The organism is Mycobacterium asiaticum (genome assembly GCF_001673315.1).
GTDB lineage: Bacteria > Actinomycetota > Actinomycetes > Mycobacteriales > Mycobacteriaceae > Mycobacterium > Mycobacterium asiaticum_B.
In genome coordinates this window covers 57,091-114,761 of the sequence record NZ_LZLQ01000111.1, presented here as the reverse complement: position 1 = coordinate 114,761, position 57,671 = coordinate 57,091, and the positions used below count along the sequence as shown (strand labels likewise).

The following is a 57,671-nucleotide window of genomic DNA, read 5'->3' as shown; positions in this document are numbered from 1 at the left end:
GCCGAGCGCTTGGGAGTGCGAAGCGACCAGTTGGCAGTCACGGGAGGTAGTGCCGGCGGCGGCTTGACCGCAGCGCTGACGCTGTACGCGCGGGACAAGGGGGAAGTAGGCGTCGCCTTTCAGATGCCGCTGTATCCGATGATCGACGACCGGTCGACGACGCCGTTTGCCCAACACAACGACGCCCCCGTGTGGGACGCCGCTACGAACAAGGCGGCGTGGCGAATGTATCTCGGGGATTTGTATGGCACAAAACAGGTTCCGGCCTATGCCGCACCCGCCCGTGCCACCGACTACCGCGGTCTCCCACCGACGTTCACCTTTGTGGGTGACATCGACACCTTCCATGACGAGACCGTCGCCTACGTCGATGCGCTGCAGGCGGCAGATGTTCCCACTGAGTTCCGGGTCTTCCCGGGCTGCTACCACGGGTTCGAGGGGTTCGCGGGCAAGGCCGATGTCAGCCAGCGAGCGATCCAGTACCGCAATCGTTGGTTCCGGCGGGCACTCGACACCTATTTCTGTCCGCAGCCCGGAGGCTGAAGGCATCCGACCGGCTATCGCAAGGCGGCTTCCCCGAAAGCTAGCGCGCGAGAGAGTGATTTCATAAGAATGGGTTCGTACCGCAACTGACGGCAGTCAAGGGGGAATGATCAATGGGTGACGCCGACGCTGCTGCGATTCGGGCCGAACGTAGTAACTGGATGCAGGAACATCTGGCGATGTACCTGGACTCCGGCGGAACCCAGGGGCACATTGTCGATCTCAGCGGGCTCGGTGGTCGCGAACTGACGACGCACTGCCTGATCAAGTACAAGGGCCGCAAGTCCGGCAAGACTTACATCAAACCCCTCATCTACGGCAATGTCGGAGGTGAGATTGTCATCGTCGCCTCCAAGGGTGGCGCGGATACGAACCCCGAGTGGTACCTCAACATCGTGGCCTGCGAAACCATCGGTGTGCAGATCGCCACCCAGGCGTTCGAGGCTAAGTGGCGCGAACCGGAGGCGACTGAGCGCCACGAGGTGTGGGAGTACATGAGCCACCTCTACCCGCCATATGTCGCGTATCAACGGTCGACGAGCCGGCACATTCCGCTGGTGATGCTGCGGACCGTACGGCCGATCGACGTGTTCCGGCCGGATGCGTAGTTGACCAGTCGAAGGTGACGATGGTCTTGTCGACGGGTCCGGCTGCCGAGGCTTTCAGTGTTTCCAGCGCCTTATCGAAAGGCATTGTGCCACCGATTATTACGGCGTACTGCGGGTTTGCCGCGAGATCTTTGGTTACCTCGAGCAGAAGCCGCTGCGCGCGTTCCAGCACGCCGGGCGTTGCGACACTGTCGAATTCATTCAGCGACACCCATTACACGGTGAGGTAGCCGCCGTCGACGGCCAGGGTGGTGCCGGTGATGTAGGACGCCGCGTCGCTGCACAGGAACAATACGGCCGGCGAGATCTCGGCCGGCAAACCCATCCGTGCCATCGGGGTGTGCCGCATCTCGGGCTCGAGCAGCTCGGGGATCTCCTTGATCGGACTGGTCATTCGGGTGTCGATCACCCCGGGCGCCACGGCGTTGACGCGTATTCCGTCCTCGACCCAGCGGCGCGCGAGGTTCTTGGTGAAGGCGACCATCCCCGCTTTCGATGAGCTGTAAGCGGGCACCGCGACGGCGGATACGAACGCCGACATCGAGGCGATGGTGACGACACTGCTGCCACCGGCCGCCGTACTCGCTTTCAGCCTGTCGTGACACGCCATGGTGAGGCGCATGTGGGCGACCATGTTGACAGCGACCGACCCGGCATACCCGTCGGGATCCCACTCATCCTTGTGTCCCGCATAGGGCCCGCCCCCGTTGTTGATGAGGATGTCGAGGGCGCCGAGGGAATCGGCGAGGGCGTCGATCGAGTCTGTGTCCGACAATTCGCACTGGGTGAAAGAGAAGGCACTCAGGTCGGTATCGGGATAGTCGGCCACCGATGCGCGGGTGCCGGTGACGGTGACGCTGGCACCCGCTTTGGCGAAGTCGGCGGCGATGGCGTGGCCGATTCCATTGGTACCACCGGTGACCAGGACGTTAGCCCCGGCAAAGTCGAACCTGACAGTGTTCATTCTCCTGACCTCAATTCGTCGATCGACATGCCGAACCAGGGGCCTCGACGCACACAAGCACTGCTCACCGGCCCCGAAGAATTCTCGGACAAGGCCCTCTTACAGGTCGGGAGCTGGTCCTCTAGGACTGTAAAGGTAAACCTCCGCGTCGGTGAGCGCGTCGCCGCGATCGATCGGGCGAACCTGCGGTCCCTCACCGGAAAGGCATCCGGACCGGGACCCTATTCGGTCGGCTCGCCGACTTGGTGCTTTCAGTTCGCAACGCGCCGCAGCGGCGCCGTGAGAATGCGTTTAGAAACCCCCAAGGATGTTGCAAGGCCCGCACCACAGACTCACTTCACCAGGAACAAACCGTTCACACCGAAGTGACCTAGCAGGCCAAAATGAGCAACCTCCGAACGATCACATTGCACGGCGACCGCGTCGCATACCGCGACGAAGGCGCCGGCGAGGTACTGCTGTTGATCCACGGCATCGGCGGCAGTTCGAACCACTGGCAGGCGATCATCCCCGCGCTGGCCAAGAGATACCGCGTCATCGCCCCGGACCTACTGGGGCACGGGCAGTCCGACAAGCCCCGCGGCGACTACTCACTGGGTGCGTTCGCCGTTCTGCTCCGAGACTTCCTTGACGCTCTCGACATCCCCCGCGTGACGATCATCGGTCACTCCCTTGGCGGCGGAATCACAATGCAATTCGCCCATCAGCACCGCGACTACTGCGAGCGGATGATCCTGATCAGCAGCGGCGGGCTGGGCGGTGAGGTGAACCGCATTCTGCGCCTGGCGTCGATGCCCGGATCCGAATTCCTCTTGCAGCTTGTCTCCTCCAAGCCGGCGATCAAGGCGCGCAGGGCTTTTGCCGCGCTGAAGTCCGACGACCCGAATGCGCCGCGGCTGAGCGAACATTGGGAAGCCCACGCCGCATTGTCGAACCGGCAAAATCGGCAGGCGCTGCTGCGGACACTGCGCGCCGTCGTGGACCGCAAAGGTCAGTTCGTCTGCGCACTGAACCGGTTGCACTGCAACGCAAGTGTGCCCGTGCTGATCATCAGCGGAGACCGGGACCCAGTCATCCCCGTTTCACACGCATACGCCGCACACGAGGCGATGCCACACAGCAGCCTGCACATCATCCCCGGCGCCGCACACCACCCGCACGCAGAACGAACCGAGACTGTGGCGAGTGTGATCGACGACTTCATCGAAGCAAACGGCGGGACAGCGCAAACCCCCGCCGCCGCTGCGGCGGTATCCCTCACCGACTGGTCTGCCTCGGCCCATTCCGGCTCCGGCCCTCGGTCACAAGCGGTGGTGGAGCGCATCAGCCGTCAGCGCTCCCGTCGGCACCTGCAGGTGGTACCGGCCGTCCCGGACGAAACCGAATACCGTTGCGGCTGAACGCAGCTAGGCCGCGATCGACTCAACCAGGTCGCGGCCGATCGCGAACGGGTATTGGAACGTCGCCGCGCCGATCTGCTCAGCACCGTCGCGTATCTCGCTGAGAATGGTCGTCGGATCACCGGTAAAGAGAGATTCGAAAATGTCCCATGCGGCATATTGCGGCGCGGTGATGAGGTTGCGGAAGTCGACGAACAGCCTGGTCGGCAGATTCGCCGGACCGATAGGTATGCCGTCCCAGCTGGTCATGGTCCAGCCACCCCCCGGACTGCCGGTGACCAGGACCTGACCGGTGTTGGGCAGCGTATGGGTCAGCAACAGTGACGGATTGGGGTTGTCGACGTTCATCAGCGTGCCCACACCGATCGTGAATGCACTGGAGTACGCGACCGCCGGGGTGCCCCCGTTCGCCATGGCGTTGCCGTAGATGGTGTTCATCGCACCGGTGAAGTTGCGATTGAAGACGATCCCGTTGATGTCGGGCCCGAACCCCAGGTTCGGAAAGAGCGGGAAACCCAGCGTCCACGCCAGGGGCCCCACCAGATACACCACACCGACGGGGATCTGCGGCATGCCTTCCATCCAGCCGGCATTGATCTCGTTGAGCCCGGGCAGGATCTGCGGGTTGGCGAACAGCCCGTGGGCCGTCTCCTGGGTGCGCAGCAGCTGCGACGCGAAGATCCCTGAGTAATGGTTCGCCGGGGCCAACAGAGCGCCGACGTTCGCTGCCTCCTGCTGCCCGAGTTGCGTGAGCGCGACGCCGGGCACGGCGGTGTCAATCCAGCCCTGCGCGTTGGCTATCGACTCCGCGTGGCGCACGAAGTCGATGACCATGGGCTGCTGGCCGCTGAGCGGAGTGGCGAATCCGCCAGTGCCGATGAACAACCCACCGCGACCGTCGGGCGCACCGCCGACGCCCAAGCCACCGTTGCCGAAGAGCAGCGCCTGCCCACCGGCACCCCCGGGACCACCGCCCATGCCACCGTTGCCCATCCACCAACCGCCCGCACCGCCGAAACCGCCTGTACCGCCGCCGAACCCGGCACCGCCGGGACCGCCGTTGCCGATCAGGCCCGCGTTGCCGCCGTTACCGCCGCGCACCATGCCTGCGGTCTGGTTGTAGCCGGCCCCGCCGTCGCCGAACAACAACCCACCCGGTCCACCGTTGGGATTCGCCGCGGTGCCCGCGACGCCATGGCCGATCAGCGCCCGCCCGAACAGCATCTCGGTCGGGCCATTGAGGATCGGGTTCAACGTCTGCCCGAACGGACTGCTGATCCAAGCGTCGCCGGCGGTGTGAATCGGGCCGTAGACCAACGTCTGGAATCCACTGGCCAGCGACGAATCCAAGGTCGCGGCGACACCCTGGATCGACGCGACGATGACGGCCTCGGTGCTCGCATACGACGCCGCCGATGCGGTCAATGTCGCTACGAACTGCTCGTGATATGTCGCGGCCTGAGCGGCAGCGGCTTGATACTCGTTCGCGTACCTGCCGAACAACGCGGCGATGGCCGCCGACACCTCGTCGGCGCCCGCTGCCGCCAGCGCGGTCGTCGGGGTCACCGCGGTGAGATTGCCGGTGAGCACCGCCGCCCCGATCTGCGCCGCATTTGCTGCTGCCGTCTCCAACAGGTCCGGCGCCATGAGCACAAAAGACATCGCCATACCCCCAGTGCTGTCGCGTAGGGACATCATGGTCCTAACGTCGGCAGCAAATGGCCGAATCGGCGAAAAACGCGTTAGTTATTGCCCCGCTTGCGGGACAGAAACGCCTGCATGTGCTGTTGGGGTTCGCCTGTCAGGAAAGAGCGGCCGAATTGTTCGACGCTGTCTTCGATCGCCCCGTGAATTGTCATATCGAACCACTTATTCAGCAGGTGCTTTTGTTGACGTACCGCGTTCGGGCCGAATCCGGCGAGCTTCGAGGCCAATTCGCCGATCCGGGTATCCAGCATTTCCGGCGGCATGGCTTCGTGCACCAGTCCCCAGCTCGCTGCCGTCGCGGCATCGATGGTTTCGCCCGTCATCAACAGCCACGCCGAGTGTGACGCCCCGATCAACGCCGGCATCAGTGCCGCGTGAATCACCGACGGGATCCCGACGGCCACTTCCGGCATACCGAACCTGGCGCCGGACTCGGCGATGCGCAGGTCACAACTCATCGCGACTTCCAGGCCGCCGCCAAGGCACCAGCCCGCGAGCCGGGCGATAACGGGAACGGGGCAGTCGCGGACCGCTTCGCACAGACCAGCCAGTCTGCGAATGAAGACCTCGGCCGTGGACTGATCGAGCGTGACCATTTCGTTGATGTCGGCGCCGCCGATGAACGCCTTCTCCCCCGCGCCGCGAAATACGACCACCCGCACATCGGTGTTTAGTCCGATGCCGCGGAATGCGGTAGTGAGTTCTGAAATGGCTTCGCTGCCAATGATGTTCAGCGGTCCGGAGTTGATCAGCTCGACGGTAGCCAGGCCGCCCTGGTAGCTAGCCCTGACGTACCGACTGTCGGTCGTGGTCATGCACCCTTCCTCGCCCTTCCTCGCCCTAGCTCGCCCTAGCTCGCCCTTGCTAGGTTGCGTCCTCCAGCTCATCGAGCGCCTCCCCCGTGTAGACGGCCAAGCGCTGCAGATGCGGCAAGGTGTCGCGGCACCCGATGAACCCGAAATTGAGAGTGCTGGCATAGCTCTGCAATGTCACGTTGAGCGCCTGGCTGTGCGCCACCAACGAGACCGGGAACGACGCCTCCATCCGACTGCCGCGCAAGTAGAGCACGTCCTGCGGGCCAGGCACGTTGCTCACGCACAGGTTAAATGTATAGGGCCACGGCGTTTTAACTCCGGTGAGCGTGCTGGCCAGCTGCATACCGAACGGTGCCATCAGGGCCGCGGTGTAAGCGAGGATCGCCTCCCTGTTCATTCTCGACAGCTCGGCCTTCGCCATTCTGGTGGTGGTGGTCACGGCCTGAAGGCGCTCGATCGGATCAACGATGTCGGTGCCCAACGTCGCCAAGATGGTGGCGACCGCGTTGCCGCCGCCTTCGTCGTCCTTCGGCCGCACATTGACCGGCAGCATCGCAATCAACGACTTGTCGGGGAGCTCGCCCAGCTCGTCGAGGAACCGGCGCAAGCTGCCGCCGACGATCGCCAACGCGACGTCGTTGACCGTCGCATCATTAGCTGTCCCAATCTTTTTCAGCCGGGCCAGCTCGTACTGCTGCGTGGCGAAGCGGCGATTGCGGCTAATCCGGGTGTTGAGTATCGACCGCGGTGCCTGCGCCGAGCCGATCAGGTTGCGGTAATCGTTGTCGCTGCGCAACTGGGTGTTGACGATGGCCTTGGTGAGGTCCAGCGTGGAACGTCCGGCGCCCGCGACGGAGCCCATGACACTGCCCACCCCGCTGACCACACCGCCCAGGTTGTTCACCACACTGCCGACGCTGTTGAGCAGGCTGCCGGCGATTCCCCCACCGGACTCCTCCTTCGCAGCCGACACCCGCACGGGCGCAGGAATGTTGAAGAACAGCGGATGAGTGGTGTCGTGCGGATCCGTCGAGAGGCTGCGCGCCAGCATCTTCTGCCCGGTATACCCGTCAACCAGCGCGTGGTGCATCTTGACGTAGATCGCGAACCGGCCGTCCTCGAGCCCCTCGATGAAGTGCATCTCCCATGGCGGTCGACGTAGGTCCAGAGCGTTACTGTGCAAGCGGGACACCAGGATTCCGAGTTCGCGCTCATCCCCCGGACTGGCCAGCGCCGAACGACGCACGTGGTAATCCAGGTCGAAATTGTCGTCGTACACCCAGGACTGGATGGGACTGAGCAGCAGGTCCGGGTGACTCAGTTTCAGATTCCACGGGTCCACAACTGGACTGGCCTTGCTCTCGTCGACGAGCTGGCGCAGAAAGTCTTTCGGCGCACCTGGCGGCGGCGTGAAGGGCATCAGCCCGCCGACATGCATCATGGTGCTCGACGTTTCGGCGTAGAGGAAAAACATGTCCTGCGGACCGAGCCGCCTGGCGGTTTTGCTCATGGCCTACCCCTTCGCTGGCGCTGTATTCGATCGACAGTTGTTCCAAGGTGTTGACCGTAGCCCAAAGTGAACGTTGCGCACCTCCGCCTGGCCGCTCGACGACGTGACCGGACGCGGTTCGTGCGGTTTGCCGAGGACTGGCCAGCGGTGAGCACGAGCAAACTGCGTCTCAGGCCCGTCCCGGTGGCGTAGGCGGTGCGGCGCACATGCCTTGAAATTCGGCCCGCCCCCACCAACTGCCAGCCAGCAGCCAACCAGCAGCCAACCAGAAAAAGCCAATTTTATGACTTCTCTATGTGCACGCGGCAAATCGCGGTAGATTTGCCGATACCGAGGTGCCGCTGCGAGCGGGCGCCCGCGGCGCGAAGGAGAACAGCGGTGAAGCGTGGGATCGTCGTCGCCGTGGCAGGCGCGGCCGTCGTGGCCGGAAGTTGCGCTGGATGTTCTAGCAACAACTCTGATTCGGGTGCGTCGAGCCCGAAGCCGGCGACCCCCGCCGGTCCCCAGGTCATCGTCGATGGGCAGAGCCAGAAGGTGAGCGGTCCGGTCACGTGCACTGCGGCCGGCGACAACATCAACATCGGCATCGGTGACGCGGCGAACGGCGTCGGTGCGGTGGTCAGCACCGGCAATCCGCCCATCGTCCATGCGGTCGGCCTCGGCGCCGTGAACGGTGTGACGCTCGGCTATTCCGACGCCGCACCAGGTCAGGTCGGCAGTGCCGGCGCTGCGGTGAGCGGCAAGTACTACCAGATCAAGGGCACTGCGACGGGTTCAGACGTCAGCGACCCAAGCCACCCCAAGCAGCTCACCAAGCCATTCGTGATGAACCTGACCTGCCCTTAGTGCAGGTTTAACACGGCATCGTCCGGGCCGACGGCCCGAGAGGGGACGCAGCTAATGTCAATGAAACGTGTCGCCGCAGCCGCGGCGGTTGCGGCAGCTCTCGGCATGACCGCCACGGCGCTCAATGCGGGTTCGGCCAGCTCCGCCCCGCAAGACCCGTGCCCGAGCTGGAACAAGGCTTGTAGTGGTGGCGGCACCACTGCCAATCCGAACCCCCCTCCCGGCTACGGCGGCACGGGGACCGTGCCTCCGCCGGGGTCGAGTGTTCCGGGTGCAGGCACCCCAACCACGAAACCGACGCCGCAGCCGACCACAACGGCGCCGCGCGTCACCACCACGCAGGCAACCACGACCGCGCCGTGGACCTCGACCACGCAGCCAACCACCACGGCGCCGTGGACTTCGACCACGCCGCCAACCACGACCACCGGGCAGTGGGGCTCGACCACGCAGCCGACCACTACCACCGGGCAGTGGGGCTCCACGACACAGCCGACCACTACCACCGGGCAATGGGGCTCGACCACGCAGCCGACGACGTCGGGCCCGTGGGGTTCGACGACGCAGCCGGGTGCCAGCACTTCCTACCCGCCGACCACCACACCCGTCCTCAATGCGCCGTCGACTCAGCCGCCACACCCGCCCTACATTCCGCCGCGCGGTGACATTCAGCGCGGGACGATTCAGATCGGCGGTCCGGTGGACCTGACGGTTGGCTTCTATGTGCCCGGCCGCGGGGCGCCGATGCCGCCGCGACAGAACGGGTACGGCTGGAGCAACGGCCAGGCGCCCGGCCACCCGCCACCAAACTGGGAAGGACCGCCGCCCACAAACGGCTGGGATGGCGCGCCGCCGGCCGGCGGCTGGAACCGTCCGTGGCAGGGCCCGCCTCGTGATGTCGGTTACGGCCAGCAGTATTTCGCGCCGTTCAACTACAACAACTACACCGTGCTGCCGGTGTTCAACTGGCAATACGGGGGTTGGGGCTACTGGTTCATGGGTGTGTGGGTGCCGCTGTACTGACCTGCCCATCGTCCGGCCGGACATGCCGGGCCAGAAAGTCCAGCACAGCCGTCGCGAAATGGTCGTTGCGATCGCCGGCCACCATGTGTCCCGCGCCGCGGACGTCAGTGAACTCGACCTTGGGGAAGCGCGCCAGGAACTCATCGGCGCGCTCCTGGCTGACCAGGTCGCTCATCTTGCCTCGCACCAGCAACATGGGCACGCCGTCCCGCAGGATCGCCTCGACCGCGTGGTGCATGCGTTCGGCGTCGGTGACCTCGATGGGCGGGAAGGCCGCGGTGCCGTTGATAAATTGCGGGTCCCAGTGCCAGTACCAGCGATCGCCGCGGCGGCGCAGGTTGGTGGTCAGCCCGTCCAAGTCGGTGGGCCGCGGCCGATGCGGGTTGTATTCGGCGATTGCGTCGGCGACCTCGTCGAGCGAGGCGAATCCTGTCTCCACCCGGTCCGCCATGAAGTTGTGAATCCGCGCCGCACCGGATTGCTCCATGTTCGGCACGATGTCGACCAACACGACTGCACTGGCGATGCCCGGGGAAAGTTCACCCGCTAACAGCATCGAGGTGAACCCGCCGAGTGATGCGCCTACCAGCACCGGCTTGGTCGGCAGACCACGCAGGACTTCTTCGACATCGCGGGCGAAGCTGACCACCCGGTAGTCGCCCTCGTCGGACCAGTCGGACTCGCCGTGGCCACGCAGGTCGATCGTCACCGCCTGGAACCCGCGCTCTGCGACGGCGGCAGCCACCTTCGTCCAGGAGCGGCGGGTCTGCCCGCCACCGTGCAAGAAGACCACGGCACGCGCGTTCGGGTCACCCTGGCGGTCAGAGACGATGCGCAGGCCGCCCGGCCCGTGGGTGGTGAACTGTTCAGCAGCGCGAGACACCGGAGCCATCAGGAAATACTAGGAGGTTGGCGGCGTTCTCTACGTGGTGCGATCCAGCGTTCGGGCCTCGCGACTGCGAAGCCGCCGCACCGCAGCCAGTTGCTGACCGTCCCGTCCGGGCGCAAAGAGCGGGATGGTGCACGCGGCGACGGCGACGATGGCCGCCATGACCGCGTAGGACGAGTTGGTGGCCTCCACGAACATGTCCTTGCTGCGTTCGGCGAGTGTAACGCCTTGTGGCCCAATATTATTGGCGACAGCCAGTGCCTTGGTCAACGAATCCGACGCCAGGTCGCGCACGGGCGGGGGAAAGTCGCCGAGCGCACTGGCGATGCGATGGCTGTAACTGCCTGCCAGGATCGACCCGGCGAGTGCAATGCCGAGCGCGCCCCCCACCTCGCGGGTGGCGTCGTTGACGGCGGAGGCCACTCCTTGCTTCTGATCGGGCGCCGCACTCATGATCGCCGAAGTTGTTGGCGCCGTGCATAATCCGAAGCCGGCACTAATGACCATCAGCGGCCAGCATACGTGCAGGTATGAGGAGTCGGCGTCCAGCGTGCACATGCAGAGGAAACCGACTGAAACCAGCACCATGCTGGTGAAGACCACCAACCTCAGCCCCAGTCGCGGGAGATACCACGACGACAGCAGGGAGAGGGTCAGTAACGGAATTGCCATCGGGCTCAACGCCAGGGCCGCGGTCAGTGCCGAATAGCCCTTCACCTGTTGCAGGTACTGAACAACCAGGAAGAAGAGCGCGAAGGTGGCCAGGAAGACCATGGTGATAGTGGCGGCGCCGGTGCCGAAATGCGGGTCTGCGAACAGGCGAATGTCGAGCAGCGGCTGCCGGCGCCGCAACTCGATGAACCCGAACACGGCCGCGAGCATCGCACCGCCGACGAGGTATCCAATGACGCGCGGATCGCCCCAGCCGTGCGCGGGCGCCTGCAGAATGCCGAATACGAACACTGCAACGGCCGCCGCGATCGTCACGGCGCCAGGCACGTCCAGGCGCGGTGCCTCGGCGTCGCGAGACTCCGCGATGGTCAGCGTCAGCACGAACACCACAACCCCACCGATCGCCAGCGTCCAGAAGATTGACCGCCAGTCCCAGAATTCAACGAGCAGGCCCGCACCTAGGAGTCCGAATAAGCCGCCGGATCCCGCTACTCCGGCCCAGATGCCCACCGCTTTGGTACGGGCTTCGGGCGGATAGGCCACCGTCAGTAGCGACAATGTCGCCGGCATGATGAAGGCCGCGCCGGCACCCGCCAGGCCGCGAGCCGTGATGATCTGCAGCGGACTGTCGAAGACCAGCGGCGCGGCGGAAGCTATCGAGAAGATTGCAACCCCGACCAGCAGTGCACTACGCCTGCCGTAGCGGTCGCCGATCGCACCGGCGGGCAACAACAGGCATGCCAACAACAGCGTGTAGCTGTCCACGATCCAGGTCAGTTGCGTCTGGGTCGCCGCGGTGGCAGTAGCGATCTCGCTCAGCGCCGTGTTGAGGGCAACCATGGACGCGATCACCAAGCTCACACCCGCGCAGGCAATGAACAACGTCCAGCCACGCCGGGCACGTGATCCCCGTGTGAAAGAGTCGACTGAATGGTCGGAGCGTCGGATGTCTTTGACCACGGCACCAGTCACGAGCCCTGCTTCCGTTGCAGTGGACAGCCGCGAAACAAGACTGTCAGTCTCGGAGCGAGACCTGTAGTCTCGGTACCCGTTCGCTGGCGCGCGGAAACCCGCCGACTAGCTCCCGATCAACTCTCCCGACTAGTTGGGGTCAGGCATGACCCGCGCGACCAGGCAGGAGGCGGAACAACCGCCGCCCGATCCGGGTCAGCGGATTACCAGACGAATTCTGTGCATTCTTGATCCGGTTCAGCGTCTGCTCACCCTCGACTGCGTAGTCCTTGACCGATTCGTCGCCTTCTTCTGCGCGCATGTCTATCTCCTCTAGTTGGTAAGCGTTGTGTAGTTGGTAAGCGTTGTGTAGTTGGTAAGCGTTATGTGGTCGGTAAGCGTTATGCCGGAGTCAGGCGCTCTGGCGGGTCCTGCCGCGGCAGCCGTTCCGGTGGTTCGGATGGTGTCAGCCGCTCCGGTGTTTCCGCGGGCGTCAGGCGTTCGGGCGCCTCCCCGGGTGTACCCCGTTCCGGCGTCTCCGGACCGGCTGATCGTGCGTCGATCAATGCTCACTCCTCCGCTCGACTCCCTGCTGCCTACCCGCGGAGGCCGGGGGCTCAAACGGAGGTCAGTCCCCGGTGCGACTGAACTTCATCTCATATGGGCCGCCTCTGCAGGCGCTGCCCGATTCGTCTTTCGTGCCGCTACCAGCCAGCACCGCTATCGGATCCTGTGGCGGTTCCGGCAACGGGAAGGTGCCCTTGATCTTGACGTGCGACGTACCGCCGGCCGGGCAGGAAGCGTCGTACTCGTCGTCGCGGGTCCAGACGTCGTTGGCGAAATGCAGCAATTGAGTGCCGCTGGTGCCGTTCCTGACGAACCTACTCAGACAGCGGTCCCCGGTGCGCAGACAGATGGTGTCGACGGTGTAGTCGGCTTCCTGCGGTTTGGGCGCGTTGGCACCGGTGTAGGTGGTCAGCAGGTGATACGCGCCGCGCAGAGCCTCCGCGGGGGACACGACACGCGCGGTCTGCTCGGCGGGGTTCGGCAGGTTGCCGAGCTCAGCGTCACCGGTCCGGGTGAACGTCACCGCCCGCTTGCTATAGCAATCCAGGGAATCAGTGATCCACTCGCCGACCAGAGAGCCGTCGCTCTGGGGTTTCAGCCAGACGTAGTTCCACTTCTCGATGCTCTTCTCGTTGCACTTGCCACCCTCGAGTGCAATGGCTATCCAGCGGCCTCGCACATCGTCGAACACCAGCTTCGGGGTGTGGTTGTAGGGGCCGTCGGTGCGCTGGGCCATCGCCACACACCCGCTTCCACCGTTGCCGGTGCATGCCGAACGCAGCACCCACGTCTCCTGCCCAGGAGGTTCGGAGTTCGCGACCTCCTTGCCGGCCAGTGACATTTTCGGGCCGAAGTCTGCGGTGTAGGTGCCGGTGAACGGCCCGCCGTTGGTCTGGGGTGCCGGCTCCTCGGTTCCGGACCGTTCGGTGGCCTGGCCACTGCCTGGACTGCTGCCACCGCTGGCCAGGACAATTCCGGCGACGACGGCGATGACCGTGAGCAATACGCCGACCCCGGCCAGGACCAGCGGCGTGCGCCGTTTGGCCTTCGGTTTGTTTTCCGCACCACCACCGGCGTCAGGGGAGACCACCGGGAATGGGGCCGGCGTCGGTGGGTCGCTCGGTACCCGATACAGCGTCGGCTCGTTGCCCAGGGTTGCGCGGGGCTGGTTCGGATCCGTACTGGGACGCCGCTGAGTGGGGTCGGTGGCGGGACGCTGCGGAGTCGGATCCGACGGCGGGCGGTAGGGGTTCTGCTCGGCCGGCGGACGGTACTGATTCGGCGGGACGGGCGCGCGGCGCAGATTCGGATCCGAGGGCGAGCGCCGCGGCGGAATGTCACCTGGCGGCCGTCGCGGCGGCTGGTCGGGGTACGCGGGGCCACCCCGACGCGGGGGCGGCGGCAACCTCGGCGGCCCCGGCGGCGGCGCGAGTTGGGTCCGCTGCTGTACCGGTTCGGGCCGTCGCAGCGGGATGGGCCGGGTTCCAGTGACCGCCTCGCGGGCGGCCGCCGCCATGTCGGTCACCGTCGCATAGCGCTGGTCGGGATTCTTTGCCATCGCGGTGACGACGACGTTGTCCAGCTCTTCTGGTATCCCCCGGCGCAAGGTGGACGGCCGCGGCGGCGGCAGGCTCAAATGCCCGCCGATCTGCTGCTCCAGGCTGTTGCCGGGGAACGGCTGACTGCCGGTCAAGCACTCGTGCAGTACGCAGCCCAGAGCGTAGGTGTCACCGCGCGGGTCGGTCTGCCCGGAAGTCACCCGCTCGGGCGCCATGTAGGCCCAGGTTCCGATCACGTTGCCGGTCCCGGTCATGTGGGAATCGCCTGCCGCACGGGCGATTCCGAAGTCGATCAGGTAAGCGAAGTCGTCCTCGGTAACGAGGATGTTGGACGGCTTGACGTCGCGGTGCACCAAGCCGATCCGGTGCGCGGCGCGCAACGCCGAGGCAATCTGCTCGATGATGTGGACCGCACGTTCGGGTTCGAGCGCGCCCTCGGCGATGATGTCCTGCAAGTCGCGGCCGACGACCAGTCGCATATCGACATAAAGCCGTCCGTTTATCTCACCGAAGTGGTGGATCGGCACCACATGCGGGTCGTTGAGACCGGCCGCGGCGAGTGCTTCGCGACGGAATCGCTGTTCGAAGGTGGGGTCATTGGCCAGGTTCGCCGTCAGCACCTTGACAGCGACCACACGCTGGGTCTCGGTGTCGTAGGCACGCCACACCTCGCCCATACCGCCGCGGCCCAGCAACTCGATGAACTGGTACCGGCCGAATGTCGTGCCTTGCACCGGCCCCCCTCAGCGAAAGTCTCGGTAGATCCTCAGCAAATACATTAGGACCGCGCACGCGGGGACGCACGGCCGTGTTCAAGCTAAACACGAATGGCACCGGGCTGGGCTGAAACGTATCGGCGGAATCCTGCGATGTACGTCGAAGAGGTGCACATGGAATTCGACAAACCATCACCGGTAACCGAGCTCACCCAGGAGTTACGACTCGCCACGACCATGACGGGCGGGGTCAGTCTGGCCATCTGGATGGCTGGGGTAACGCGGGAAATGAACTTGCTTGCGCAGGCGTCGCAGTGGCGCCGCGAAGGCGGGTCCTTCCCCGCCGACAGCCGGCTCAGTACCCAGGCGGCGGCATCGCTTCGCCTGTACGCGGGCCTGATCGACCTACTCGACATGATCGTCGACGTCGACATCCTGTCCGGTACCAGCGCCGGCGGCATCAACGCGGCGTTGCTGGCGTCGTCCCGGATTTCCGGCGCCGACCTGGGTGGTTTGCGGGATCTGTGGCTCGACCTCGGGGCATTGACCGACCTGTTGCGGGATCCGCGCGACAAATACACACCGTCGCTGTTGTACGGCGACGAGCGGATGTACGCCGCATTGGCGACGCAGATCCCCAAGCTCGAGCCGGGGCCATTTCCGCCCGCGGAGTTCCCCGGTGGCGCCCGCCTCCCGTCGACGACGCTGTATGTCACGACCACCTTGCTGGGCGGGGAGACCAGCCGGTTCACCGACTCGTTCGGCACCCTGGTCCAGGACGTCGATCGGCGTGGGCTGTTCACGTTCACCGAGGCCGAACTCGCCCACCCCGGCAGTGTTGCGGCCCTGGCACTGGCCGCGCGCAGTTCGGCGTCCTTCCCGATCGCGTTCGAACCGTCGTTTCTGCCGTTCACCCACGGCACGCCCGCAACGGGGAAAGTGCCTGCCCGACCGGCCATGGCACCGTTCACCAACATCACCCGGCCGCACTGGGTTTCCGACGGCGGCCTGCTCGACAACCGCCCGATCGGCGTGCTCCTCAAGCGGATCTTCGACCGGCCGGCACGTCGCCCGGTACGGCGGGTGCTGCTGTTCGTCGTGCCATCCTCGGGACCGGCTCCCGATCTAGCGGCAGAGACCCCACCGGACAACGTCGACGAACCGCTCGGCTTGGTCGACGGACTCCTCAAGGACCTCGCGGCCATCACCACCCAATCCATCGCGGCTGACCTGCGCGAGATCCGCGTCCACCAGGACCGCATGGCGGCCCGCACCGACACCAAGTTGCGACTGGCCGAACTCGCCGCGGCACTCCCCAACGGTTCGCGGCTGCTCACCGATCCGCTGCTCGCCGACTTCGTGACGCGCGAAGCGACCAGGCAGGCGCAGACGCTCACCGATGCGCTGCTGCGCCAGCTCGGCACTTGGCCCCCCGGTTCGAGCGCGGCCGCGGAGAGCATTCCACCCAACTGGGAACCCGATCTAGCCGTCGGTGGCGACGCTGACCGTGTGTGCCGTCGCCAGATCACCGAGTCGATCCTGGGCCGCTGCGCGTCGCCACCTGACAAGCCATTGCCGTCGGGTGCCGCTGATCTGGCCCGCTACGGGCAATCCGGCTACGACCTCGCCAAGATTTGCGCGCTGGCCGTCGTTCGTGCGGCATATCCGCTGGCGAAGTCCGACGCCGACGTCGCCGCACTGGCCGAACTCACCCAGGCCATTCACGCTGCATGCCCGCCCCCGGCGCCAGTGGACCTCGGGGCGCTGGTGCGCTCGGTGTGTACCACCCCGGCGGTGCGACAGGCGTCCTTGAGAAATGCGGCCAGCCTGATCGCCGCGGACTATCTGCAGCGGTCCGCGGTGCCCGCGGCCGGCTGGCGCGAACTGGGTCAGGCGCTGGCGGCGAGCTATCCGACATTGAAAGCGTTGGCGGACAACGCGTTACCCATCGACGCGGCGGACCAGTTGCGGATTTACCTAAACTATTTGGGCCCATCCGACGCGGAAGCCGTCGCGATCCGGCTGTTCGATCTGGCCGCGACCCAACGAGCCATGCTCCCGGCCGAGGCAGATATCGAACAGTCGGTGGAGCTCGTACAGGTCAGCGCCGACACCCGCAGCCTGTTGGCCCCGGATTGGCAGACCGCCCAGCAGAAGCTCACCGGAATGCAGTTCCACCACTTCGGCGCCTTCTACAAACGATCGTGGCGAGCCAATGACTGGATGTGGGGTCGCCTCGACGGCGCCGGGTGGCTCGTTCACGTGCTTTTGGACCCGCGCCGGGTGCGCTGGATTGCCGGCTCTCATGCCAACGACCACGTTTCCGGCGCGCGGTGGTTGCTGCAGCAACTCAAAGCGCTTGGGGCACCGGAGTTTCCGAGATCGGGCTACCGGTTGCCGACCGTGCGCGGTGAGTCCGACCGGTTGACCGAGGACATGCTGCTCGACGAACTCGCCTTCGTGGACGACGCCACCAAGCCGGTTCCGGCGAGCCTGCCCCGCACTTCGCTGTGGTTGGCCCAGACGTGGCAGCGGCAGGTCCTCGACGAGGAATTGGACGAACTGGCCGAGACGGTGCTGGACACCGAACCCGGTGATCGACCCGACTGGAGCCCGGCCGCATCGCGAACCTGGGCCAAGAAGGTGCGGGCGGCAGAACCAGGGGACGCCAAATACGCGCTGCTGAACGATGATCCGGTTGCGACTGAGACTTTCGCCAGCGACAAGGGTTCCCCGCTGATGGCCCAAACCCTCGCCAAGGCCGCCGCGACCGCTTCTGGGGCGGCCGGTTCGGTGCGGCAACTGCCCGCCGTCGTCAAACCACCGGTGGCCACCTTGCGGACGCTGGCGTTGGGCGGGTACCGGGTGGTGTCGTTGACCAACGGTGTCGCCAAGTGGACGCTGATCCTCGGTGCCGCACTACTGGTGCTGGGCACGGCGGCCGCGATCGCGTCGACAACGACGCTGGGCGCGGTCGGGTTGACTGCCGCCGGGATCGGCGGCTATCTCGTCGTGCTAGCGACCTGGCAGTTCTCCAGTCGACTGCTGTTCGCCCTGCTGTCGGTAACACTTGTCGGCGCGGTGCTTTCGCTGACCACCCCGCTCGTGCGCGGCTGGCTGTTCGGCGATGCGGCACATCCCGGTTGGGTGGGCGCCAACGCCTACTGGCTGGGCGCCCAGTGGTGGCACCCACTGATCGTCGTCGGCGGCATAGCGCTGGGCGTCACGCTGGTTGCCATCGCTCTTCCGCGGGCGCGAGGACGAAGGTAGGGCTGGCAAACCAGCGCCGTCACAAGGCGCTGATCCCGTTGTAAAGCACCATCAGACCGATCAAGACCAGCACACCGGCGAGCATCGCCGTGTGGTTCTTCTCCATCCATTGCCTGAGTCGTTCCAGGGGTTCCTCGAGCCGATCGCCGGCGCCCACATAGCCCAGAATCGGGATGGCGACCGTCGACGCGGCGACGGTGACGAACACTGCACCGGAAACCCATTTGCCGGCAGGCGCAAGGCCGTTGCTGCCGATGGCCAAGCCGGCGGCCAGGCAAAGGAGCGATACCTCGAGACGCACCACCGTGAGCACCAGCGAGATCACGCCCGCACGAGCCGGGGTGATGGTGTCGAACGCCCGCATCCATCGCGGCGCTTCGGACTCCCGATGGCGAGTCGACCAGCGGTAGATGCCGAACAGGATCAGTGCCGCGCCCAGTCCCACACGCAGCCAGGACGCCCATGCCGGCGGCGTCTTGTCCAGGCCACCGAGCAGACCGGAAGCCGCAACCGAGATTCCGGTCAGCGCGATCAACCCCAGCACCCAACCGCCCAGAAACGCCAGCGCCGTCGGTCGTGGCCGAGGGGCGTGCAAAACCAGGACAGCGGGGATGATGGTCAACGGCGATACGGCGACGACCAGACCCAACGGAATGAGGGTGGTCAACACTGCGCCCCAGTTTCCTGTCACGGGCTGCATCTTCGCACGCGCCGGTCCCGCCCGCGGACTCGCCGAACTCCGCGCGGGCACATCAGACTTGCCAAACGCCGGTTAGCTGGGCGCCGGCGTGCAATGATCCCCGCTAATGGGGACGTCCCCATCAACCACGTCGACCGACGCAGGAGGATTGCCGTGGCGACTCAGGTGCATCTGGGACACATCTTCCACCTCACGGGGTCGCCGATGGTGACTGACGCCGCCACAGCTTTGGTGTCAATTCCGGACGGCGCGTTGGTGATTGGTGACGATGGTCGCGTCGCATTCTGTGGTGAGCGCGGCGACCTGCCGCCGCAATACCGGTCAGCTGCGACGTCGGACCACCGTCCCGGATTCTTGCTGCCCGGCTTCGTCGATACCCACGTGCACTTCCCCCAGACCTACGCGGGCGACTCCTACGGCGGCGGGCAACTCTTGGAGTGGCTGACGCTGTGTGTCTACCCGTCCGAATCCCGCTACGCCGACCCGAGTTTCGCTCAGCAGGCGGCGGTGCAGTTCTGCGACCGGCGGATAGCTGTGGGGACCACGGCGGCAATGGTGTTCGGATCGGCGTTTCCGCACGCCCAGGACGCGCTGTTCACCGAGACGCAGCGCCGCGGCCTGCGGTTGGTCAGCGGGCGCGGTATCCAGACCGGCGGGCCGGCGTCGGCCGCGGCGCTGATCACATCCGAAGACGACGCCATCCGACTGGCCCGCGAGGAGATCGACAAATGGCACGCGGCTGACACCGGCAACGTGCACACCGCCCGGTTGCATGTTGCGGTGGTGCCGCGCTTCTCCCTCGCGGTCACCGCGCAGACACTAAAAAACCTTGGCAATCTTTATGATTCGGTACGAGATCGCGGCGTGTACTTCCACAGCCATCTCAACGAGAACAACCGGCCCGGCACCGGCGAGGTGGACGAAACCAAGCTCACCTACCAGGTCGACTCCTACCTGGACACCTACGACGGCAAGTTCCTGCCGGGCTCGAAGGTCGGTGGCGCCAGTCTGCTCGGGCGACGCAGCATCATGGCGCATGCGGTGCACTGTCAGGACGTCGAACTGTCGCGGATGGCCGAGACCGGCACCTCTATCGCGCACTGCCCCGTCTCCCAGCAGTTCCTCGGATCAGGAACCATGCCGTGGCTGCGCACCGTGGCATCGGGGGTGAACATCGCCGCCGGAACCGATTTCGGCGGCGGTGACGAATGGCTGATTTCCCAGGTGGTGGGGGCGGCGTTCAAGGTGCACATCTCCGAAGGCGGTGACGAGAGCGTCTCCATGCACCCGGCCGAAATGCTGTTCCTCGGTACCCTGGCCGGCGCCCGCGCACTGGACATGGAGGACCGCTTCGGCAACTTCGACGTCGGTAAAGAGGCTGACTTCGTCGTCGTCGACCCGCGCCGCACACCGGCCCTGGAAGCCGCGCTGACCTATGGCGTGCGCTCGGCCGATCCTGCACTGGCGCGCGACCAGACGCTGTTCGGGTTGCTGATGGGCATTCGCGAGACGTCGATCGCCGAGACATACGTGGCGGGACGACGGCTGCAGTGACCGGAATTGACCTGAGGGATGTCACGCCGATCATCGGGAATCACCTCTGTAAGCGGTAATAGGCAAAATGGTGGAGTGCGCCGGTACGCGCGCGTCAAGACCGAGACGGGGTTCACTTCGATGACAAAAGCGTTGGTGATCGCATTCTCTGTGCTGCTGGTAATCGCCGCGCTGGCCCTGCCGGTCAAGCAGCGGTGCGGAGCTCCGGGACGCACCTGCGCCACGGCGGTAGACGCAAACGGCGGCGTTCACTATTACTACGAAGTCGAACCATTCGCCATATACCTCATAGAAAACATGACCGGTTCGGACATTCCGCTGTTTTATTCATCAGGGGAGGAGATCGTAAAGTCGCGATGAACGGGCGCATAGCGGGGATCGTCGTGTCCGCGATGCTGCTGGGCGGCGCCATCGCGTCGGTACCGGTGACGGACATCGCGCTGGTCAGCGCGCACGGCAACTTCTGCGTCGCAACGTATCTCTGCCCCCACGAACCCCCATCCGACCGCGGAGACCAAGCCACTGCCGAACGCCGGATCATCGACGGTTATGTGGCCAAGCAGGCGGGTTGCACCCCCGCCCTACCCGCGAATCCACAATCGGTCACCTGGGATCCGCCCGGCTTCATTCCCAACAGCGGCGGCTCGGGAAACATCACCGACGCCGATCCCAGCTTCGGCGGCCACTTCGTCGCCCACTACATCATCGGTCGCTGGCACATCGACTACCAGTACTGCTAAGCCGTCCCGTTTCGCTCACCTTTGTGCTGGTAGCGACGGTTTTGTAACACCGAAAGAGGGCCCGTCCCCCGGTGAATAGGGCCACATGAGCAGTTTTGATTGGGGGGTTCGCAGCAAGCTACCGCATACTAGACCGCATGCGACGAACGACTCCACCGCAAACCGCTGGCCAAGCGCCAGTCGGTGGGTCGGGCCCAAGTCGGAGCCGCTAGTGGGGCGTTCGGGCGGTGCTCACCGCCGTCATCGTGCTGTTCGGCAGCCGTCACGATTACGCAGACGACTGTCGCGCAGCTTGATGACGCTGGTTTCGGTGGTTGCGTTGGGCGCGACCGGCGCGGGCTACTGGGTGGCGCACGGCGCGCTAGGCGGCATCACCATCTCGCAAGCCCTCACCGCTGAGGACCCGCGGTCCACCGGCAACACAATGAACATCCTGCTGATCGGCCTGGACTCGCGCAAAGACCAGGAGGGCAACGACCTGCCCTGGTCGATCCTCAAGCACCTGCACGCGGGCGACTCGGATCAGGGCGGCTACAACACCAACACGCTGATCCTCGTGCACGTCGCCGCTGACGGAAAAGTTGTCGCGTTCTCGATCCCGCGCGACGACTGGGTGCCCTTCAACGGCGTTCCGGGCTACAACCACATCAAGATCAAAGAGGCCTACGGGCTCACGAAGCAGTACGTCGCCAACCAGCTGGCCAACCAGGGCAGTATCACCCAACGCGAACTGGAGGCCCGTGGTCGTGAAGCGGGTCGAGCCGCCACCCTGCGTGCCGTGCGCAGTCTTACCGGGGTTCCGATCGACTACTTCGCCGAAGTCAACCTGGCCGGCTTCTACGACCTGGCCCAAGCCCTGGGCGGCGTGGAGGTGTGTCTTAACCACCCCGTCTACGACTCCTACTCCGGCGCCGACTTCCCAGCCGGCCGCCAGCGACTGGACGCATCACAAGCGCTGTCGTTCGTCCGGCAACGGCACGGCCTGGAGAACGGCGACCTGGACCGGACACACCGCCAACAGGCCTTCCTGTCGTCAGTGATGCGCGACCTGCAGGACTCCGGCACGTTCACCAACCTGGATCGGCTCAACAGCCTGATGGCCGTCGCCCGCAAGGACGTGGTCCTGTCCGCGGGCTGGGACGAGGCGCTGTTCCGCCGGATGGGGGAACTGGCCGGCGGAAACATCGAGTTCCGCACGCTGCCCGTGGTGCGTTACGACAACATCGACGGTCAGGACGTCAACATCATCGATCCGGCGGCGATCAAGGCAGAGATCGCCGCCGCGCTCGGCACGGCGCCACCGTCGGGGGCGCCGACCACCACCTCCGCCAAGCCGAACCCGTCGACCGTCGTTGACGTGATCAACGCCGGCAGTATCAGCGGGATGGCCAGCCAGGTGTCCAGCGCGCTGAAGAAGCGTGGTTACACCGCTGGACAGGTCCGCGACCGAGAATCGGGTGACCCGTCGACAAGCACGATCCTGTACGGGATGGGCGCGGAGACCGACGCGAAGAACCTCGAGGCACTGCTCGGCGTGGATGCCGCGAAGCAACCGGATCCCCACCTCGCGGCCGGGCGTATCCAAGTGGTCGTCGACACCACCTTCTCGTTGCCCGCGCCTGATGACACAGTGGACGCAACCAGTACGACAACCACCACCACGACCACCACGACGAAACCCAGCAGCAGCGGCTACTACTACAACGGCACCTACACCGAATATCCGACGCCGGATCAGGGCAAGCCGATCGACGGCGGCGGGGTGCCCTGCGTCAACTAAGCATGCGTTCCGCCGTCGATGCGGATCTCGGTCCCAGTGATGAAGGCACCGTCCGCAGAGACCAGCATCGCGATCACACCGGCGACCACGGAAGGGTCTGCCATGCCGGTGCCGCTTGAGGTCTCGGTGGTGGGCAGGATCGGCATCAACCGGGTGAATAATGACCAGTTGGCATCTTGCGGGATGTAGCCGCCGGTGGCGTCGGTGATGCCGGACTTGATGCTGCCGGGCGCCACGCACACGGCCCTTAATCCGGCGGCTGCGTACTCCAGCGCCAACGAATGGGTGAAGGCCTGCACGCCACCTTTGCTCGCGGCGTAGGCGGCCATGTACGGGTGGGCGAAGGTCGCCGAGGTCGAGCTGAAGTTGACGATCGTGCTGCGCGGATTTTTCAGCAGCGCCGGCAGCGCCTCGCGGACCATCAGGAAGGTACCGGTCAAATTGACGGTGACGATCTGGTTCCACAACTCAAGAGTCGTTTGATGGGTGTGGGCGGCTCGCAGCATGCCGGCCGCATTGACCAGCGAATCGAGACCGCCGAGGGCGTCGACGGCCGAGCGCACCCCGTCGATCACCGATTGCTCGTCGGCGACGTTCATCTCGTATGTGGTCAGCCGATCACCGGCCGCTTCGGTTTTGGCCCGGGTTTGGGCCAGCCCGTCCGCCGCGATGTCGGCACCGACCACGACGGCGCCCTCGTCCAGTAGCCGCACCACGGTGGCCTGACCGATGCCAGAACCCGCGCCGGTCACCAGAATCCGCTGACCTTCCAGTCGTTTCACGGCACGAGCGTAACGCTCGGCGCGAGGTCGGCTGAGGTCGGTCGAGATGTGTTGTCTCCGAGTTTCAGACCACGCCGCGCAGCGCGTCGGCGCCGAACATCGGCTCCATCATCGCCGAGTAATCCGGTCCGCGACGCACCATGTGGCCACCGTCGACGTTGATGCACTGCCCGGTGATGAAACTGGCGGCATCGCTGAGCAGGAACATCGCCAGGTTGGCCACGTCTTCGACCTCGCCCACCCGCGGCAGCGGCGTGCACAGCGCGTAATCCCCGCTGATCTCCGGCGACTGGATCACGCTCGCGTCAACCAGATCGGTACGGATCAGTCCGGGCCGGATGCTGTTGACGCGTACCCATGACGCTCCGAGTTCGTCGGCGGCCAACTGCATCATGTGATCGATCGCCGATTTGGTGACCCCGTACGGCCCGAACCAGCGGTGGGTGTTACTCGCCGCGATCGAGGAGATTCCTACAAACGATCCGCCCCCGGCGCGCACCAGTTCGCGCGCGACGTGCTTGAGCACGTACATGGTGCCGTTGACGTTGAGGTCGACGGTGCGACGCCACGCATCGGAGTCGGTGTGGGTGATTGGCCCCACCGTCAGCGAGCCGCCCGCGCTGTGCACCGCCCCGTGCAGCCGGCCGTGCCACGCCGTCGCAGCGTCGACCGCACGGGTGACCTCGTCCTCGTTGGTGACGTCGGCGGGTTCGTAGCGGATCGACCCGGACAGCTGTAGACCCTCGATCTCCTCGACGGCCCCGGCGAGGCGGTCGGCGCTGCGTCCGACGATCATCACGGACGCGCCGTCACTTACCAGTCCGGTGGCCACCGCCTTGCCGATACCGCTACCGCCGCCGGTGACCAGGTATGTCCGGTCTTGGAATGAAAGCTGCACTGCGACGCCTTCCGCCGAAACTGAAACAGGTTCTAGCTATCGAATCATGGATTGCGGCTGCTCCGCCGGGCGGCTACGGCCTGCAGTGGGCAACCAGGGATTTGCGTGTGCGGCCAGGGCGGCGGAGACGCCTCATCCCGACCCTGACCGCACAATCAAAGTCTCACGTGCACAATCGATTTAGCGCACTCACGGGGTGTCGCGACGAGCGACCTTGGTGGGCTTGGCGGTACGCCAATCCTCGACATCGGGCGGCAACCCGACCGGCATCCTGCTTTCGTTGTGGGCGGCCCAGTGCGCGTGCCCGAGTTCGTGAATGTGGAACGCATGCCGCAGCGCCTCGGTGAATCCCATGGCGTCGCTCGCCGCGTTGACCGAAGCCTTGACCAGCAGCGAGGCCATGGTCGGCCGCTCGGCGATGCGTCGTGCGAATTCCAGTGTCTTGTCCTCGAGTTCGTCGACCGGGAATACCTTGGACACCATGCCCAGCCGGTAGGCCTCATCGGCGTCCAGCGAATCACCGGTCAGCAACAGCTCTTTAGCCTTACGCGCCCCGAATTCCCAAGGGTGCGCATAGTATTCGACCCCCGGCATGCCGAGCCGCACTGCTACCACGTCACTGAACTTCGCATTGTCGGCGGCCACGATCAGGTCGCACGCCCAGATCAGCATCAGGCCGGCCGAGATCGCGTTGCCCTGGACCTGGGCGATGGTGATCTTGCGCAGATCGCGCCAGCGCCGGGTGTTCTCGAAGAAGAAATGCCACTCCTGGTGATAAAGCTTTTCGACGATCGGTTCCAGGGTGGCGCCATGCGAGCGGAAGGTCGGGTGTTGCTGGGGGCCGGGTTTGCGTTCCAGCAGCGCCTGCTCGGATCCCAGGTCGTGGCCCGCCGAGAAGTTCCGGCCGCGCGCGGCCAGGATAACTACGCGCACGGTGTCGTCGGCCTCGGCGCGCGAGAACGCCTCATCGAGTTGAACCAGCAGGCCGCGGTTCTGCGCGTTGTGGGCGTCTGGGCGGTTCAGCCAGATCCGCGCTATACGGCCCTCGTCAAGCGTTTCGTAGGCCACGAACTCCGGCGCCTCGGCGCTGTCCGCCTGGCCATCCTGGCCACTGGCCTGATCGGGAACCGTCATTCCGCCCACCTCACTCGTCACCCGTTGGTCTTTACACATTACGGCCAGTGTGTAACCAGAGAATCCGTGGGTTGCCGGTGCGCGCAGCCCGACCACCAGCCCGAAGCTCCCGTTGGCATAGCATTAGCAGATGCCCACAAAAACGGATCATAGTGACATCGGTGACGTGGAGCCCCTGGCCGACAGCACCGCGAGCCAGGCCCGCCGCGTCGTCGCCGCGTACGCGACCGACGCCGACGAGTGCCGCGTCTTTTTGTCCATGCTCGGTATTGGACCGGCGAAGCACGAGAGCTAATGGCTTCCGGGGGTGGCCGCACCTCGAAGGCCAAGAGTCCGGATAAGTCAGCGAACTACGGGGACTCCGACTTCGTAGTGGTGGCCAACCGGCTGCCGGTCGACCTGGAACGGCTGCCCGATGGCAGCACCACCTGGAAACGCAGTCCGGGAGGCTTGGTCACGGCCCTGGAGCCGTTGTTGCGCAAACGCCGCGGAGCCTGGATCGGCTGGCCCGGTCTGGTCAGCGACGACGTAGATCCCGACCCCGAGCCCATCGTCCAGGATGAACTGCAACTGCATCCGGTGTGGCTCAGTTCCGAAGACGTCGCACAGTATTACGAAGGATTTTCCAACGCGACACTGTGGCCGCTGTATCACGACGTCATCGTCAAGCCGATCTATCACCGCGAATGGTGGGAACGCTACGTCGACGTCAACCAGCGGTTCGCCGAAGCCACCGCGCGGGCGGCCGCCAAGGGCGGAACCGTCTGGGTGCAGGACTATCAACTGCAACTGGTGCCGAAAATGCTCCGCACCCTGCGCCCTGACCTGACCATCGGGTTCTTCCTGCACATCCCCTTCCCGCCCGTTGAGCTGTTCCGGCAGATGCCGTGGCGCAACCAGATCATCCAGGGGTTGCTGGGTGCCGACCTGGTGGGTTTTCATCTGCCCGGTGGCGCGCAGAATTTCCTGGTGCTGGCCCGCCAGTTGCTCGGCGCCAACACATCGCGCGGCTCGGTCGGAGTTCGGGCGCGATTCGGCGAGGTGGAATACGAATCCCGCACCGTGCGGGTGGGCGCCTTCCCCATCTCCATCGACTCCAGCGCGCTGGACCAGGCCGCCCGGGAACGCGGCATCCGGCGACGGGCCAGAGAGATCCGCGCCGAGCTCGGCAATCCGCGCAAGATCCTGCTCGGCGTCGACCGACTCGACTACACCAAGGGCATCGATGTGCGGCTCAAAGCGCTGGACGAGTTGCTCGCCGAAGGCCGCGCCAAACGGGACGACACCGTGCTGATCCAGCTGGCCACTCCCAGCCGGGAGCGCGTCGAGAGCTACCAGATTTTGCGCAACGACATCGAACGGCAAGTCGGCCACATCAACGGCGAGTACGCCGAGGTCGGTCACGCCGTGGTGCACTACCTGCATCGTCCGGTCCCCCGTGAAGAGCTGATCGCGTTCTTCGTCGCCAGTGACGTCATGCTCGTCACTCCCCTGCGCGACGGGATGAACCTGGTGGCCAAGGAGTACGTCGCGTGCCGCAGCGATTTGGGCGGCGCCCTGGTCCTGTCCGAATTCACCGGCGCCGCAGCCGAATTGCGTCAGGCCTACCTGGTCAATCCGCACGACCTCGAGGGCGTCAAGGACGCGATCGAGGCGGCGCTCAATCAGCCCGACGAAGAGGGCCGGCGCCGGATGCGCGCAATGCGCCGCCAAGTGCTGGCTCATGACGTGGACCGCTGGGCCCGATCGTTTCTGGACGCGCTCGCCGAACCCGGCTCGACCGGCGACGAATAACCGGGGCGCAAGCCATGGTGTTCGCGCCGGATCGCTGTGATACTCAAATGCAGCGTGTTTGCAGTGCAACCTGACCACGAAGGAGGGCGAGTGAACATCCGTCGTGGGCTGGCCGCCGGCGCCGCCATCGGCACGGCCGTCGCAGCCGGAATGGCACTCGATTCAAGTTCTCCGGCCCATGCGATCGGCCCACCGCCAGATGGCACCTACGCCTTCCAGCAGGCGGGCGTATCCGGTGCCAGCTGGACGATGTCGGCGCTGTGCGATCAGCCGAGCGGCACCCGCAACATGAACGACTACTCGGACCCCATCGTCTGGGCGATGAACTGTGCGCTGAACATCGTGAGCACCACACCGGCGAACAACACCCGCGAGGAACACCTGCAGAACTTCAGTTCCCGCGCCCGAATGAGCAGCCTGCTGTGGACATTTCAGGTGAGCAAGTCTGAAGGGGTGGCGTGTCCGGACGGCAGTTTTGCCCCGTCCAGCGAAACCTACGCATTCAGCGACGAAACACTGACCGGCACCCACACCACACTGCACGGCGCGGTGTGTGGTCTGCAGTCGGACATGAAAAAGGAACCGTTCTCACTGCAACTGGCCGGGCCGCCGCCCAGCCCTGTCGAGCGGTACCCGTTGCGATGCAACGAGATCGCGATCTGTTTCTGAGCTAGATCGGCGTGATGTAAGCGATCAGCCACTTGCCGTCGATGCGCTGATACTCCACGCGCAAGCGGCTGCCTTCGTAGTGCGGCTCGCGTGACTTGTCGGTCATCGTGCGATTCATGTAAACCATCGCGGTGGCCGAATCGCGATTGGCGGCCATGAGTCCGACCCCGACGACGTTGACCTGAACCACCATCTCGCGTTTCTTGGCTTCAGGGATGATCTGCTCGTTGACGACCTTCTTGAATTCCTGGCGGTAGCCCGGCGTGAGCAACGGATACACGTCGGTGAGGCTTCGCTCGATGGTTTGGTAGTCGTACCCGAAAAACTGCGGGATCTCCCGCTCGGCCATTTTGGGCAACACTGCGCGCGCAGTCTGTTCGCCCTGAACTTCCACTCGCTTCCAGTAAAGCCAGCCACCGACGGCCGAGGATCCAACTATGACCGCCACCGCCAGGCATGTGGCGGCGACAGACAGCCACCGGAACCAGCGCACTAGTTGCCACCATTCGGATACATCAGGTCGTAACCGGTCATTCGGCCGGATTCGTCCTCGTGCACGATGACCCGCAATCGGTACGGTTGGGACGGCTTGTTGACGCCGTCGATGTCGGCGACCGTCACCCGCACCGCGACCAATACCGACGCATTCTCGCTGATCTCGTCAATGCTTTCCAAAGCGGCGCCGTTGACGACCGCTTCCGAGTTCGCGTTGGTCTTGCGGAACAGCTCTTTGAGGAAGGAGATGCTGTCCGGACCAAACTTCTCGCGCAGCGGACCACTGGTGCCGTTCACGAAGCGGTTGACCGATTCGTCGATGTTGTCCTGGGTGTAGCTGAACATGTTCACCACGGTCTGCCGAGCGGCGTCGACGAAGCGCTGTTCACGGGCCTCACGGGCCTGTGCGTCGCGGTGCTGGAGGGCCAGCACGGTTACGCCCCAGGCCAACGCGGCGATGGTCAACACTGCGGCTGCCAGGGATACCCAACCCACCAGAGCCCGGTGGGCTCGGCGCCGCGGCGGCGGACGCAAGCGCGTCAACGATTTGTTGGTCTTATTGGTCTTGTCGGTCTTGTTGGTCTTCTTGTTGGTCTTCTTGTCGGGCTTGGCCTTCGGCTCGGCCTCCGACACCGGAGTTTCGACCGTGCCGGTCGCTCCCTCCTCGGGCAACGCCTCGGACGTCTCGGTCGCCGCCTCGCTGGTCGGCGGGCCCGCCGCACGCGACGCACGGCGGCGCACGCGTTGCGTCGTCGACTGCTGTTCTGCCACTACTGATCCCTCAACGGGTGTCGTCAAAGCGCTCTGATCACAGGGGTTTGGGGGCGAGCATCAGGTCCACCCAGTTCTCCGCGCTGGCGGTACCGGCGATACCGGACGCGAAGATACCAGTGCCGCCCGCCGGATCCTGGAACCGGCCGGTCGTCGGGTCATAGGTGGTGTACGCCGAACCGCTGGCCTGCGGCTCCGGACCGGCCGCCGGCCCTGTCCCCAGCGGGGGCGGCGGCGCCTCGAGGTACTTGGGGTACGGAAGTTGCGGCGGCACCGGCGGATAGTTCGGCGGCATCCAGGACGGGTTGCCCGGGGGCGGCCCGCTGTCGTTGGGCGGCGGCGGGTCGTAGGCCGGTTGGTGCGGCGCCGGACCGGGTCCCGGTGTCACCCCGGGCGGCGGCGGGCCGACCACCGGGATGCCCGGATCCGGGTCTGCGCCTGGCGGGATGTAGGGGAAGTGGTTGGGCGGCAAGATGTTCAGGCCGTTGGTGACCGGCGTCCCATACGGAATCGGAGGCCCGCGCCATGGGTTGGTGCCGGTAGGCACATAACCGCGCGGGTCGCGGCACAGCTGCACTGTGGGTGCTCGCTTGCCGGGGAATTCCTGGCAAGGGTAGTTGCGGGCACCGCGCACCGCACTGGGGTCGTTCTGGGCGGTCTTGCAGTACAAGTCGCGGGGTATCTCGCGCACCGTCTCGTCGGCGGGTGTCCGGATCAACGGCGACGGTATGAAGCCCGTATTGCACTGCGGCGGGTCGTTCAAGTCGAGCTTGAAGTCCAGCTTGGCGCCTTCATCCTGGGGCTGACCGCCGGCAGCGGTGGTGATCGCGGCGAAGAGCGCCGGGAAGACCACTAGTAGTTGTTCGATCGTTTTGTGGTAGATGACGCCCACTCGGCCCAGATTCGCCATGTTCGCTGCCAGCGCCGGGAACGAGGGCCGAATACCGGCGAATGTGTTGTTGGCCTCGTCGATCGTGCCGGGGGCGGTTGCCAACGTGTCGCGTAACCGGGGATCGGCCTGCCGGACTTCGGAGGTGAACCGTGCCAACCCGTCCGACAGCGACCTGATGTCGGCACCGGCGCGCACCTGAGCCTGCAGGAACGGGCCGGCCTGATCGATCAGCTGGGAGACCTGTGGGTAGTTGGTGTTGGCTTCGTCCACCAGCAGCCGGGCCGACTGGACCAGCCTGGCCAGCTCCGGTCCGGTGCCGTTGGTCGCGACGAATGCCTCGTGCAGCACCTCGCGCAACCGCGTGTCACCGATGCTGTTGACCAGCGTCTCGGCCTGCTTCAGGAGGTCGGCGACGTCCTGGCCGATGCGGGTGTTGCTCCGGTCGATCTTCGCTCCGTTGCGCAACTTGCCCGACGCCGGATTCTTCGGCGGTACCAAGTCGATGTACTGCTCACCGATCGCCGACACACTCTTGACGGTGGCGGTGACGTTGGCCGGGATCGGGGTTCCGCTGTTCAGCCGCATATCGGCAGTGACCCCGTTGGGATTGAGCTGGACCGACTCGACCCGCCCCACCGCCACGCCCCGATAGGTGACGTTGGCGTTCTTGTACAGACCGCCGCCCGCGACGAAATCGGCGCTCACACCGTAGGTTCCGATTCCGAAGGTGGCCGGTAACCGCAGGTAGAAGATCGCCATGACGACCAGGGTGATGACGGTGATCACGCCGAAGATGGCGAGCTGGATTTTGGTGAGTCTGTCGATCATGTCCCCGCCTCTACTGCGACGCCGTGCCGGGCGGAATCTTGAACGGGTCGGCCGCTTGTCCGGACAGATTGGCCAGCTCGCCCGTCAGGAAGTCGGGCGGATTGAGCACTTCCTCCATGTGCATCATGTTCGGGTCGAGCGCGTAGGACGTGGTGAAAAACGTCTCACCGAGCCGGCGCAACGTCAGGTCGAACGTGGTGAATACGTTGAGGTAGTCACCGCGCACCGCCTGCTTGATGCCGAAGTTGGGGAACGGGAACGTAAGCATGATCTGCAACGCGGTCACGAAGTTCTTGCGGCTGTCGTTCAGCGCCTTGAGCACCGAATACAGGTCTTTCAGGTCGGCGGCCAAGTCGACTTTGGTCTTGGACAACACATTCGAGGTGACCTGCGCCAGTCTGCGCAGCGCGGAGAACGCTTCGACGATGTGGTCCCGATTCTTGTTGAGCACCCGGAGCGCGTCCGGCAAGGTGTCCAGCGCCCGGCCCAGATTGTCCTTGTCGCGCGCCAATATCGAGGAGAACCGGTCGAGGCCTTCCACCGCGGTGACGATGTCGTTGACCTGTTTGTTGAGTCCGGATGCCAACTCCGCGAGGCGGGGCATCAGGTCGCGGAACTGCCCCTGGCGTCCCGCGACGGCGCGGTATGTCTCGTCGGTGATCTCTTCCAGCGCGCCGACGTTGCCCTTGTTGACCACCACGCCCAGCGCCGAAAACACTTCTTCGGTGGTCGGGAACCGGCCGGTGCGGGACTCCGGGATGCGGGACCCGTCGCGCAACTTGCCCTTGGCGGGAGGTTGATCGGTGGGTGCGGCTAGTTCGACGTGCAAAGATCCCAGCAGTGATGTCTGGGACACCTTGGCGGTGGCGTTCGCCGGCAATACGACTTGCTTGTCCAGCGCCAACTTGACCGCGGCGTAGAACGATCCGTCGGCCCGCTGTTCGGCGGCGATCCCAGCCACACTTCCGACGGTGACATCGTCGACCATGACCGGCGAATTCTGCGGCAGCGTCGCCACGTCCGGCAACTCGATGGTGATCGAGTACGCGCCGCTGCCGTGCCCGGCGGTACCGGGCATCGATAGCGAGTTCAACCCCCCGAAAGAACAGCCGGCGAGCAGCGTGCTGCTTGCGATCAGCACGGTGCCGCGCAACCAGGCTCGTCTCATCGCCCGGCTCCTTGTTCGGCGGGCAACGGTGCGACCGGGGCGGGCGGCGGGCCGGGTGCAGCGGCAGGTGCCGCGGGCGCGGGCGGCGGGCCGGGTGCAGCGGCAGGTGCCGCGGGCGCGGGACCCGGCGCCGGGCCGTACCCGGGAGGTGAACCCGCTGCGGGACCGGGCCCGGGGGCCGTCGGGACCAATAGGCTCTGCAAGTCCGTGGTGTTGCCGCCGGGCGCCGGGGTCCCGGATCCCTTCGCGGGGATCCACGTCAATTCCGGAACCGGCGTCTCGGCTTTGGCCTGGGTCGCCGGGGTGTCATAGATGATCTGACCCTTGTAGGCCGTGATGGTGTTGAGCGGGTGGAACATGATCGGCGGGAAGTTAGCGGTGAGCCGGCGCAATACCGGGCCCAGGCGTTCGCGGCAGAACTCGGCGCGGCGGAAGTAGTCCGGTGCCGACGGCCCGCCCTGGGTGTCGAACGATCCGCCGCAGATGAACTGCACCGGGTTGGTGAAGTTGGGCAGCGAGAGCAAACCGTTCAAGGTGCCCTGAGCGGGGTCGTAGATGTTGTAGAAGTTGGTGATACCGGGACCCGCGACGTGCAGGACCTGCTCGATGTTCTCGCTCTGGTCGCTCAATGTCTGGGTGAAGTCGGTGAGCTGATTGACCGTTTCGATCAACGTCGAGTTGTTCTCGTGCAGGAACCCGCGGACATCCGAGAGCGCCTGATTGAGCGTGCCCAGGGTGTTGTCCAGATTGCGCGAGCTGTCGGCGAGCACCTGCGACACCGATGCCACATGACCGGCGAACTGCACGATCTGCTCGTTGCTCTGTGACAGCGCATCGACGAGTATCTGCAGGTTCTTGACGGTGCCGAAGATGTCGCCGCGTGAATCCCCGAGTCGCCCAGCGACTTGCGACAGTTCCAACAGGGCGCTGTGGAACGAGTCGCCGTTGCCGTTCAGGGTGTCGGCTGCCTGGTTGATCGCCTGGCCCAACGGCCCCTGCAACTCGCCCGCGGCGGGACTGAGCTGAACCGACAGCTTCGTCAGCGCTTCCTTGACCTCGTCCCACTCAACTGGCACCGCGGTGCGCGACAGATCGATGCTGGCACCGGCGGACAGCGCGGGGCCGCCGGTATATGCCGGGGTGAGCTGAATGAACCGGGCCGCCACCAAGTTCGGCGACATGATCACGGCCTTGGCTTCGGCCGGGATCTTGATGTCCTTGGAGACGTTCATGACGATCTGGACGTCCGACGCCCGTGGCTCGATCGACTCGATCTCACCAACCGGGACACCGAGGATGCGAACCTCGTCCCCCGGGTACAGGCCGACTGCGGACGTGAAGTACGCGGTGAGCTTGCGACCGCTGCTGCCCGCGGAGAACAGCGTGTAAGCGCCGCCCAGTAGCGCCGCGACGAGCGCGACGATGGTGACGGTTCGCAATCCCTTGCGCCCGAAGCGCTGCTTTGTCGTCATGGGGACTTCGGCCTGATCGTCCAGCGCTCCTGGATCATGCCGCGCAAGTAGTCGGCGAGGCTGTCCGGCAGCTTGCCCGGCTGGAAAACGAAGTCGAACATGGTCGCCACCAGGGGCGCCGGGATGGCACCGAAGACGTTGACGTTGAACCCAGGTCCCGAGCTGACCACCTCGCCCAGAGTGGTGGCGTAGGTGGGCAGCCGCTTGAGGGCCTCGGTTATGTAGTCGCGACGCTCGTTGAGGTTGGACAGCACCTGGTTGACCTTGGTCAGCGCCGGACCGAACTCCTTGCGGTTGTCGTTGACGAAACCGGACAGCTGCGCGGAGACGTCGTCGATGCCGGAGATCAGCGCGCTCAGCGCGGCGCGTCGCTCGTCGAGCGCGGCGAACAGCTGGTTGCCGTCCTCGACCAGGCTCTTGACTTGCGCGGCCCGATCCGACAACACCGTCGTCACCGACTTCGCGTGCGCCAGCAGGGTTTGCAACGCTTCGTCCCGGCTGTTCAAGGTGCGGGACAGCGTCGTCAGGCCATCCAGCGTGCCGCGCAAACCCGGCGTCGCGTCGTGCAGCGTCTCGGTCAGCACCCGCAACGCCTGCTCGAACTGGGGCTTGTTCAGGTTGTTGGCGTTCTGGCCCAGATCCTCGAGTGCTCCGGCCAGGGTGTACGGCGTGGTGGTCCGGCTCAACGGGATCGAGGTGGCGTGCCCGGATCCGGCGGGGCTGACCGAAATCGAGCGCTCGCCCAAGATGGTGTCGGTGCGGATGGCCGCCAGCGATTGGTCGCCGACGTTGACGTGGCGGTCCACGTCGAACACGATCTTGGCGGTGGCGCCGGCCAGGCTCACCTCGGTGACCTTGCCCACCTTGACGCCGGAGACCAGGACGTTGTTGCCGGGTTTGATACCGCCCGCGTCGCTGAAGTAAGCCTGGTAGCTCCTGCCCTGCGGCCAGAAGGGCAGCTTCGAGTACCCGAATGCGACGAGCATGACGGATACCACCACGACCAGGCCGATCACGCCGGTGCGCAGCGGGTCACGGTCCCGTGAGTTACTGGGCAAAGGCGCACCTCCCTTTACTGGGATCGACCGAGCCGCCCAGGCCGAGTCGAATGTCGGAACCGGCCGGCCCGTTGATCTTGATGGTGACCGAGCAGAAGTAGATGTTGAAGAACGACCCGTAGGTACCTAGCGCGGCCAACCGGAGGTAGTCCTCGCCAAGCTGCTCGACGTCGTTGTTGATCTCCGCTTTTCGGCTGTCCAGTTCGGTGGCAAACGGCCGCGCGTTTTCCAGGAGACCTTGGAGCGGTCGGCGCGAAGTCCGCAGCACCTCAGTGAGGTCTGTGACGGTCGACGCCAGCGGCGGAATGGCACCGGCGATCGGATCGCGGTTCTTGGCCAGCCCGTTGATCAACTGCTGCAGCTGGTCGACGCTGGCGGAGAATTTGGCGCTGCGCTCGTCGATGGTGCCCAACACGGTGTTGAGGTTGGTAATCACGTCGCCGATGAGCTGGTCACGTTTGCCCAGCGTCGACGAGAAGGCGCTGGTGTCGGCCAGCACGTCGGCCAGCGCGCCGCCCTGGCCCTGCAACAACTCGATGACGGCGCTGCTGATTGTGTTGAGCTTGTCGGCGTCCAGTCCTTTGAGGACCGGCTTCAAGCCACCCAGCAGCGCGTCGAGATCCAACGCGGGTTGGGTGTGCTGGGAGTTGATGGTGCCACCGGCCGGCAGCTTGCGCAGCTCGCCGGGTCCGGAGGTGATCTCCAGGAAGCGGTCGCCGACCAGGTTCTCGTAGCGGATCACCGCACGGGTGGACGAGTACAGCGTGTAGCGGTTGTCGACGCCGAACGTCACGTCGACGGTGTTGTCCGGGTTGAGTTTGACACCCGACACCGCACCGACCGGCACGCCGGCGATGCGCACCTTCTGGCCGCCCTTCAACTTGGAGGCGTCGATGAAGGTGGCGTGGTAGGTGTTCTCCGAACCGAACCGGAAATCGCCGAACACCACTACCAGCGCTGCGCTCACCAGCAGCATCACCACCGCGAAGACGCTGACCTTGATCACCATCGACCGGTGCGATGGCATGCCGCCGCCGGCCATCAGAAATCGTCCCGTTCTGCGAACGCGCCGTGGAACAGGAACTGCAGGGTCGACGGGGCATCGAACTGCACTTCGGTGAACGGCTCGTAGGGGATGAGCGCATTGTCGGTGACCAGGAACGGCGCCCGGTAGAACGACCCGCCGGTCTGCTTGGTCGGGATGTCCGGCAAGCCGCGGCAGTTGGGGCCGCCGGACGCGTTCACGATGGGCAGGCTCTCCGGATAGGTGTAGGAGGGCGCCCCCAGGACGAAGCTGGACGACGTGAAAAGACCGGCTTTACGGACCCCGATCAAGGGGGCGAACTCCTTGACGCCGCGGTCGATGCCGGCCAGTAGGCAACCGAATTCCGGCGAGTAGTCCGCTGCCACCTTCAGCGGAGCCCGCAGCCTGTTGATGGTGGCGATCAGATTCTCTTCGGCCGGCGCCAGCGTCTCGTAACCGTTGTTGGCCAGGCCGATCGTGGCCAGCAACGTGGTGTTCAGATTGTTCTGCTCGTCGACGACAGTTTTACTGATGGTCGGGAGGTTGCCGATCACCGTGTTGAGGTCGGGAGCGGCGTCACCGTAGTAGCCGAGGGCAACCGCGGCCTGCCGAATATCCTCGTGCAGGGCGGGCAGCTTCGGATTGGCTTGGCGGGTAAGGGTGTTCAGCCCCGTCAACGTCGCACCCAGATCGTCGCCGTGGCCACGCAGACCTTCCGACAACGCGCTCAGTGTCCCGTTCAACTCCACCGGATCCACCTTGTGCAGCACGTTCATCAGCGACTGGAACAGCGTATTGACTTCCAGCTGAACGGCTTTGGCTTCCACCTGGGCGCCCGGGCGCAACGCGGTCCGCGCCGGCTCCTTGGGCGGGATGAACTCCACCGATTTGGCGCCGAAGATGGTGTTTCCGGCAATGTGCACCGGTGCGTTGGAGGGGATGTAGCGCATTTCGCTGCTGTTGATGGCCAGGACCAGCCGGGCTTGATCGCCGCTGTAGGTGATCTCCTCCACCTTGCCGACCTGGATGCCCCGGAACTTGACCTTGGCACCCTTTTCCATCACCAGCCCGGCCCGCGGCGACGAGACCGTGACGGTCTCGGTCGACGTGAACGCGGCCGTATAGGACAGATAAGTCAGGACCGCCGCCGCCACCAGGAGGCCCGCCAGCACCGCGGCAGCCACCCGGCCTGCCGTGCGTCGTGATCCGGTGCCTGCCATCGTCGTTATCCCGAGAGGTTGAAGTTGCCGGACGCGCCATACACGGCGAGTGAGATGAACAGCGTGATGACGACCACCACGATCAGTGAGGTGCGCACCGCTTGCCCGACAGCGATGCCGACGCCGACAGATCCACCGCTGGCGTTGTAACCGTAATAGGTATGGACCAGCATGACCGCGATCGACATCGCGATCGCTTGCGCGAACGACCACAACAGATCGGACGGGATAAGGAAGGTATTGAAGTAGTGGTCGTAGAGTCCGGCGGACTGCCCGTTGATGAACACCGTGGTGAACCGGGCCGCGAAGAACGCGGCGAGCACCGACAGCGAGTACAGCGGAACGATCGCCACCAGCCCCGCGATCAACCGGGTGGACACCAGGTAGGACACCGAGTGCACCGCCATGCACTCCACCGCGTCGATCTCTTCGGACACCCGCATGGCACCCAATTGCGCGGTAGCACCGGCGCCGATGGTGGCGGCGAGCGCAATGCCGGCGATCACCGGGGCGACCACGCGGACGTTGAGGAACGCCGACAGGAATCCGGTGAGGGCCTCGATCCCGATGTTTCCGAGCGACGAATAGCCCTGCACCGCAATGACGCCACCGGAGGCCAGCGTGAGGAATGCCGCGACGCCGACTGTGCCGCCGATCATCACCAGGGCGCCCGCGCCCAGCGTCATCTCGGCGATCAGCCGGATTGTCTCCTTGCGATACCGGGTAAGCGCGTTGGGGATGTAGCGCATCGTTTCGCCGTAGAACAACGCCTGCTCGCCGAAGCTGTCGACCGGTTCTTGGAACCTCGAGAACAAGTTGCGTAGGCGAAAGGTGACGTCGTAGCTCATCGCATGCTCACCATCGCTCGTCCGTCGCCATTTGTTACCTCGTCCCTACTTGGCCGAGATTCTGACGCCGATGGCGGTCATTACCACGTTGATGACGAACAGACAGATGAAGGCGTAGACGACGGTTTCGTTGACGGCGTTCCCGACCCCCTTGGGTCCACCCTTGACCGTCAGGCCGCGATAGCAGCCGACCAGCCCGGCCATCACCCCGAACAACAGCGCCTTGACCTCGGCGAGGATGAGTTCACGCAGTCCGGTCAGCACTGTGAGCCCGTTGATGAACGAACCCGGGTTGACACCCTGCAAGAAGACGGAGAAGGCGTAACCACCCGACAGGCCGATGAGGCACACGAGCCCGTTGAGCAGCAGCGCCACCAGTGTGGAGGCCAACACCCTGGGCACCACGAGCCGCTGGATTGGGTCGATGCCCAGCACGCGCATGGCGTCGATCTCTTCGCGGATGGTGCGCGCCCCGAGGTCGGCGCAGATGGCGGTGGCCCCCGCGCCGGCTACGACGAGCACGGTGACGATCGGGCCGAGCTGGGTGATGGTGCCGAATGCGGTTCCCGCGCCGGACAGGTCGGCCGCACCAATCTCACGCAGCAGGATGTTCAGCGTGAATGCGACGAGCACCGTGAACGGAATGGAGACCAACAGCGTCGGGACCAGCGACACCCGCGCGACCATCCAGGTCTGGTCCAGGAATTCCCGAAACTGAAACGGCCGCCGGAAGGCGGCACGAGCAGTCTCGATCGCCATCTCGAAGAAACCACCGACGCCCCGAGCCGGTACCGCAAGCTTCTGCAACAACCTGCGTCCCCCAATCTGTTGCTCGCGGCGAATCGTTATGCCCTGAACACACCGTTGGTTGACTCGTTGCTTGGTGTGAGCCGGCTCATACTAACTAGAACAAGTTCCGAGTGTCGATGAACCCCGGAATATTTGCAGCAAATATGCCTAGCTGGTATTTCCTCTCTATCTGCGTCTATCTGCGCCTAGCCGCGTCTATCCGCGTCTATCCGCGTCTGTCCGCGTCTATCTACGCCTATCTATGCCTAGCCGCGTCCGTCTGCGTTTACGCTGGGGCGCTCTTCCGCGAACGATGAGTCAGCCCATCACGCTGGTGGCGGCAAAGTTCAGCTCCGGGTCGCGATCAGCAAAATATCCCTGCAGCGTCGCGCTCAGCTGGCCGGGATCCCAGGCCGAGGCATCCGCATCAAACTGGTGCTCGACGGTCGGCGCGGCAACCAGGGTGACGCGCGGGCCGTAGACGATGAAAACCTGGCCGTTGACTTCGGCCGCAGCGGGTGACGCCAGGAACTGCACCAGGGTCACCACGTGCTCGGGCGACAGTGGATCGATGTCGGCGTCGTCGGGGGCCGCTCCGAAGACGTCGGCTGTCATGGCGGTGCGCGCCCGGGGGCAGATGGCATTCGCGCACACGCCGTAGCGGCCCAGCGCCCGAGCCGCGGACAGCGTCAGCGCGGTGATCCCCGCTTTGGCGGCGCCGTAGTTGGCCTGACCGACTGGTCCCACCAGCCCGGCTTCGGAGGAGGTGTTGATGATCCGTCCGAAGACGCGGCCCTCCGACGATTCCTTGGCCTTGCTGCGCCAATAGGTGGCAGCGTTACGGGTGAGCAGGAAATGGCCACGCAGATGGACGGCGATGACCTGGTCCCAGTCCTCGTCGCTCATGTTGAACAGCATCCGGTCGCGAGTGATGCCGGCGTTGTTCACCACGATGTCCAGGCCACCCAGGCCGTCGGCCGTGCTGAGCAGTTCATCGGCGGTGGATCGTTGACTGATGTCGCCGGCGACCGCGATCGCCTTGGCGCCGGCCGCGCTGATCTCGTCGATGACGTCGGAACCGTCCAGACCGGAGGCGATGTCGTTGACGACGACGGTGGCGCCCAGGCGGGCGAGGCCGACCGCTTCGGCGCGGCCCAGGCCCGCTGCGGCGCCGGTTACCACCGCCACCTTCCCGGACAGATCGGTGGCGTTCGTGCTGCTACTCAATTTATGAATACCTCTAGTTTCGGGTTATCTGCGGTCTAGTCCTCGCGCAACAGCGCCGCGCGAGGGCATTCGACGATCGATTGCTCAGCCAGATCCTCCTGATCGGCAGGGATCGGATCGGTCTTCACGACCGCGTAGTCCTCGTCGTCCAGATCGAAGATATCTGGCGCAATTCCCAAGCACACGGCGTTACCTTCGCAGCGGTCACGGTCCACTTTTACTCGCACGGCATCCTCCTTGAACCTGGGCTGAAGTTAGGAAACAGGCCTTGTCCGAACTCGATCAGTATGTAGCACCACCATATGGTCCCGGTACGTCTGAGGAAACGGTCGCTGGATTCCCAGACTAGAACGTGTTACAACCGGGGAGACGAACGGGTGGCCGCCGGCATCGATTGCTGCGGTTTCGCCGGACATTGCTAGTGACACGATCGCTTGATCGGAGGCGGCGGGAATGCGCATCAGTTATACCCCTGAACAGGAGGAGCTGCGTCGCGAACTGCGGTCGTACTTCACCAAGCTGATGACCCCCGAGCGGCGGGAAGCGCTGAGTTCGGTGCAGGGCGAGTACGGCACCGGCAACGTCTACCGCGAGACCGTCGCGCAGATGGGCAAGGACGGGTGGCTGACGCTGAACTGGCCGGCGGAGTACGGCGGCCAGGACCGCTCCCCGATGGACTCGCTGATTTTCACCGACGAAGCCGCCCTAGCGGGTGCTCCCGTCCCCTTCCTGACCATCAACAGCGTGGCGCCGACGATCATGGCGTTCGGCACCGATGAGCAGAAGAAGTTCTTCCTGCCCAAGATCGCCGCCGGAGAGCTGCACTTCTCGATCGGCTACTCCGAGCCCGGTGCCGGCACGGACCTGGCCAACTTGCGCACCACCGCGGTCCGTGACGGCGACGACTACGTGATCAACGGTCAGAAGATGTGGACCAGCCTGATCGCCTACGCGGACTGGGTGTGGCTGGCAGTGCGCACCAACCCCGACGCCAAGAAGCACCGCGGCATTTCCATGCTGGTGGTGCCGACCACGGCCGAAGGCTTCTCCTGGACCCCGGTACACACCATGGCCGGACCGGACACCAGCGCCACCTACTACACCGACGTGCGGGTGCCGGTGACCAACCTGGTCGGCGAGGAGAACGCCGGCTGGAAGCTGGTGACCAACCAGCTCAACCACGAACGGGTCGCGTTGGTCTCCTCGGCGCCGATCTTCTTGGCCCTGCGTGAGGTGCGCGAGTGGGCGCAGATCACCAAGGACTTCGGCGGCTCGCGCGTCATCGATTCGGAGTGGGTGCAGATCAACCTGGCCCGGGTGCACGCCAAGGCCGAAGTCCTCAAGCTGATCAACTGGGAACTGTCGTCCTCGCAGAGCGAGTCCTTGTCGCCGGCTGATGCCTCAGCCGCCAAGGTGTATGGGACCGAGCTGGCCACCGAGGCCTACCGACTGCTGATGGAGGTGCTCGGCACCGGCGCCACATTGCGCCAGGACTCCCCCGGCGCACTGCTGCGCGGCCGGGTGGAACGGATGCATCGGGCGTGTTTGATCCTGACCTTCGGCGGAGGCACCAACGAGGTCCAGCGCGACATCATCGGCATGGTCGCGCTGGGTCTGCCGCGAGCCAGCCGCTGATCTCCCTGTAAAGGACGGACATCATGGATTTCTCGACTACCGAAGCGGCCCAGGACCTCGGGGGCCTGGTCGACACCATCGTCGACTCGGTCTGCACGCCCGAGCATCAGCGCGAACTGGACAAGCTGGAGCAACGGTTCGACCGCGACCTCTGGCGCAAGCTCATCGACAGCGACATCCTCTCCAGTGCGGCCGCCGCGCAGGTGGGCGGCGACGGCTTCGGCGTCCTCGAGCAGATCGCCATCCTGGTGGCGCTCGGACACCAGCTGGCGGCGGTGCCGTACCTGGAGTCGGTGGTACTGGGAGCGGGAGCGCTGGCCCGGTTCGGCTCCGAGGAGCTACAGCAGAGCTGGGGCTCCCCGGCGGTGCGGGGTGAGAAGGTCCTGACCGTCGCGCTGGACGGTGAGATGGGCGAGGGTCCGGTGCAGGCGGTTGACGGCCGCCTGTCCGGCAGCCGCACCCTGGTGTTCTACGGCCCGGTTGCGGATGCCTTCCTGGTGCCTGCCGAAACCGAGTCCGGCACGTCCGTTTTCGTCGTCGCCGCCGACGACCCGGGAGTCACGGTGACTGCGCTGCAGAGCACCGGCCTGGGCAGCGTCGGACAGCTGGCGCTGGATGGTGTGGCAGTGGACGCCGGTCGTCGGGTAGGCGGCGCCGATGTGCTCGTCTGGCTGCGGACGATTGCCACGCTGGGCCGCAGTGCCTATCAGTTGGGCGTGCTGGAGCGGGGCCTGCACATGACCGCCGAATACGCCCGCACCCGTGAGCAATTCGACCGTCCGATCGGCAGCTTCCAAGCCGTCGGACAACGGATGGCCGACGGTTACATCGACGTCAAGGGGCTGCGGTTGACGTTGACCCAGGCGGCCTGGAAGGTGGCCGAGGATATTCCCGCGGAGATGGACGTGGCGTCCGCGGCATTCTGGGCCGCCGATGCCGGCCATCGGGTGGCGCACACCATTGTGCACGTGCACGGGGGTGTCGGCGTGGACACCGATCACCCGGTACACCGATACTTCCTGGCAGCCAAGGAAACCGAGTTCGCGCTGGGCGGCGCCACCGGGCAGCTGCGGCAGATCGGCCGTGAGCTGGCCGAGACGCCCGCCTGAGCCGCATCGCCGTGCGTGCAACTTTCGGCGCCGAGCGTGCAGCTTTCGGCGCCGTGCGTGCAGCTTTCGGCGCCGAGCGTGCGGCTGGCTTCACGTTCGGCGCCGAGCGTGCGGCTGGCTTCACGTTCGGCGCCGAGCGCGCAGCCAGTTTCACAGCCGAGATGACGAGGAAGTGATTTGAGCGATCCCACGGTCACTGACCTGCTTCGGCCGCTGGCCGAAATCGACGACCGCGGTGTCTATTTCGAGGACTCATTCACCAGCTGGCGAGACCATCTGCGGCACGGCGCCGCGATTGCCGCCGCTTTGCGCGCCCGCCTCGACCCCACGCGTCCACCCCACGTCGGCGTGCTGTTGCAGAACACGCCGTTCTTCTCGGCCATGTTGGTGGCGGCGGGCAAGTCGGGCATCGTGCCGGTGGGCCTGAACCCGGTACGCCGGGGCCCGGCACTGGTCCGCGACATCGAGCACGCCGATTGCCAACTCGTCCTTGCCGACTCGGGGTCGGCGGCGACCCTGGACGGTATCGACCACATCAACGTTGACTCCACATCGTGGTCCGACGAAGTCGCGGCTTGCGCAGATGCGCCGCTGACGTTTCAATCTGCCTCTGCTGCAGATCTTTTCATGCTGATCTTCACCTCGGGCACCAGCGGTGAGCCGAAGGCGGTCAAGTGCAGCCACGGCAAGGTGGCGATCGCCGGCGTCACCATGTCGCAACGCTTCGAGCTGGGAGCCGACGACGTCTGCTACGTGTCGATGCCGTTGTTCCACTCCAACGCAGTGCTGGTGGGCTGGGCGGTGGCCGCGGCGTGCCGGGGTTCAATGGCGTTGCGGCGCAAGTTCTCTGCTTCCGGATTCTTGCCCGACGTGCGCCACTACCGCGCCACCTACGCCAACTATGTGGGCAAGCCGCTGTCCTATGTGCTTGCCACCCCCGAGCAACCCGACGACGCCGACAACCCGCTGCGCGCGGTATACGGCAACGAAGGCGTCCCGGCCGACATCGAGCGCTTCGGCCGCAGATTCGGCTGCCTCGTGCAGGACGGTTTTGGTTCCACCGAAGGCGGAATCGCGATCGCGCGCACGCCCGACACCCCGGCGGGATCGCTCGGCCCGTTGCCGGACGGGATTGGAATCATCGACCCCGAGACCGGGGAGAGATGTCCGGTCGGGGTGGTCGGGGAACTGGTGAACACCGCGGGGGCGGGTCGGTTCGAGGGCTATTACAACGACGAGGCCGCCTCCGCCGAGCGGATGGCGGGCGGGGTGTACCACAGCGGCGATCTGGCGTATTGCGACGAGAACGGCTACGCGTATTTCGCGGGGCGACTCGGGGACTGGATGCGAGTCGACGGCGAGAACCTGGGCACCGCGCCCATCGAGCGGGTGTTGTTGCGCTACCCCGATGCCGTTGAGGTCGCGGTGTATGCGGTACCCGATCCAGTGGTCGGCGACCGGGTGATGGCCGCGGTCGTGCTGGCACCGGGCGCCGAGTTCGACGTGGACAAGTTTCGGGCCTTCCTCGCCGAACAACCCGATCTGGGGCCGAAGCAGTGGCCGTCGTATGTGCGCGTCAGCGCCCAACTCCCCCGCACCGCGACGTTCAAGGTGCTCAAGCGTCAGCTCTCAGTTGAAGGTGTCGAATGCGGCGATCAGGTGTGGTCGATCAACCACTGAGGCCGACACCACGCTGACGCAGATGAATTCAAGCGGATACCAGTCAACGAATATCGAAGGTTCCGGTCGAAATAACCGCGTGGGCCGCCCCCGTCGGCATTACCATCCGGTCAATTAATTCCACTCGATACCGCATGACCGATATTGAGTGGCCTGAGTAGGTGCGAGGTGGCCGGATGTCGTTCTTATTTGTTGCGCCCGAGTGGATGGCATCCGTTGCCGCCGACTTAGGGCGAATGGGTGCTTCGCTGGCCGCCGAGAACGCCGCGGCAGCGACGTCGACGACGGCGGTGATGACCGCGGCGGGCGACGAGGTGTCGGCGGCCATTGCGGCGGTGTTCTCCCAGCACGGCCGGGGCTATCAGACGCTGGTCAACCAGGCCGCAGCATTTCACAGCGAGTTCGTCCAGGCCCTCAGCGGTGGAGCGGCGGCGTACGTCGGCGCCGAAGCCGCGGCGGTGTCACCGCTGCAGTCCTTTCTGAACCAATTCAATGCGCCCGTGCAGACGCTGTTGTCACGGCCGCTCATCGGCAACGGCGCCAACGCGACGACGCCGGGCGGCAACGGCGCGGATGGCGGTTGGTTGCTCGGTAGCGGCGGCAACGGCGCGCCGGGTGCGGCCGGGCAGCCGGGTGGCAACGGCGGGTCGGCCGGGCTGTGGGGTAACGGCGGCTTCGGCGGCGCCGGCGGCACCGGCGGCGCTCGTGGCGGCAACGGTGGCAGCGGCGGATGGTTGCTGGGTGTAGGCGGCGCCGGAGGCAGCGGCGGTGTCGGTGCTCCCGCCGGCGGGCTCGGCGGTGCGGGCGGTACCGGAGGCAACGGTTCGATCCTGTTCGGTAACGGCGGCTTCGGGGGAGCCGGGGGTGAGGGCGGTACCGGCGGCGGCACCGGCGGGAACGGCGGCGGCGGCGGTAACGCGGGATTCCTGTTGGGCACCGGCGGTCAGGGCGGGGCCGGCGGACTTGGCAGCTCTGGCGCCGTAGGCGGCGGCGCTGCGGGCGCGGGCGGAAACGGCGGGTCCGGCGGGGCCGGCGGATTGTTTATGAACGGTGGCGACGGCGGCGCAGGCGGCCAGGGCGGCAACGGCGAAACCGGTCTCGACTCCCTCGATCCCGCGGCGCAGGCCGGCACCGGCGGCCTCGGCGGCAACGGCGGGGCAGGCGGCCAGGGCGGCGCCGGGCCGCTGCTATTCGGCCACGGCGGCGCAGGTGGACTCGGCGGAGAAGGCGGAACCGGCGGCACCGGAGGCTTGGGCGCCACGAGCGTGACCGGCATCGGCGGCACGGGAGGCGACGGCGGTAACGGCGGGGCTGCCGGCGCCGGCGGGTCAGGCGGCGCCGCGGGTCCCCTCTCCCATGGTGGCCTGTCGGGCGGTGCGGGCGCCGGTGGCACTGGTGGCACCGGCGGTCAGGGTGGAACGGGTGCCAACGGCGCTACCGCTGTCGGTTCGGGTACGGACGGCAACGCCGGATTCATGGGCGGCCAGGGCGGTAAGGGTGGCACCGGCGGTGCCGCGGTCGCGGGCGGCGTGGCGGGCAATGGGGGCCAAAGTGGCGGCGGTGGCCTCGGCGGCAACGGCAGCGACGGCACCGATGCGGCTGTCGGCGGCAACAACGGCGGCAAGGGTGGCGGCGGTGGGCAAGGCGGCGCCGCCGGCCTGGCCGGCGCGGCTGGTAGTGGAGGCGGCGGCAAAGCGGGCGCGACCGGCGCCGGCGGCAACGGCGGCCTGGGCGGTGACGGCGGCAACGGCGCCGCCGGAAACCCGGGCACCGACAACTCCGCGCACGTTAATGCCGCGGGTGGTGACGGCAACACCGGCGGCAACGGCGGTGGCGGCGGTACGGGCGGCGCAGCAGGTGGACCAGGCGGCACCGGCGGCAAGGGTGGGGACGGCGGCAACGGCGCTGTAGGCGGAGCCGGCGGCAACGCCGGCAGTAACACCGCCGGAGACGCCACAGCTGTCAGCGGTGGGAAAGGCGGCGCCGGCGGGGCGGGCGGCGCTCCCGGCGACGGCGGACTCGCCAACGGCGGCACCGCCGGCGCGCTGGGCAAGGGCGGCGATGGCGGCGGTGGCGGGGCCGGCGGCAAGGGCGGCACCGGCGCCGCTGGTGTCAACACCACGATCCCGACCACAGTTGGACAGGCCGCTGCCGGTAGTCCCGGTAGCCCGAATGGGACAACGCCTACGGGGGGCAACGGCGGTGCTGGCACACCGGGCAGCCCCACTACGGTGCCGCCCGCTCCCACTCAAGTTCAGCAGGGCGGCAACGGCGGAACCGGCGGCGCCGGTACGAATGCCGCGGATTCCGCAACCGCTTCCGGCGGAAAGGGCGGCTCGGGCGGCGCGGGCAGCGTTGTCGGGGGTCCCGGTGGCGATGGCGGGGCAGGCGGCAGCGCCACAGAATCCGGCGTGCATGGGACGGCCCAAGGCGGGCAGGGCGGGGATGGCGGTGCCGGCGGGCAGTTCGCGGCCGGCGGCAAGGGCGGGGTCGGCGGGGCCGTTACGGCGGGCAACGATGATGCAATCGCCAACGGTGGGGCTGGTGGCGACGGTGGTAACGCCACCAACGGACCCCTGGATCAAGGTGGTGGCGGCGCCGCTGGTGGAGCCGGCGGGAATGGGGGCACCGCGAGGGCAGACGGTGCCGGCGCGGTCGCCACCGGCGGTGACGGCGGTGACGGCGGCGACGGCGCCTCGGGCACGGTCAACGCCGGCAACGGTGGTCAGGGTGGTCTCGGTGGTGCCGGAGGCGCTGGCGGTGCCAATGGAGGAAAGGGCGGCGTCGGTGGCGCCGGGGGGGTTGGCGGCGAGGGCGGCACGGGCGCCAGCGGCGGCCTGGGCGGGAACGGCGGCAACGGTGGACAAGCACAAGGCAACATCGCCCATACCGGTGCCGGTGGCGACGGCGGCAATGGCGGGACGGGAGCGATCGGCGGCAGTGGGGGCGCAGGCGGCGGTGGCGGCCAAGGTGGCGCCTCGGGCGGCGGCGGCGCGGGCAACGGCGGCGCCGGCGGGGTCGGTGGCAGCGGTGGCGATGGTGGCACCGGCGGCAACGGCGGCACCGGCGGTAGCGGCTCCACGGTCGGCACCGGAGGCACCGGAGGCACCGGAGGCGCCAGCGGGATCGGCGGCCCGGGTGGCGCAGGTGGTCAGGCCGGGAACGGTAATGCCGGAGGCAGCGCAGGTGGTGGCGGAGCCAGCGATCCTGGCGATTCCGGCGGCGTCATCGCAGGCGGCGCGGGCGGAACCGGAGGAACGGGCGGCACTGCGGGCGCCGGCGGCATCGCTTGAGGTTGCGGCGCAACGACTTCGACGAGCTTGCGGCCGGCGTCTCGGCGACCGTCGGCATGGCAATCGCCTACCCGGGTCGAGACGCCGTCGACTTACTTGGCCACTGGACGACGGGTGTCGCGTGGTCAACCGTCAAAGTCCCGCTCGCCATCGCAGCCCTGCAAGCTGACCGTCACCGCGCAGAACTGGTAGTCAAAGCGATCACCGAATCCGACAATCCCGCCTCCGAGCAGCTATGGATGCAACTAGGGGAGCCGCCGGAAGCGGCACGGCAAGTCCAAGCCGTCCTTGCCGCAACAGGTGACACGTCGACCGTCATCGAATCTCAGCGCCTGCGAAAGGGTTTCACGGCCTTCGGTCAGACGGTGTGGTCCTTGGACCGGCAGGCACGGTTCGCTGCCAACCTGCCGGACGTCCCTGGCGCCGCCCCGGTCGTCGAGCTGATGAGACAGTTGGTGCCGCACCAGCGTTGGGGACTGGCCGCCAAAGACGTTGCCGCCAAGGGCGGTTGGGGACCGTTACCCGACGGCTGCTACCTGACCCGGCAATTCGGCATCGTCCCTGCCGACAGCGGCCATATCGGGGTCGCGCTGGCGGCCGAAGCCGAAACATTCGAGGCCGGACAGGTCGCCGTCAATCAGTTGACGGACTGGCTGTACGGCCACCTAACCCAGTAGCGAGGGAACCACCGCATCGATCAGATGGGGACCCGGTGCGGCGAAGGCGTCGCGCAGCGCGTCGACCAACTCCTCCGCCGTCGTCACACGTCGCGCCGGAACCCCCATACCCTCGGCCATCTTGACGAAATCCATTGAGGGACCGGATATGTCGAGAAGCTCCAGCGCCTTGGGACCAGGCGCTGACCCAGCCCCCACCCGCTGCAACTCGAGTCGCAAAATGTCGTAGGCGCCGTTGTTGTAGATCACCGTGGTCACGTCCAGATTTTCCCGCGCCTGTGTCCACAACCCCGAGATCGTGTACATCGCCGACCCGTCGGATTCCAGGCACAACACTGGGCGGTCGGGGGCGGCGACCGCGGCGCCTACCGCGGTCGGGATGCCGTAACCGATAGCTCCCCCAGTCAGGGTCAGCCAATCATGCGCTGGCGCACCGGCGGTGGCTTGCGGCAGCAGCAGACCCGAGGTGTTGGACTCGTCGACCACGATCGCTCGTTCAGGTAGCAGCGCGCCGATCACGCTGGCGGCCGAGGCGGCGGTGAGTTCACCCGACGGCAACTGCGGACGCGACGCGGCCGCCACCGGTGCGGTCGTGCCCGGGGCCAACTCCTCTGCCAGTACGGCCAAAGCCAATCCGGCGCCGGTCGTTTCGGCCAACACATGCACCGCACACCCAGCCGGCACCAAATCACTGGGCATGCCCGGGTAGGCGAAGAACGAAACCGGGGACTTGGCTCCGGCCAGCACCAGGTGCTTGGCACCGTCCAATTGAGCTGCAGCCGCTTCGGCGAAATAACCCAGCCGCTCGACGGCGGGCACACCGGCGCCGCGCTCCAATCGCGTCGGGAACGTCTCGCACAACAGGCGGGCGCCGGTTGCCTGCGCGATGCGCGCGGCCGCGGCCAACCCGGCCCCGCGGGTAGCGTCACCCCCGATCAGGATCGTCGTGGGTTCACCCGACCGCAGCACCTCGGCCACCGATCCGTCGTCTGTGCGTCCCCCCGTCCACGTCGTCGCGGCGGGCTTGACGGGCTCCGCCCCGTCGGACCAGGAAACGTCCGCGGGCAGAATCAATGTCGAGATCTGCGACCCGGAAAGGCAGGTGGCGATGGCCTCAGCGGTGTCGGTTGCGACGTCCGCGGTCGCGACCGTGCGCCGGACCCATCCCGATACGGTGTCGGCGACGGCGTCGATGTCGGATTCCAGTGGGGCATCGTACTTTTTGTGATACGTCGCGTGGTCTCCAACGATCACGACCATAGGAACCCGGGCGCGGCGCGCGTTGTGCAAGTTCGCCAGACCATTACCCAGCCCCGGACCCAGATGCAGCAGGACGGCCGCCGGCCGCTCGGCGATGCGGGCATATCCGTCGGCTGCGCCGGTGGCAACACCTTCGAAAAGAGTTAATACTCCGCGCATTTGATCAACGGTGTCCAGCGCAGCCACAAAGTGCATCTCCGAGGTGCCCGGGTTGGCGAAGCACACGTCAACGCCGCCGTCGACCAATGTGTTGATCAGAGCTTGGGCACCGTTCACGCGACTACCTTCCGTTGCAGCTTGAAAACCCGCTCGGCGTTGCCGTGCAGGAAGTCTCGACGAGCCTCGGCACTGAGGCCGAGTTCCTCCAGAGCGGCCAGAGCGTGGCTGTGGGTGATCATCGGATAGTTGGTACCGAACAGCACTTTGCGTTGTCCAGTACCGGTTTTCATGAACCGGACAAGTTCGGACGGAAGGCGCCCGAGCGTGTACGCCGACGTGTCGATGTAGACGTTCTCATGCTTGCGGGCCACCGCGACCATTTCCTCGGTCCACGGGTAGCCGACGTGCCCACACACGATCACCAATTCGGGGAAGTCGAGGGCGACCTGGTCGATGTAGGGAATCGGACGTCCGGTTTCCGACGGTTTCAATGGCCCGGTGTGGCCGACCTGGGTGCAGAACGGCACCCCGGACTCGACACATTGCGCGAACAACGGGTAATAGCGGCGGTCAGTCGGCGGCGCCTCCCACAACCACGGCACCACCCGGAGGCCGACGAATCCGTCGTCGACGCGGCGCCTGAGTTCGCGTACCGCTGTCATCGGGCGGTCCAGGTCGACCGTCGCCAAGCCGGCGAATCTCGTCGGATGCGCGCGGATCCACTCCGCTACTTCATCGTTGGAGACGAGGTCCTGACCGTGCGGTCCGAGCCAGGCGCTGAGCAACCCGAACTCGACGCCCGCGGCGTCCATCGCCTGGACCGTCACGTCGATCGGGATGTCGGTATCCGGCATCGACCCACCGGTCCAGCGTCGCAGCGAAGCCAACATCTCGCTGCGCAGGAACCGCTGTGTCGGATGCTGCATCCACACATCGATCGTCATATCGGACGAGATTAGCCCGTCGTCGGAGGCAAGTTTGGGAGCGGCGGGACAAGAACGGCGGGACAAGCGGCGGGAGAGCAGCGGGAGAGCGGCGGGAGAACGGCGGGAGAGCAGCGGGAGGAGAGGTGGATCAGGCACTCAACGCGGCGCGCGCAGCCACCCGCGTCTGCCCCGCGTACCCACTACCGAACAACACAACGTGCGCGAGCAATGGGAACAGCTGGTGCAGCCCCACCCGAGCGCGCCATCCGGGTTTCAGCGGGTGCACCGCTTCGTAACCGGCCACGATGTCCTCCTGGTGTGGGATGCCGAACAGCGCCAGCATCGCGAGGTCAGTTTCCCGGTGACCGCCGTGCGCAGCCGGGTCGATCAAGACCGCCCCGTCGGGTGTCCACATCACGTTCCCGCTCCACAGATCACCGTGCAGCCTTGCCGGGTGGTCGTCATCGTCATAGTCGCCGGCGCGGCACCGCGCCATCACGCCGTCGATAATTCGGCGGTCCGAGGCATCGAGCAGTGGGCCCGCGCGTTCGGTCATCGGAGCCAAACGCTCCTCGGCGTAGAACTGACCCCACTGGCGGTGCGGCCGAAGCGACATCGGTAGTGGCTGTGACAGCGGACCGAAAAATCCCTCCCCCTGCCAGCCGTCGGGGCCCGATCCGAAAGACGGCGCGCCCGCATCATGTGTGAGGGCGAGCTGACCACCGAACACCCGCGCCGCCTCGCGGTCCGGGGAAACCGAATCGAGCCGTCGCAGCGTCAGGCTCGTTTCGTCCACGGCGATGACTTGCGCGCAGGGCACGCCGCCGTCGACATCGGCCAGCCAGCGCAGCCCCGCGGCCTCGCACTCGAAAAAGCCGGCGGGCGCGCCCGGATTGCGTTTGACGAAGTCGCTCATCGAGATTCGACTCTAGCCGTCGGATCGCAAGCGCAGCCGAGACTAGCGCGCCTAGCGAGCGATCGGCATCAAGCGGTGGTCACGTGTGCAGCATGCACGTCATCGGCCGGCCGGGCCTCGGTCTGTTCCTTGGCCCACCGGTAATCCGGCTTGCCGGCAGGCGATCGCTTCACCTCGTCGACATACCAAAGGCTGCGCGGCACTTTGTATCCCGCGATCTCCGAACGCACGAAGCTGTCCAGTTCGGACAACGACGGTCGGGCCCCCTCCCGGGCCTGCACCACGGCGGCCACATGCTGGCCGTAACGCGGGTCGGGCACACCCACCACCAGAGCGTCGAAGACGTCGGGATGGCCTTTCAGGGCCGCCTCGACTTCTTCCGGGTAGATCTTCTCGCCGCCGCTGTTGATGGACACCGACCCGCGGCCCAACATGGTGACGCTGCCGTCCTCCTCGACCAGGGCCCAGTCACCCGGAATCGCATAGCGCACACCGTTGATCGTCTTGAACGTCTCGGCGGTTTTCTTCTCGTCCTTGTAGTAGCCGACGGGAATGTTGCCCTTCTTGGCGATGAATCCGCGTACGCCCGAACCCGGCTTGACCTCGTTGCCGTCCTCGTCGAGGACGACGGTGCGATGGTCGATGGTCACCCGCGGGCCACCACTGTGCGGGGCATCTTTGGCGACGATGCTGGTGCCACCGAAGCCGGTCTCCGAGGAGCCGATCGAGTCGGTGATGACCCGATTAGGCAGTAGCTCAAGGAGTTTCTCCTTGATGCTCGGCGAGAACAAGGCGGCGGTGCTGGCAAGCAGGAACAGCGACGAAAGGTCGTAGTCGTTGTCTTTCTGCAGCGCATCCAGTAGCGGCCGCGCCATCGCGTCACCGGTGAAGAACAACAGGTTCACCTTGTGTGTGTGAATGGTGCGCCACACCTCGTCGGCGTTGAATTCCGGTGCCAGCACGGTGGTTTGGCCGGAAAACAGCGACATCCAGGTCGCGGATTGGGTGGCGCCGTGAATCATCGGCGGGATCGGATAGCGGATCATCGGCGGGTTCGCCGCGGCGGCCTTGGCCAGGTCGTACTCGTCCTTGATGAATTCGCCCGTCGCAAAGTCGGTTCCGCCGAACAGCACCCGGTAGATGTCTTCGTGGCGCCACATGACGCCCTTCGGGAAGCCGGTGGTCCCCCCGGTGTAGAGGAGGTAGATGGCGTCGGCGCTGCGCTCGCCCAGTAGCTCAGTAAAGTCACGCTCGGGCGAGCTGTCGGCGATCGCCGAGTAGAACTCCACGCCACCGTAACGCTGGTAGTCGTTGTCGCTACCGTCCTCGACCACCAGCACCGTCTTGACGTTCGGGGTGTCCGGCAGCACGTTGGCCACCCGGTCGGAGTACTGGCGCTCATGCACCAACGCGACCATGTCGGAGTTGCCGAAGAGGTAGCGAAGTTCGCCTTCGACATAGCGGAAGTTGACGTTGACCAGGATGGCGCCCGCCTTGATGATGCCCAGCATCGCGATCACGATCTCGATGCGGTTGCGGCAGTAGAGCCCGACCTTGTCGTCCTTCTGCACACCCTGCTCGATGAGGTAATGCGCCAGGCGGTTCGCCTTCTCTTCCAGCTGGGCGTACGTCAACTGCTCGTCACCGCAGATGAGGGCTACACGGTCCGGCACAGCATCAATGGCGTGCTCGGCGAGGTCAGCAATATTCAGGGCCACGAACCCAAATTAGAACGTGTTACATTTCTTGACAAGCTCACACCCCCTGTCGAGAAAGAGGCGGTAGCCGTGGCGGAGTCGCCAGCAAACGAATCGGGGCCCTCAGAAGCCGACGCGCTGGTCGAGCAGCGCGGTCACACCCTCATCGTGACGATGAACCGACCACACGCTCGTAACGCTCTGAGCACCGAAATGATGCAGATCATGGTCGAGGCTTGGGACCGCGTCGACAACGACGACGACATCCGGTGCTGCATTCTCACCGGCGCCGGTGGCTACTTCTGCGCTGGCATGGACCTCAAAACCGCGACCAAGAAACCACCGGGTGACTCTTTCAAAGACGGCAGCTACGACCCCTCACGCATCGATGCTCTGCTCAAAGGCCGTCGACTGACGAAACCCCTCATCGCCGCCGTCGAGGGACCGGCCATCGCAGGTGGCACCGAGATACTGCAGGGCACGGACATCCGCGTCGCCGGCGAGAGCGCTAAATTCGGCGTCTCGGAGGCGAAATGGAGCCTGTACCCGATGGGTGGGTCGGCGGTACGACTGGTGCGGCAGATCCCCTACACCGTGGCGTGCGACGTGCTGCTCACCGGACGGCACATCACCGCCGCCGAGGCCAAGGAGATGGGCCTGATCGGGCACGTCGTCCCGGACGGCCAGGCGCTGACCAAGGCGCTGGAGCTCGCCGAAATCATCGAGAACAACGGGCCGCTCGCCGTTCAGGCGATCCTGCGGACGATCCGCGAGACCGAGGGCATGCACGAAAACGAGGCCTTCAAGATCGACACGCAGATCGGCATTCAGGTGTTCCTGTCCGAGGACGCCAAAGAGGGGCCGCGCGCGTTCGCCGAGAAGCGCAAGCCGCAGTTCAAGAACCGTTAGCCGGTAGGCACCCTCGGCTAGCCGGTGGACACCCTCTGCTAGCCGGTGGACACCCTCCGCTAGCCGGTGGACACCCTCCGCGAACGGAACCTGGCTGCGAAAATCCGCAAGAAAGTTCGCAGTGTCGTTCCACTCGCGGCCAGCGACTAAGAGTTGACCTTCGCTGTCGGGGTGAAGACCACCGGCATCGACTCCAGGCCGGAGACGAAGTTGGCCGGCCGCAGCGGCAGCGCCGACTCGTCGGCAAGACGTAGGTCCGGCAACCGCTTCAACACCCGCGACGTCATCAGCGACAACTCCAAGCGCGCCAGCTGATTACCCATGCAGAAATGGGTTCCGAATCCAAATGCCACGTGGCTGTTCGGGTTTCGTCGAATATCGAAATTCTCCGGTTGATCGAACACCGTCTCGTCGAAGTTCGCCGACTCGAACAGCAGCATGATCTTCTCGCCCGCGGTCAACTGCGTGCCGTGGAACTCGGTGTCCGCGGTGAGCGTCCGGCACATGTTCTTCACCGGCGAGGTCCAGCGCAGCATCTCCTCGATCGCGCCGGGCAGTAGCGCGGCATCGTCCACCAAATCCGACCATTGGTCGCGATGCCGCAGCAGCTGCTCGGTTCCCCCGCTGAGGGTGTGCCGGGTGGTCTCGTCGCCACCGATCAAGATAAGCAATGTCTCCATGACGATCTCGTCGTCGGACATCCGCTGACCCTCGACCTCGGCGTTGATCAGGATCGAGTACAGATCGTCGGTCGGCTCGGCACGGCGCTTGCCGATCAGGTCCATAGTGAACGCGGTGTACGCGGCGAACGCGTCCATCACCGTCTGAAATTCCGCCGACGTCGGGTCGATGTGAGAACTCAACCCGCACACCAGATCGTCCGACCACTTCAGCAGCATGCCCCGCTCTTCGGGCAGCACCCCGAGCATGTCACCGATCACCGCCATCGGTAGCGGGGCGGCGATGTCGCGGACGAAGTCGCATTCGCCGCGTTCACACACCGCGTCGATCAGCGTGTCGCACAATTCGCCGATCGAGGCTTCCTTGTCCTTGACTCGCTTGCGGGTGAACCCGGCGTTGACCAGCTTGCGCCGCACCAGATGTGCGGGGTCGTCCATGTCGATCATGTACGGCATGCCCGGCTGATCGGGACGGATACCGCCGGTGCTGGAGAACAGCTCGGGATTGCGTTCGGCGTCCAGGATCGCCTGATACGTTGTCGCACCGGCCAATCCGTTGCGGTCCCGAAACACCGGTTGATTGGCGCGCATCCAGCGGTACGCTTCGCGCGCCGCGACGCCGTCGGCATAGAAGTTGCCGTCCGCCAGGTCGATGTCGACGATCCCGGGCGGGGCGGGAGGGAAAGTCTCGCCAACGAGTTCAGTCATCTACAGCCTCCACTTGTTTACCTCGAGCCCATTACAGTAAGCCCCATGTCTGTCTCGCAACACACCATCGCCGGAACCGTGCTGACCATGCCGGTGGTCATCCGCAAAGCCGACCAACACTCCGCCATGTTCTCGGTGGACGCCAAAGCGGCGCAGCGCCTGATCGATTACAGCGGCCTGGAAATCTTCGAATACCTGCCCGGCCGGGCGATCCTGTTGCAGCTGTTGGTCCGCTACATCGACGGCGACCTGGGCAAATACCACGAGTACGGCACCGCGTTCATGGTCAACAAGCCGGGCACCCACACCAGCGGAGTCCGGGCGATGGCCAGCGCGGCCACCCTCATCCACCATCTGCCGGTCGACCAGGAATTCACCCTGGAGGCCGGACGGACGATCTGGGGCTATCCAAAGATCATGGCGGACTTCAATGTTCGCGAAGGCCGCAAATTCGCGTTCGACGTCAGCGCCGACGGCCAGCTGATCACCGGTATCGAATTCGGTCGCGGGCTGCCGCACCCGGCGCCGGGTCCGCAGACCCTGACGACGTACTCGCATCTGGACGGAGTCACCCGGGAAACCTCGTCGGAAATGACCACCACAGGCGCGCGGACCCGACTCGGAGGCGCCCGCATCCGCCTCGGCGACCATCCCTACGCCAAGGAACTGGCAACGCTGGGCCTGCCCAAGCGCGCCCTGATGACGCAGTCCGCGACCAATGTGGAGATGTCCTTCGGCGACGCACGCGCCCTCTGAACCCATCCCCATCCGGTCAATCTAGAACGCGTTCTATTCCTACGGCAATACCCCTCAGGTCAGCGCCGCCAGGTCGCGGACCTGCTCAACGCTGCGAGCGCCCACCACCATCATGGTCACCCCAGACGCTTCCCAGGCCACGATTTGCTTACGGACGTAGTCCAGATCCCCGACGATCATCGCGTCATCGACCAACTCGTCGGGGATGACTTTCGCGGCCTCGTCCTTGCGGTTGGACCGGAACAGCTTGGTGACGTCGTCGACCACCTCGGAGTAACCCATCCGCCGGTAGACGTCGGCGTGGAAGTTGGTGTCCTCGGCGCCCATGCCGCCCATGTAGAGCGCCAGGTATGGCTTGACCGCGGCGAATGTTCCGGCCCGGTCTTCGGTGACCACGACCTGCGCGGTCGCGCAGATCTCGAAGTCCTCGCGGGTGCGCCGAGCGCCGGGTCGGGAGAATCCCTCGTCCAGCCATTCGTTGTAGGTGTCGGCCATTCGCGGCGAGTAGAAGATCGGCAGCCAGCCATCACAGATTTCGGCGGCCAACGCGACATTCTTGGGGCCCTCGGCGCCCAGCATGATCGGGATGTCAGCGCGCAACGGATGGGTGATGGGCTTGAGAGGCTTGCCCAAACCGGTTGTGCCCTCGCCGGTCAACGGCAACGGATAGTGCGGTCCGGCGCTGGTCACCGCCTCTTTGCGGGCCCAGACCTGACGCACGATGTCGACGTATTCGCGGGTGCGCGCCAACGGCTTGGGGAAGCGCTGCCCGTACCAGCCCTCGACCACCTGCGGCCCGGACACGCCGAGGCCAAGAATGTGCCGGCCGCCGCTGAGGTGGTCCAGCGTCAGCGCCGCCATCGCGCACGCCGTCGGGGTGCGCGCGGACAGCTGCACCACGGAAGTGCCCAGCCGCACCCGCTGCGTCGCCGAACCCCACCAGGCCAACGGCGTGTAGGCGTCCGAACCCCACGCCTCTGCCGTGAACACGGCATCGAAGCCGGCCTCTTCGGCTGCGGCGACGAGCTCCGCGTGGTTCTGCGGCGGCTGAGCACCCCAATAGCCCAATTGCAGTCCGAGCTTCATAGCCTGCCTCCTAAAGCTTCAAAAACGTGTACAAGAAGGTGTAGTTGAAACCATTCTTAGAACCTGTTCTACTCGAAGGCGTGACAGCCAGCTCGAGCGGCCCGGCCCTGATCGATCACCCTGAGCCGCCTCTCTCCGCACCGTTAACGTTGTCCTTCGACTACACCCGTTCGGTGGGTCCCACGCTAGGGAAGTTCTTCACCGCACTGCGTGAGCGCCGCATTCTGGGGGCGCGCGGCTCCGATGGGCGGGTCCATGTGCCGCCGCCGGAGTACGACCCCGTCACCTACGAGCCGC

General features: G+C 65.8%; 51 protein-coding genes (2 of these 51 only partly in view). 21 read left to right on the top strand and 30 right to left on the bottom strand.

Annotated elements, in window-relative coordinates; translation table 11 throughout:
• Both A5636_RS17435 and A5636_RS17430 read left to right on the top strand, forming a co-directional pair.
• Window positions 1-543 carry the 3' portion of an alpha/beta hydrolase gene (locus A5636_RS17435; protein WP_065159900.1) on the top strand. 438 nt of this gene lie to the left of the window's left edge, so only the last 543 of its 981 coding nucleotides appear in the window; the start codon falls outside the window, past its left edge; its stop codon occupies window positions 541-543.
• 113 nt (window positions 544-656) lie between these two features.
• Window positions 657-1,151 (top strand): nitroreductase/quinone reductase family protein, encoded by a 495-nt coding sequence (locus tag A5636_RS17430; RefSeq protein ID WP_065159883.1) that lies wholly within the window; start codon window positions 657-659, stop codon window positions 1,149-1,151.
• Window positions 1,152-1,365: 214 nt separating this feature from the next.
• Here the strand turns inward: A5636_RS17430 and A5636_RS17425 are convergent, their stop codons facing one another.
• Window positions 1,366-2,115 carry an SDR family NAD(P)-dependent oxidoreductase gene (locus tag A5636_RS17425; RefSeq protein WP_065159882.1) on the bottom strand — a complete coding sequence of 250 codons (750 nt, stop codon included), beginning with the start codon at window positions 2,113-2,115 and terminating at the stop codon, window positions 1,366-1,368.
• 383 nt (window positions 2,116-2,498) lie between these two features.
• Between A5636_RS17425 and A5636_RS17420 the strand changes: the two genes are divergently transcribed.
• Complete coding sequence (locus A5636_RS17420; RefSeq protein ID WP_065159881.1) at window positions 2,499-3,515, top strand: alpha/beta fold hydrolase; 1,017 nt, start codon at window positions 2,499-2,501, stop codon at window positions 3,513-3,515.
• A 6-nt stretch (window positions 3,516-3,521) separates the two neighbouring features.
• On the opposite strand, the gene A5636_RS17415 is transcribed toward A5636_RS17420, so the two are convergent.
• The 3 genes from A5636_RS17415 to A5636_RS17405 form a co-directional block, all read right to left on the bottom strand.
• Window positions 3,522-5,177 carry a PE domain-containing protein gene (locus A5636_RS17415; protein ID WP_065159899.1) on the bottom strand — a complete coding sequence of 552 codons (1,656 nt, stop codon included), beginning with the start codon at window positions 5,175-5,177 and terminating at the stop codon, window positions 3,522-3,524.
• 80 nt (window positions 5,178-5,257) lie between these two features.
• The gene (locus A5636_RS17410; RefSeq protein WP_065159880.1) at window positions 5,258-6,037 is read right to left on the bottom strand and encodes an enoyl-CoA hydratase; all 780 of its coding nucleotides are present in this window, start codon (window positions 6,035-6,037) and stop codon (window positions 5,258-5,260) included.
• A gap of 49 nt (window positions 6,038-6,086) precedes the next feature.
• A complete protein-coding gene (locus A5636_RS17405; RefSeq protein WP_065159879.1) occupies window positions 6,087-7,547 on the bottom strand; it encodes a WS/DGAT/MGAT family O-acyltransferase in 1,461 nt (486 codons plus the stop codon).
• Between the two features lie 378 nt (window positions 7,548-7,925).
• Here A5636_RS17405 and A5636_RS17400 point away from each other — a divergent pair, with 378 nt between their 5' ends.
• Together A5636_RS17400 and A5636_RS27405 are read left to right on the top strand one after the other, a co-directional pair.
• Window positions 7,926-8,393, top strand: coding sequence for a lipoprotein LpqH (locus tag A5636_RS17400; RefSeq protein ID WP_065159878.1), 468 nt, complete (start codon window positions 7,926-7,928; stop codon window positions 8,391-8,393).
• A 60-nt stretch (window positions 8,394-8,453) separates the two neighbouring features.
• On the top strand, window positions 8,454-9,416 hold the full coding sequence (locus A5636_RS27405; protein WP_065159877.1) for an MAP_0585 family protein: 963 nt from the start codon (window positions 8,454-8,456) through the stop codon (window positions 9,414-9,416).
• Here A5636_RS27405 and A5636_RS17390 read toward each other — a convergent pair.
• From A5636_RS17390 to A5636_RS26875, 4 genes are all read right to left on the bottom strand, one after another.
• Entirely contained in the window at window positions 9,388-10,308 is a 921-nt protein-coding gene (locus A5636_RS17390) for an alpha/beta fold hydrolase (RefSeq protein WP_216638847.1), read from the bottom strand. The genes A5636_RS27405 and A5636_RS17390 overlap by 29 nt on opposite strands.
• 30 nt (window positions 10,309-10,338) lie before the next feature.
• Window positions 10,339-11,937 carry an MFS transporter gene (locus tag A5636_RS17385; RefSeq protein ID WP_081287849.1) on the bottom strand — a complete coding sequence of 533 codons (1,599 nt, stop codon included), beginning with the start codon at window positions 11,935-11,937 and terminating at the stop codon, window positions 10,339-10,341.
• 151 nt (window positions 11,938-12,088) lie between these two features.
• Complete coding sequence (locus A5636_RS26620) at window positions 12,089-12,250, bottom strand: hypothetical protein (RefSeq protein WP_172827262.1); 162 nt, start codon at window positions 12,248-12,250, stop codon at window positions 12,089-12,091.
• A gap of 306 nt (window positions 12,251-12,556) precedes the next feature.
• A complete protein-coding gene (locus tag A5636_RS26875) occupies window positions 12,557-14,788 on the bottom strand; it encodes a serine/threonine-protein kinase (RefSeq protein ID WP_065159875.1) in 2,232 nt (743 codons plus the stop codon).
• Window positions 14,789-14,944: 156 nt separating this feature from the next.
• Here A5636_RS26875 and A5636_RS17375 point away from each other — a divergent pair, with 156 nt between their 5' ends.
• Window positions 14,945-18,040, top strand: coding sequence for a patatin-like protein (locus tag A5636_RS17375; RefSeq protein ID WP_081287848.1), 3,096 nt, complete (start codon window positions 14,945-14,947; stop codon window positions 18,038-18,040).
• Between the two features lie 19 nt (window positions 18,041-18,059).
• Here the strand turns inward: A5636_RS17375 and A5636_RS17370 are convergent, their stop codons facing one another.
• Window positions 18,060-18,731 carry a GAP family protein gene (locus A5636_RS17370; RefSeq protein ID WP_065159896.1) on the bottom strand — a complete coding sequence of 224 codons (672 nt, stop codon included), beginning with the start codon at window positions 18,729-18,731 and terminating at the stop codon, window positions 18,060-18,062.
• A gap of 162 nt (window positions 18,732-18,893) precedes the next feature.
• Between A5636_RS17370 and A5636_RS17365 the strand changes: the two genes are divergently transcribed.
• From A5636_RS17365 to A5636_RS17350, 4 genes are all read left to right on the top strand, one after another.
• Window positions 18,894-20,294 (top strand): amidohydrolase family protein, encoded by a 1,401-nt coding sequence (locus A5636_RS17365; protein WP_065159874.1) that lies wholly within the window; start codon window positions 18,894-18,896, stop codon window positions 20,292-20,294.
• Window positions 20,295-20,414: 120 nt separating this feature from the next.
• Window positions 20,415-20,654 (top strand): hypothetical protein, encoded by a 240-nt coding sequence (locus A5636_RS17360; protein WP_065159895.1) that lies wholly within the window; start codon window positions 20,415-20,417, stop codon window positions 20,652-20,654.
• The gene (locus A5636_RS17355) at window positions 20,651-21,034 is read left to right on the top strand and encodes an integrase (protein ID WP_155763864.1); all 384 of its coding nucleotides are present in this window, start codon (window positions 20,651-20,653) and stop codon (window positions 21,032-21,034) included. The genes A5636_RS17360 and A5636_RS17355 overlap by 4 nt, the downstream gene beginning before the upstream one ends.
• Window positions 21,035-21,245: 211 nt before the next feature.
• Entirely contained in the window at window positions 21,246-22,814 is a 1,569-nt protein-coding gene (locus A5636_RS17350) for an LCP family protein (RefSeq protein ID WP_065159873.1), read from the top strand.
• Here A5636_RS17350 and A5636_RS17345 read toward each other — a convergent pair.
• The 3 genes from A5636_RS17345 to A5636_RS17335 all read right to left on the bottom strand — a co-directional run bounded on the left by A5636_RS17345 (window position 22,811) and on the right by A5636_RS17335 (window position 25,628).
• A complete protein-coding gene (locus A5636_RS17345; RefSeq protein WP_065159872.1) occupies window positions 22,811-23,596 on the bottom strand; it encodes an SDR family NAD(P)-dependent oxidoreductase in 786 nt (261 codons plus the stop codon). The two genes, A5636_RS17350 and A5636_RS17345, sit on opposite strands and share 4 nt — an antisense overlap.
• Window positions 23,597-23,660: 64 nt before the next feature.
• Window positions 23,661-24,494 carry an SDR family oxidoreductase gene (locus A5636_RS17340; RefSeq protein WP_065159871.1) on the bottom strand — a complete coding sequence of 278 codons (834 nt, stop codon included), beginning with the start codon at window positions 24,492-24,494 and terminating at the stop codon, window positions 23,661-23,663.
• 189 nt (window positions 24,495-24,683) lie between these two features.
• A complete protein-coding gene (locus A5636_RS17335) occupies window positions 24,684-25,628 on the bottom strand; it encodes an enoyl-CoA hydratase (protein ID WP_065159870.1) in 945 nt (314 codons plus the stop codon).
• Window positions 25,629-25,758: 130 nt separating this feature from the next.
• On the opposite strand from A5636_RS17335, the gene A5636_RS26220 reads away from it, so the two are divergent.
• The 3 genes from A5636_RS26220 (at window position 25,759) to A5636_RS17325 (ending at window position 28,091) form a co-directional block, all read left to right on the top strand.
• Window positions 25,759-25,923, top strand: coding sequence for a hypothetical protein (locus A5636_RS26220; protein ID WP_155763863.1), 165 nt, complete (start codon window positions 25,759-25,761; stop codon window positions 25,921-25,923).
• A complete protein-coding gene (locus A5636_RS17330) occupies window positions 25,923-27,422 on the top strand; it encodes an alpha,alpha-trehalose-phosphate synthase (UDP-forming) (protein ID WP_065159869.1) in 1,500 nt (499 codons plus the stop codon). The genes A5636_RS26220 and A5636_RS17330 overlap by 1 nt, the downstream gene beginning before the upstream one ends.
• A gap of 90 nt (window positions 27,423-27,512) precedes the next feature.
• Window positions 27,513-28,091 carry a hypothetical protein gene (locus A5636_RS17325; protein WP_065159868.1) on the top strand — a complete coding sequence of 193 codons (579 nt, stop codon included), beginning with the start codon at window positions 27,513-27,515 and terminating at the stop codon, window positions 28,089-28,091.
• A 1-nt stretch (window position 28,092) separates the two neighbouring features.
• On the opposite strand, the gene A5636_RS17320 is transcribed toward A5636_RS17325, so the two are convergent.
• From A5636_RS17320 to A5636_RS17265, 12 genes are all read right to left on the bottom strand, one after another.
• Entirely contained in the window at window positions 28,093-28,584 is a 492-nt protein-coding gene (locus A5636_RS17320; protein WP_065159867.1) for a mammalian cell entry protein, read from the bottom strand.
• Complete coding sequence (locus A5636_RS17315; RefSeq protein ID WP_065159866.1) at window positions 28,584-29,357, bottom strand: mammalian cell entry protein; 774 nt, start codon at window positions 29,355-29,357, stop codon at window positions 28,584-28,586. Before A5636_RS17315 ends, A5636_RS17320 begins: the two co-directional genes overlap by 1 nt.
• A gap of 37 nt (window positions 29,358-29,394) precedes the next feature.
• Window positions 29,395-31,077 carry a virulence factor Mce family protein gene (locus tag A5636_RS17310; RefSeq protein ID WP_065159865.1) on the bottom strand — a complete coding sequence of 561 codons (1,683 nt, stop codon included), beginning with the start codon at window positions 31,075-31,077 and terminating at the stop codon, window positions 29,395-29,397.
• Between the two features lie 10 nt (window positions 31,078-31,087).
• The gene (locus A5636_RS17305; protein WP_065159864.1) at window positions 31,088-32,245 is read right to left on the bottom strand and encodes a virulence factor Mce family protein; all 1,158 of its coding nucleotides are present in this window, start codon (window positions 32,243-32,245) and stop codon (window positions 31,088-31,090) included.
• A complete protein-coding gene (locus A5636_RS17300; protein WP_065159863.1) occupies window positions 32,242-33,717 on the bottom strand; it encodes a virulence factor Mce family protein in 1,476 nt (491 codons plus the stop codon). Before A5636_RS17300 ends, A5636_RS17305 begins: the two co-directional genes overlap by 4 nt.
• Window positions 33,714-34,775, bottom strand: coding sequence for an MCE family protein (locus A5636_RS17295; protein ID WP_065159862.1), 1,062 nt, complete (start codon window positions 34,773-34,775; stop codon window positions 33,714-33,716). The genes A5636_RS17300 and A5636_RS17295 overlap by 4 nt, the downstream gene beginning before the upstream one ends.
• Window positions 34,765-35,817, bottom strand: a complete 1,053-nt coding sequence (locus A5636_RS17290) for an MCE family protein (RefSeq protein WP_065159861.1) — start codon at window positions 35,815-35,817, stop codon at window positions 34,765-34,767. The genes A5636_RS17295 and A5636_RS17290 overlap by 11 nt, the downstream gene beginning before the upstream one ends.
• Entirely contained in the window at window positions 35,817-37,019 is a 1,203-nt protein-coding gene (locus tag A5636_RS17285) for an MCE family protein (RefSeq protein ID WP_065159860.1), read from the bottom strand. Before A5636_RS17285 ends, A5636_RS17290 begins: the two co-directional genes overlap by 1 nt.
• Before the next feature lie 5 nt (window positions 37,020-37,024).
• Window positions 37,025-37,867, bottom strand: a complete 843-nt coding sequence (locus tag A5636_RS17280; protein ID WP_065159859.1) for an MlaE family ABC transporter permease — start codon at window positions 37,865-37,867, stop codon at window positions 37,025-37,027.
• Window positions 37,868-37,912: 45 nt separating this feature from the next.
• The gene (locus A5636_RS17275; protein ID WP_065159858.1) at window positions 37,913-38,677 is read right to left on the bottom strand and encodes an MlaE family ABC transporter permease; all 765 of its coding nucleotides are present in this window, start codon (window positions 38,675-38,677) and stop codon (window positions 37,913-37,915) included.
• A gap of 297 nt (window positions 38,678-38,974) precedes the next feature.
• Complete coding sequence (locus A5636_RS17270) at window positions 38,975-39,883, bottom strand: 3-oxoacyl-ACP reductase (protein ID WP_065159857.1); 909 nt, start codon at window positions 39,881-39,883, stop codon at window positions 38,975-38,977.
• Window positions 39,884-39,918: 35 nt separating this feature from the next.
• A complete protein-coding gene (locus tag A5636_RS17265; protein ID WP_065159856.1) occupies window positions 39,919-40,110 on the bottom strand; it encodes a ferredoxin in 192 nt (63 codons plus the stop codon).
• Between the two features lie 226 nt (window positions 40,111-40,336).
• On the opposite strand from A5636_RS17265, the gene A5636_RS17260 reads away from it, so the two are divergent.
• The 5 genes from A5636_RS17260 to A5636_RS17240 all read left to right on the top strand — a co-directional run bounded on the left by A5636_RS17260 (window position 40,337) and on the right by A5636_RS17240 (window position 48,277).
• Window positions 40,337-41,518, top strand: a complete 1,182-nt coding sequence (locus A5636_RS17260) for an acyl-CoA dehydrogenase (protein ID WP_065159855.1) — start codon at window positions 40,337-40,339, stop codon at window positions 41,516-41,518.
• A gap of 23 nt (window positions 41,519-41,541) precedes the next feature.
• Window positions 41,542-42,627 carry an acyl-CoA dehydrogenase family protein gene (locus A5636_RS17255; RefSeq protein ID WP_065159854.1) on the top strand — a complete coding sequence of 362 codons (1,086 nt, stop codon included), beginning with the start codon at window positions 41,542-41,544 and terminating at the stop codon, window positions 42,625-42,627.
• A gap of 177 nt (window positions 42,628-42,804) precedes the next feature.
• Complete coding sequence (gene fadD17, locus A5636_RS17250) at window positions 42,805-44,307, top strand: long-chain-fatty-acid--CoA ligase FadD17 (protein WP_065159853.1); 1,503 nt, start codon at window positions 42,805-42,807, stop codon at window positions 44,305-44,307.
• 176 nt (window positions 44,308-44,483) lie between these two features.
• Complete coding sequence (locus A5636_RS17245) at window positions 44,484-47,600, top strand: PE family protein (RefSeq protein ID WP_065159852.1); 3,117 nt, start codon at window positions 44,484-44,486, stop codon at window positions 47,598-47,600.
• Between the two features lie 56 nt (window positions 47,601-47,656).
• Complete coding sequence (locus tag A5636_RS17240) at window positions 47,657-48,277, top strand: hypothetical protein (protein WP_253900626.1); 621 nt, start codon at window positions 47,657-47,659, stop codon at window positions 48,275-48,277.
• Here A5636_RS17240 and A5636_RS17235 read toward each other — a convergent pair.
• The 4 genes from A5636_RS17235 to A5636_RS17220 form a co-directional block, all read right to left on the bottom strand.
• A complete protein-coding gene (locus A5636_RS17235; RefSeq protein ID WP_065159850.1) occupies window positions 48,266-49,813 on the bottom strand; it encodes an acetolactate synthase large subunit in 1,548 nt (515 codons plus the stop codon). The genes A5636_RS17240 and A5636_RS17235 overlap by 12 nt on opposite strands.
• Window positions 49,810-50,640 (bottom strand): amidohydrolase family protein, encoded by an 831-nt coding sequence (locus tag A5636_RS17230; RefSeq protein ID WP_065159849.1) that lies wholly within the window; start codon window positions 50,638-50,640, stop codon window positions 49,810-49,812. Before A5636_RS17230 ends, A5636_RS17235 begins: the two co-directional genes overlap by 4 nt.
• Before the next feature lie 130 nt (window positions 50,641-50,770).
• Window positions 50,771-51,538 carry a fructosamine kinase family protein gene (locus A5636_RS17225; RefSeq protein WP_065159848.1) on the bottom strand — a complete coding sequence of 256 codons (768 nt, stop codon included), beginning with the start codon at window positions 51,536-51,538 and terminating at the stop codon, window positions 50,771-50,773.
• 68 nt (window positions 51,539-51,606) lie between these two features.
• Window positions 51,607-53,256, bottom strand: coding sequence for an acyl-CoA synthetase (locus tag A5636_RS17220; RefSeq protein WP_065159847.1), 1,650 nt, complete (start codon window positions 53,254-53,256; stop codon window positions 51,607-51,609).
• A 69-nt stretch (window positions 53,257-53,325) separates the two neighbouring features.
• Here A5636_RS17220 and A5636_RS17215 point away from each other — a divergent pair, with 69 nt between their 5' ends.
• Window positions 53,326-54,144: a crotonase/enoyl-CoA hydratase family protein gene (locus A5636_RS17215; RefSeq protein WP_065159893.1), complete on the top strand. Its 819-nt coding sequence runs from the start codon at window positions 53,326-53,328 to the stop codon at window positions 54,142-54,144.
• Window positions 54,145-54,290: 146 nt separating this feature from the next.
• Here A5636_RS17215 and A5636_RS17210 read toward each other — a convergent pair whose 3' ends face one another.
• Window positions 54,291-55,532: a cytochrome P450 gene (locus tag A5636_RS17210; RefSeq protein ID WP_065159846.1), complete on the bottom strand. Its 1,242-nt coding sequence runs from the start codon at window positions 55,530-55,532 to the stop codon at window positions 54,291-54,293.
• Between the two features lie 45 nt (window positions 55,533-55,577).
• Between A5636_RS17210 and A5636_RS17205 the strand changes: the two genes are divergently transcribed.
• Window positions 55,578-56,288 carry an acetoacetate decarboxylase family protein gene (locus A5636_RS17205; protein WP_065159845.1) on the top strand — a complete coding sequence of 237 codons (711 nt, stop codon included), beginning with the start codon at window positions 55,578-55,580 and terminating at the stop codon, window positions 56,286-56,288.
• A 54-nt stretch (window positions 56,289-56,342) separates the two neighbouring features.
• Here the strand turns inward: A5636_RS17205 and A5636_RS17200 are convergent, their stop codons facing one another.
• Window positions 56,343-57,374: an LLM class F420-dependent oxidoreductase gene (locus tag A5636_RS17200; RefSeq protein ID WP_065159844.1), complete on the bottom strand. Its 1,032-nt coding sequence runs from the start codon at window positions 57,372-57,374 to the stop codon at window positions 56,343-56,345.
• A gap of 80 nt (window positions 57,375-57,454) precedes the next feature.
• Between A5636_RS17200 and A5636_RS17195 the strand changes: the two genes are divergently transcribed.
• Window positions 57,455-57,671, top strand: the start of a protein-coding gene (locus A5636_RS17195) for a Zn-ribbon domain-containing OB-fold protein (protein WP_065159843.1). Its footprint extends 776 nt past the window's final position; only the first 217 of its 993 coding nucleotides appear in the window; its start codon is at window positions 57,455-57,457; its stop codon lies beyond the right edge, outside the window.

Bases quoted from the DNA above. Each gene is read 5' to 3' on its own strand.
- A5636_RS17430 (WP_065159883.1), top strand. From the start codon at position 657: ATGGGTGACGCCGACGCTGCTGCGATTCGGGCCGAACGTAGTAACTGG.
- A5636_RS17425 (WP_065159882.1), bottom strand. From the start codon at position 2,115: ATGAACACTGTCAGGTTCGACTTTGCCGGGGCTAACGTCCTGGTCACC.
- A5636_RS17420 (WP_065159881.1), top strand. From the start codon at position 2,499: ATGAGCAACCTCCGAACGATCACATTGCACGGCGACCGCGTCGCATAC.
- A5636_RS17415 (WP_065159899.1), bottom strand. From the start codon at position 5,177: ATGTCTTTTGTGCTCATGGCGCCGGACCTGTTGGAGACGGCAGCAGCA.
- A5636_RS17410 (WP_065159880.1), bottom strand. From the start codon at position 6,037: ATGACCACGACCGACAGTCGGTACGTCAGGGCTAGCTACCAGGGCGGC.
- A5636_RS17405 (WP_065159879.1), bottom strand. From the start codon at position 7,547: ATGAGCAAAACCGCCAGGCGGCTCGGTCCGCAGGACATGTTTTTCCTC.
- A5636_RS27405 (WP_065159877.1), top strand. From the start codon at position 8,454: ATGAAACGTGTCGCCGCAGCCGCGGCGGTTGCGGCAGCTCTCGGCATG.
- A5636_RS17390 (WP_216638847.1), bottom strand. From the start codon at position 10,308: ATGGCTCCGGTGTCTCGCGCTGCTGAACAGTTCACCACCCACGGGCCG.
- A5636_RS26620 (WP_172827262.1), bottom strand. From the start codon at position 12,250: ATGCGCGCAGAAGAAGGCGACGAATCGGTCAAGGACTACGCAGTCGAG.
- A5636_RS17375 (WP_081287848.1), top strand. From the start codon at position 14,945: ATGGAATTCGACAAACCATCACCGGTAACCGAGCTCACCCAGGAGTTA.
- A5636_RS17360 (WP_065159895.1), top strand. From the start codon at position 20,415: ATGACAAAAGCGTTGGTGATCGCATTCTCTGTGCTGCTGGTAATCGCC.
- A5636_RS17355 (WP_155763864.1), top strand. From the start codon at position 20,651: ATGAACGGGCGCATAGCGGGGATCGTCGTGTCCGCGATGCTGCTGGGC.
- A5636_RS17335 (WP_065159870.1), bottom strand. From the start codon at position 25,628: ATGACGGTTCCCGATCAGGCCAGTGGCCAGGATGGCCAGGCGGACAGC.
- A5636_RS26220 (WP_155763863.1), top strand. From the start codon at position 25,759: ATGCCCACAAAAACGGATCATAGTGACATCGGTGACGTGGAGCCCCTG.
- A5636_RS17330 (WP_065159869.1), top strand. From the start codon at position 25,923: ATGGCTTCCGGGGGTGGCCGCACCTCGAAGGCCAAGAGTCCGGATAAG.
- A5636_RS17310 (WP_065159865.1), bottom strand. From the start codon at position 31,077: ATGATCGACAGACTCACCAAAATCCAGCTCGCCATCTTCGGCGTGATC.
- A5636_RS17305 (WP_065159864.1), bottom strand. From the start codon at position 32,245: ATGAGACGAGCCTGGTTGCGCGGCACCGTGCTGATCGCAAGCAGCACG.
- A5636_RS17300 (WP_065159863.1), bottom strand. From the start codon at position 33,717: ATGACGACAAAGCAGCGCTTCGGGCGCAAGGGATTGCGAACCGTCACC.
- A5636_RS17290 (WP_065159861.1), bottom strand. From the start codon at position 35,817: ATGGCCGGCGGCGGCATGCCATCGCACCGGTCGATGGTGATCAAGGTC.
- A5636_RS17285 (WP_065159860.1), bottom strand. From the start codon at position 37,019: ATGGCAGGCACCGGATCACGACGCACGGCAGGCCGGGTGGCTGCCGCG.
- A5636_RS17280 (WP_065159859.1), bottom strand. From the start codon at position 37,867: ATGAGCTACGACGTCACCTTTCGCCTACGCAACTTGTTCTCGAGGTTC.
- A5636_RS17260 (WP_065159855.1), top strand. From the start codon at position 40,337: ATGCGCATCAGTTATACCCCTGAACAGGAGGAGCTGCGTCGCGAACTG.
- A5636_RS17255 (WP_065159854.1), top strand. From the start codon at position 41,542: ATGGATTTCTCGACTACCGAAGCGGCCCAGGACCTCGGGGGCCTGGTC.
- A5636_RS17245 (WP_065159852.1), top strand. From the start codon at position 44,484: ATGTCGTTCTTATTTGTTGCGCCCGAGTGGATGGCATCCGTTGCCGCC.
- A5636_RS17240 (WP_253900626.1), top strand. From the start codon at position 47,657: ATGGCAATCGCCTACCCGGGTCGAGACGCCGTCGACTTACTTGGCCAC.
- A5636_RS17230 (WP_065159849.1), bottom strand. From the start codon at position 50,640: ATGACGATCGATGTGTGGATGCAGCATCCGACACAGCGGTTCCTGCGC.
- A5636_RS17225 (WP_065159848.1), bottom strand. From the start codon at position 51,538: ATGAGCGACTTCGTCAAACGCAATCCGGGCGCGCCCGCCGGCTTTTTC.
- A5636_RS17210 (WP_065159846.1), bottom strand. From the start codon at position 55,532: ATGACTGAACTCGTTGGCGAGACTTTCCCTCCCGCCCCGCCCGGGATC.
- A5636_RS17205 (WP_065159845.1), top strand. From the start codon at position 55,578: ATGTCTGTCTCGCAACACACCATCGCCGGAACCGTGCTGACCATGCCG.
- A5636_RS17200 (WP_065159844.1), bottom strand. From the start codon at position 57,374: ATGAAGCTCGGACTGCAATTGGGCTATTGGGGTGCTCAGCCGCCGCAG.